Origin of the sequence: Streptococcus australis ATCC 700641, from assembly GCF_000186465.1 — a bacterium.
In the GTDB taxonomy this organism is placed as follows: domain Bacteria; phylum Bacillota; class Bacilli; order Lactobacillales; family Streptococcaceae; genus Streptococcus; species Streptococcus australis.
The window spans coordinates 2,034,351-2,092,021 of record NZ_GL636091.1 but is presented as its reverse complement, the minus strand read 5'-3'; the positions used below and the strand labels follow the sequence as shown (position 1 = coordinate 2,092,021).

The following is a 57,671-nucleotide window of genomic DNA, read 5'->3' as shown; positions in this document are numbered from 1 at the left end:
ATCTCTTGCGAATCGTAAAAAATAAAGAAGGTCAAGTTTTTATCGATCCAACTGGGAAAGCAAATGGTCGTGGTGCTTATATCAAACTCGATAACGAGGAAGCACTTCAAGCCAAGAAGAAGAAAGTCTTCAATCGCAGCTTTAGCATGGAAGTGGATGAAGCTTTCTACGACGAATTGATTGCTTATGTGGATCACAAGGTGAAAAGAAGAGAGTTAGGCCTTGAATAAGCAAAAAGTCAGTAATTTATTGGGATTGGCTCAGCGAGCAGGGAAAATCATCTCTGGAGAAGAGTTGGTCATCAAGTCTGTTCAAGAAGGAAAGGCTCGTTTGGTCGTTCTAGCAGATGATGCAGCTCCCAATCTTACCAAAAAAATCACAGATAAATGCCACTATTATGGCATTCCGGTATTAACCGTGTTTTCAACACTAGAATTAAGTACTGCCATTGGTCGCTCACGAAAGGTAGTGGCCGTGACAGATGCTGGATTTTCAAAGAAAATGAGGTCTCTTATGGAATAGAAGAGGAGGACAGCAATTGTCTAAGAAAAGATTGTATGAGATTGCCAAAGAACTAGGCAAGGAAAGTAAAGAAGTCGTCACACGGGCGAAAGAATTAGGGTTGGAGGTAAAGAGTCACGCTTCTAGTATCGAAGGTGAAGCGGTTGAGCGTTTGGTCAATAGTTTTACATCAAAGGCGCCCCAAACTCCTAAAGTGACGGAAGAAAAACAAGTAAAAGCTGCACCGGTTGCAAAAGAACCTGTTGCAAACCAACCAGAAAAGACAACGGAAACAGTGGCAGCACCTGTTGTGAAGCCAAAGAGTCGTAATTTCAAAGCGGAACGTGAAGCCCGTGCAAAAGAGCAGGCGGAACGTCGTCAACAACAAGGAAATCGACCTAAGAAACAACAAAACGACCGTCGGGATGGGGATCGTTTCCAAAATCGTAATGAGCGAAAAAATCAGGGAAATGACCGCCGGAACCAAGGGAATGATCGTCGCCGTGACCAAGCTGGCAACGGTCAAGGACGTCCAAATCCTGTAAATGGCGCTCCGAAGATTGATTTTAAAGCCCGTGCGGCAGCATTAAAGGCAGAGCAAAATGCGGAATATGCACGTGGTAGCGAAGAACGCTACAAGCAAAACCAGGCAGCCAAGGTAGAGCAAGAACGTCAACAACGTCGTAAGCGTGAAGAGGCAGTTGCGACTGAAGTTGTCGCTCCACAGCCAAAAGTAGAACCAGCGAAGGCAACTCAAGTAGCGGCTCCAAGTCCTGCAGCAGTTGATACACGTCGGAAAAAGCAAGCTAGACCAGACAAAAAACGTGAAGATTTTGATCGCGAAGAAGATGGTCCAAGAAAACAACAAAAGAATCGAAGTAGTCAAAACCAAGTGAGAAATCAAAGAAATAGTAACTGGAACAACAACAAAAAGAATAAAAAAGGAAAGAATAACCGCAATGAAGCTCCAAAACCAGTAACAGAGCGTAAATTCCATGAGTTGCCAAGTGAACTTGAGTACACAGATGGAATGACGGTTGCGGAAATCGCAAAACGGATTAAGCGTGAGCCTGCGGAAATCGTTAAGAAACTCTTCATGATGGGAGTGATGGCGACACAAAACCAATCCTTGGATGGCGATACCATTGAACTTCTGTTAGTGGATTATGGAATTGAAGCCAAGAAAAAGGTTGAAGTGGACAATGCGGATATCGAACGCTTCTTCGTCGAAGATGGCTATTTGAATCCAGATGAATTGGTAGAGCGTCCACCAGTTGTCACCATCATGGGACACGTTGACCACGGGAAGACAACCCTTTTGGATACCCTTCGTAATTCACGTGTAGCAACAGGTGAAGCGGGAGGAATCACCCAGCATATCGGTGCCTACCAAATCGTGGAAAATGGCAAAAAAATTACCTTCTTGGATACACCTGGACACGCGGCCTTCACCTCTATGCGGGCGCGTGGTGCATCTGTTACGGATATTACCATCTTGGTCGTAGCGGCAGATGACGGGGTGATGCCTCAGACTATCGAAGCTATTAACCACTCAAAAGCGGCTAATGTCCCAATCATTGTGGCTATTAACAAGATCGATAAACCGGGTGCCAACCCAGAACGTGTCATCGGTGAATTGGCAGAGCATGGGGTTATGTCAACTGCCTGGGGTGGGGATTCTGAGTTTGTAGAAATCTCTGCCAAGTTCAACCAAAATATCGATGAACTTTTGGAAACGGTCCTTCTTGTAGCTGAAATCCAAGAACTCAAGGCAGATCCAACAGTTCGTGCCATCGGTACTGTTATCGAAGCTCGTTTGGATAAAGGTAAAGGTGCGGTCGCAACCCTTCTGGTTCAACAAGGTACTTTGAATGTCCAAGACCCAATCGTTGTTGGTAATACTTTCGGACGTGTCCGTGCCATGACCAATGACCTTGGCCGTCGTGTGAAAGTAGCTGGACCATCTACTCCAGTTTCTATCACTGGTTTGAACGAAGCGCCAATGGCGGGTGACCACTTTGCGGTTTATGAAGATGAAAAATCTGCGCGTGCAGCCGGTGAAGAACGTGCCAAACGTGCGCTGATGAAACAACGTCAAGCAACCAACCGTGTCAGCCTTGAAAATCTCTTTGATACTTTGAAGGCTGGAGAAGTGAAATCCGTTAATGTCATCATCAAGGCCGATGTACAAGGTTCGGTTGAAGCCCTTGCTGCTTCCCTTCAAAAGATTGAAGTGGAAGGTGTGAAAGTGACCATCGTTCACTCAGCAGTTGGTGCCATCAACGAATCAGACGTTACCCTCGCAGAAGCTTCAAATGCCTTCATCATTGGATTTAACGTCCGCCCTACGCCTCAAGCGCGTCAGCAAGCAGAAGCTGACGAGGTAGAAATCCGTCTTCACTCAATCATCTACAAAGTGATTGAAGAAATGGAAGATGCTATGAAGGGAATGTTGGATCCTGAGTTCGAAGAGAAAGTCATCGGGGAAGCAGTCATTCGTGAAACCTTTAAAGTCTCTAAAGTGGGTACTATCGGTGGATTTATGGTCCTCAGTGGTAAGGTCACTCGTGATTCCAAAGTTCGTGTCATTCGTGACGGTGTCGTGATCTATGACGGTGCTCTTGCAAGCTTGAAACATTATAAAGATGATGTCAAAGAAGTGACCAACGGTCGTGAGGGTGGTCTCATGATTGAAGGCTACAATGATATCAAGACTGATGATACCATCGAAGCTTACATCATGGAAGAAATTAAAAAATAAACTGTTAACTAGGAAGTAAGAGAGGTAATCTCCCATTTCCTAGTTTTTAAAGACAGAGCAGAAAGGAGTTCCTATGGCAAGTCATTTTCGGACAGACCGAGTCGGTATGGAAATCAAGCGGGAAGTCAACGAAATTTTGCAAAAGAAAGTTCGTGATCCGCGTGTCCAAGGCGTCACTATTACGGATGTTCAAATGCTAGGCGATTTGTCGATGGCTAAGGTTTACTATTCGATTATGAGTGACCTGGCTTCAGATAATCAAAAGGCTCAGACAGGGCTGGAAAAAGCAACAGGAACCATCAAGCGCGAATTAGGTCGGAATTTAAAATTGTACAAAATTCCAGATTTAACCTTTGTCAAAGATGAATCCATTGAATATGGAAACAAGATTGACCAAATGTTACGCGATCTTGATAAAAAATAATGAACAAAACGATAGATTCTGTAGAGTCTATCGTTTTTTTATGGCAAAATTCAGAAGAAATTTCAAAAAAAACTTGTGCCGAAGGGGTGGATGTTTTAAAATAGAGTGAGTAAACTTTTATCGAATGATGATGGAGGAAAAGGAATGTCCATTGATTGGCAGAACATTTTATTTAACTTCTTAGGTGGTTTGGGACTATTTTTATATAGTATCAAAACTATGGGTGATGGCTTGCAACAGGCTGCAGGGGATCGCCTTCGTTACTATATCGACAAATATACCAGTAATCCATTTCTAGGGGTGCTCGTAGGGATTGTCGTGACTGCCCTTATCCAGTCTAGTACCGGGGTAACTGTTATTACGGTTGGATTAGTAAGTGCCGGTCTATTAACGCTACGCCAAGCAATTGGGATCATCATGGGGGCCAATATCGGGACGACGGTCACTTCCTTCATCATTGGTTTCAAGTTGGGAACATATGCCTTGCCCATTATGTTTGTCGGTACAGTCTGTCTCTTCTTTACCAAGAATCGGATAGCTAACAATATTGGTCGGATCTTGTTTGGGGTTGGGGGAATCTTTTACGCCTTGAACCTCATCAGCGCAGGGATGAGTCCTTTGAAAGACTTGCCAGAGTTCAGCCAATATATGGTAACCCTTGGGAAGAATCCAATCCTCGGAGTGCTAGCTGGAGCCATTATCACAGTCTTGATCCAGGCTTCTTCTGCAACGATTGGGATTCTGCAAGGTCTCTACTCCGGTGGATTTTTAGATCTTAAGGGAGCATTGCCAATTTTATTTGGGGATAACATTGGGACTACCCTCACCGTTATCATTGCTGCCATGGGAGCCAATGTTTCTGCCAAACGGGTTGCAGCGACCCACGTCTTATTTAATGTCATCGGGACCATTCTGTGTATCATCTTGTTGGGACCATTTACAAGTATGGTTGAGTTCTTCCAAGCTCAGTTGCATCTCTCACCTGAGATGACGATTGCCTTTTCACATGGTGCTTTTAATGTGACCAACACCATCGTTCAATTCCCATTCATCGGAGCATTGGCTTACTTTGTGACGAAATTGATTCCTGGTGAGGATGAAGTGGTCAAATACGAGCCACTTTACTTGGATGAAAATCTGATTACCCAAGCTCCTTCGATTGCCTTGGGAAATGCCAAAAAAGAACTCTTGCACTTAGGAGCTTATGCTGAAAAGATTTTTGATTTATCTTATCGCTATATTTTGAATCAAGAAGAAAAGCTAGCTGAAAAAGGTCATAAAACAGAAGAAGCGATTAATACCATCGATGATCAGTTGACCAAGTACTTGATCCGCTTGTCCAGTGAAGCTTTGAGTCCAAAAGAAAGCGAATCCTTGACCAATATTTTGGATTCTTCTCGAGATTTGGAGCGGATTGGAGACCACGCAGAAGCCTTGATCAACTTGACGGACTACCTCATTCGGAAGAAAGTTGTCTTTTCTGACAATGCTTTGGCTGAATTAGAAGATATCTACCAACAAACGGCGACGTTTGTTAAAGATGCACTTCGAAGTGTAGAAGAGGATAACCAAGAGTTGGCCGCAGAGTTGGAACAGCGCCATCAGGCGATTGAAAAACTTGAAAAGAAATTGCGGAAGACCCATATTTCTCGTCTGAACAAGGGCGAGTGTACACCTCAAGCAGGTGTGAACTTTATTGATATCATCTCTCACTATACCCGTGTCGCAGACCATGCCATGAACTTAGCTGAGAAGGTACAATTGGAGCAGATCTAAAAAAACGAAAAATCCAGTTCTTTAGGACTGGATTTTAGAATGTAGACAAATTTTTTTCATAAAATAGCTAGAAAATTTTTTCAAAAAAATAATTTGTATTTTTAATTAATTAAACAAATTTATTACTTTCCGCTGTGAGAAAAGTGGCTGAAGCGCTAAAGTTTCAGCCACTCGGGAGTTTTGAAACTTTAGGTTCAAAACTAAGTCATGGAACTTCCTGGATTGCTGAAATCATCCACTGGATAATTTCACCTAACGTCCGTACTCACCTAAGGAAAGTTTTAAAGAAGACTTTATATTCAATCTGAAATCCAGCTCAAAAAAACTGGATTTTTTATCGTATTTATAGAAAATATTAATATATTTAAATAAAATAGGTCTATACCATTTACAAATACAGTACAAAGGATTATAATGTGTATGAATATATCGGTAGAAAAAGAAAGGAAATCACCATGACAACTTATATACAAGCAGATCAATTCTTTTATCCCCATGGCATTCGTAAGGGAGGATATCTAGAAATTGTCGATGGCAAATTTGGGAAACATGTAGATCAGCTACCAGAGGGAGCTACTGTTTTGGACTATACAGGCTATAGTATTGCTCCTGGTTTGGTCGATACGCACATCCATGGATTTGGTGGAGTTGACGTTATGGACAACAACATCGAGGGAACCCTTCATACTATGAGTGAGGGGCTCTTGAGCACAGGGGTCACTAGCTTTTTGCCAACAACCTTGACCTCTTCTTATGAGCAATTATTAGCAGTCACTGAAAACATTGGAGCACGATACCAAGAAGCGTCTGGTGCTAAGATTCGTGGTATTTACTTTGAAGGACCTTACTTTACAGAGAAGTACAAAGGGGCACAAAATCCAGCCTATATGAAAGATCCTCGGATGGATGAATTCCGTGCATGGCAAAAAGCAGCCAACGGCTTGCTCAATAAAATTGCCCTTGCTCCTGAGCGAGATGGTGTAGAAGACTTTGTCCGCACAGTAACAGGAGAAGGGGTAACGGTTGCGCTTGGTCACTCCAATGCAACCTTTGACGAAGCTAAAAAAGCAGTGGATGCTGGGGCTAGTGTCTGGGTGCATGCCTATAACGGAATGCGCGGTTTGACGCACCGTGAGTTGGGAATGGTTGGGGCTATGTACCAACTTCCTCATACTTATGCAGAGTTAATCTGTGATGGCCATCACGTTGATCCAAAAGCCTGCGACATCCTTCTCAAACAAAAAGGAGTGGAAAATATTGCCTTGATCACCGACTGTATGACAGCTGGTGGATTGGAAGATGGCGACTACATGTTGGGTGAATTCCCTGTTGTCGTAGAAAATGGAACAGCCCGTTTGAAATCGACAGGGAATCTGGCTGGTTCGATCTTGAAGCTTAAAGATGGATTGAAGAATGTTGTTGAGTGGGGCATTGCCAATCCTCATGAAGCGGTCATGATGGCAAGTCTCAACCCTGCTAAATCTGTCCATATTGATGATGTCTGTGGCCAAATCCGTGAAGGGTATGACGCTGACTTTATTGTATTGGATAAAGATTTAGAGTTGGTAGCAACCTTCTTAGACGGTCAAAAACGATTTGAAGCCTAATGGTGAAAAAGAGGTTCAACTACGAATCGCTTGCTTTCGCCAAACTAAAAATTGAATGTATCCCATAAGCTGAGATGAAAGTCTCAGCTTATTTGAATAGGATTCCTTGATCTAACCATTTGTCTCTTTGCTCCGATACATGGTATAATGAAAGTAATTGAATCGCGAGGTAGTTTTATGAATAAGATAAACGTACGTTTTTTATTGATGGGCTTGTTTTTCTTTATCTACGGTATGTTGCGCCGTAGTCCCGTCATCCTAGTGGCAGGTAGTGCCTTTTTACTCTATGCTTTCTTTAGCAAATCGATGGTGCAGCCGAAGGAAAATATCTTTAAGCCAAAGTTGCGCTTGAATGCGAAGACTTCTAAGTCAGGTGAAAAAACAAAGGAAAGTGACGGGAAATAAGATGAAGAGCTACAAACTGAATGACGGACGCCACATTCCTGTACTTGGTTTTGGTACTTGGAAGGCGAAAGATGGCGAGGAAGCTTATCAAGCAGTAAAAGCAGCCTTAGAAGTGGGCTATCGCCATATTGATACAGCAGCCATCTATCAAAATGAAGAAAGCGTCGGAAAGGCTATCAAAGATAGTGGTATTCCAAGAGAAGAGCTTTTTGTAACGACCAAGTTGTGGAATAATCGTCACACCTATGAGGATGCTGTCAATGGCCTAAAAGAATCTTTGCACAAATTGGGACTAGATTATATCGATTTGTACCTCATCCACTGGCCAAATCCTGTGACTCACAGAGAAAATGAGGCCTGGAAAGAACGGAATCGTGAGGTTTGGAGAGCCATGGAAGATATGCAGGCAGAAGGAAAAATCCGTTCTATTGGCGTAAGTAACTTCCTGCCCCATCACCTGGATGCTTTGTTAGAGAGTGCCAACGTTCTTCCGGCGGTCAATCAGATTCGCTTGGCCCCTGGAGTCTATCAAGAGGAAGTAGTCCGTTATTGCCGTGATAAAGGAATTTTATTGGAAGCTTGGGGGCCATTTGGCCAAGGAGAGTTGTCTCAAAATGAGACAGTCCTTACATTGGCTAAACAGTATGACGTGACACCAGCCCAGCTTCTGTTGGCCTGGAGTCTAGCAGAAGGATTTTTACCTCTGCCCAAGTCAGTGACTCCTGAACGCATTGCAAGTAACCTACAATGCTCTGCGATTGCATTATCCCCAGAAGATTGTGACCTTCTTCGGAAGATCCCAGTAGAGGCAGGAGCACCGAATCCAGATACCAAAGACTTTTAGGATTGTTTGTTTTTAATAGACAGTGAGAATTTGCTCTCACTGTCTTTTTTGTGTAACGAGACGAAAAACGAATGATTTGTTTTAAATATCTAAATATTTGGACATCGAAACCATTAAAAAGCAAACAAAAAACAACTAATTAAAGATATTGTACGGAAATATTACAATTTGATAACAAAGTTAATGTTGAGTGAATTTTCTGAAAAATTAGGAGTATAATAAGAATAATTTAGTATATAGGGGGAATTTTATGAGTAAACAGCGTTTCTCATTGAGAAAATATAAGTTTGGTGTTGCATCGGTGCTATTAGGATCTGTTCTTGTCTTTGGAGCAGGGAATGTAAGTGCTGATGAAGCGAAACAGCCAGAGACTGCAGTCGTTGCATCTGCAGAAGCAAATCAAGCATCGCCAAGTGAGTCTGCGTCTCCTGTAACGAATCAGGCAAGTGAGCAGACTACAGGCTCAGTAGTTGAAAATGGTAAAGTTGTTGACGAGCCAGTCTCCTCAGACAAAGGGGCAACAACTCCATCTGTCGAATCAGATAGCCAAGTCCTTGCGCAGGAAGCAAAAACAGAGGCTCAAGCTACTGAAAAGCAAGCGGAAGTCGTAACTAAAACCGAAGAAAAAACTGTAGAAAAAACTGCAGAAAAAACATCCGAAGGACAGGAAAAAACAGAAGCAAAACCTTCTTCAACAGAGGAGAAGAGTGAGGCTAAACCTGTAACGGAAGTACGTACTGAAAAGAAAGCTGAAGATAAACCATTAAGTATCAGCAGCAATACGATTATTAATGTGCCCCAAACTTGGGAAAAAGGCTACAAGGGTGAAGGGACTGTTGTTGCGGTCATTGACTCTGGTTTAGATGTCTACCATGAAGTATTGCGGATCTCAGATCCTACAAAAGGGAAGTTCAAAAATCAAACAGAATTAGAAGCTGCAAAAAAAGCAGCGGGAATTGACTACGGAAAATGGTACAACGATAAGGTTGTCTTTGCCTATGATTATATGGACGGAGATGACAATATCAAAGAAAAAGACCATGATTCACACGGTATGCACGTAACAGGTATTGCGACTGGGAACCCTGACAAAAAAGCTGGGGATGGCAACTACGTATATGGAGTTGCTCCAGAAGCCCAAGTGATGTTTATGCGGGTTTTCTCTGATCGTAGTGGATCGACCAGCGATGTTGTCTATGTAAAAGCGATTGATGACGCAGTGGCATTGGGAGCCGATGTCATTAACATGAGTTTAGGGTCTGGGACAGGATCTACAGTGAATGCTAGTCCTGCTGTCAGAGAAGCGATCCAACGAGCACGCGCCAAAGGGGTTAGTGTCGTCATCGCTGCGGGTAATAGCAATACCTATGGATACGGTTATAACAACCCAAGTGCTGAAAACCCTGATTATGGTGTCGTGGGTAGTCCTTCAACCGTAGAAGAGTCTATTTCTGTTGCCTCAGTAAATGATTCATTCGTAACGGAAGAAGTCTTTACAGTGCGTGGTTTGGAAGACAATGCCGACTTGGATAAAGGGAAGTTTACCTATACAGCGGCTGAAACAGATGCCAATTTCGAAAATGGGAAAGAATATGACTATGTGGATGCTGGTTTGGGGCGTGAGAGTGATTTAGAAAGTCTCGATTTGACTGGTAAAGTCGCCCTCATCAAACGTGGTGAAATCACCTTCTCAGATAAGGTCGCTAATGTCTATAAAAAAGGAGCGATTGGAGCCCTTATTTACAATAGTGTCGAAGGCGCGAATGTCAAAATGGGCCTCGAAGGCGATGCGAGAAAGATTCCTGCGGTATTTATTTCTAAGCGGTATGGAGAAGCGATCAAAGACAAAGACTACAAGATAGTCTTTGATGGCAGTCTGGATAACCGTCCAAACCCTGACGCTGGGAAGATGTCTGAATTCTCTAGTTGGGGAGTCTCAACGGATGGACAATTAAAACCGGATGTCACAGCACCTGGTGGATCGATCTTCTCTTCACTAAATGATAATAGCTATGGCAGTATCAGCGGAACCAGTATGGCCTCTCCTCATGTGGCTGGGGTATCAGCTTTGGTGAAGGAATACCTTCAAGCTCATCATCCAGAACTTTCACCAGAGGAGCTATCTGCAACGGTTAAGGCCTTGATCATGTCGACTGCAAAACCGCACTTCAACAAAGAAACGGGGGCCTACACTTCGGTACGTCAACAAGGGGCAGGGATTGTAGATACTGCTGCAGCTGTCTCGACAGATTTATATGTAACGAATGAAGATGCTTACCCAAGCGTAACCCTTGGTAATGTAGAAGATCGATTCAGTTTTGATGTGACCGTTCATAATATTTCTGATACTGACAGAGAGTTGAAGATGATTGTGAATACCACTACCGACGATGTAAAAGACGATCACTTTACCTTGAAGCCACGGAAATTAACAGAGACAGTATGGCCAAATGTCACCGTAAAAGCCCATAGCAGTCAGACAGTGACGGTGACTGTCGATGCATCTAAGTTTGCAGAAGAATTGACTAAATTGATGCCGAACGGTTACTTCCTAGAAGGATTTGTTCGCTTTGTGGATCCAGCAGATGATGGCGATGTGGTTAGCATCCCATTTATGGGCTTCCGTGGTTCTTTCCAAGATATCCCTGCGGTTGAAAAACCAATCTACAACTTGGTAAGAGAAGGGAAATCAGGATTCTACTATGATGTCCCAGAAACCAAACACGTGCCATCGAATGCAAACGTCACCTCTTTAGTTTCAAACGTGAATGATGTGCTCTATACGACTGCTAAGAAGGAAACAGCAGAACGAAGCCCAATCGTTCTTGGAACAGTGGAAACACCAGAAGGTTTGAACGTCCTCCATTTGGATGCTGATGGCAATGTCCGTCTGGCTATTTCTCCAGATGGAGATGGGAACAAAGATTACGTGCAATATCGTGCAGTCGTCTTGCGAAACCTAAAAAATATGAAAGCAGCTGTCTACAAGGCAGATGATCAAGCATTTGCTAATCCAATTTGGTCAAGTACAGGATCTTTCTCTGCTCGTAAGAATTATTTTGACGGACGTGGGAAACGATCTTATCTAGTCGACAATACGGCTTGGGAAGGAACGGATGCCAAGGGTGAAAAGGTAGCGGATGGTCACTATGTCTATGAAGTTCGCTATACGCCAGCCGTTCCAGGAGCAGAAGAGCAAGTTGTTCGATTTAATATCCAAATCGATACCCAAAAACCAGTCTTGACTTCAGGTTATACGACCAAGAAGGATGGGGTAGAAACCTTCTATGCTCGTAAAACAAAAGATATTGGCAACGGTGGAATCTTACGAGAGCAAGTCTTCTATGTCAAGGCCTTTGATGAAGAAGGGACCCTCGTTAAAGAGGGGAAAGACGCCCTAGGGAAGACTAGTCGCTTTGAAAACCGTGTCTATTTAACGGCAAATGAAGATGGTGGCTATACTCTTCCAGAAGGAATCAGTAAATACTTACTTTACTATGTGGTAGAAGACTACGCTGGAAACCGCGACTTTGCTTCTCTTGCTGATTTTGCTGGTACTGAAGATAGTGGCCGGATTAAGGTGTCAGTCCTAGATGCCGATACACATAAAGAATTAGATACCGATTTTGTCTACCGTATCAAGGATGATCAAGGACAGTATGTCAACTTAGACAAAGGGAAAGAAATCAATTTCCTTAAGTTTGGTAGCTACGTGGCAGAACTCTTTGCCTATGACAAATCAGATCTGAAACTCGTCAGCGAACGAACTCAGAAATTTGAAATCACTGCAGAGGACAGCTTTAAGACCATCGAATTCTTGGCCAAAGAGATTGTCACTGCACCTTTGAGCCTGGTCTTTGATCAAGCAGTACCAAGAACAACACCAGTTGTCTTGAAAAATCAAGCTGGTGAAACCTTTGTTCTTCCAGTTCAACGCTATGGCAAGAACGCTTTTGGAAAAGATGTCCCAGTTGGAACCTACACGATTTCAGTCAGTCTACCAACAGGTTATGAGTTGTTTGAGGATGCACCGACTGTGACCGTTCTAGCAGACCAAAACAATCTCGCAAAACTTTCTGTAGTCATTAAGACCCAATTGTTGCAATTGTTGGCTCAACAAGCTAATTTGACCAGCACTCCACAGTACTTTAATGCAACGAGTGAAAAACGTTTAGCCTATGATGCAGCTTATCAAGAAGCTCAGAAAGCTCTTGCAGCTAAGTTATCACAAGCAGAAGTTAACCAAATCTTCTCAAATCTTGGATTGGTTACGAGTCAATTAGACGGAAAAGAGTCTGATTTTACAGCGCTAAAATCAGCCATTGCTGCCTATGATGTAGCCTCAAAAACAGGTCGTTATGCCAACGCTAAGGATTCCGCTCGACGTGCCTTTGACCAAAGCTTTAAGGCATTGGCTCTCTTGCTCGTCCGTGAAGGTGTGACACAAGAGCAAATCAACCAAGCACTTGCAAATTATCAAGCAGCTGATCAACAGCTAAATGGTAAAACAACTGATTTTTCAAGTCTTAAGAAATTGATTGCGGCAGAACTCCAGTTCCAAGCTAAGAACGCTAAATTTATCTATGCAGCAGATAAGGTGAAGGTAAACTACCTACAAGCCTTTATCCGCGCTCAAGCTGTACTGGCTAATCCTGGTGCCAGTCAACAGGAAGTCAAGGCGGTATTAGCTGAGGTTAAAGCTGCTAAGAAAAAATTAAATGGGAAAAAACCAAAGGTTGTAAAACGCCCATAACAGTCACCTTTCTTTGAAAGGATTTGCGACAAGTCTGAAACACCTGTTTCGGACTTGTTTTTGGTTTACACTAGAGTAGAAATCTGCTATAATACTAGTCAAGAAAGAAAGGCTTATGGCGTTTTTTTAGCGAGCTTGGGATAGTGAAAGCCAAGCAGAACAAGATAAGCAAGTGGCGCTTTCTCTCAGTAAAAAACTGAGTACAGTAGAATAAAATGAAGTAATAAATTAGGGTGGAACCGCGTTTTTGACGCCCCTAGGTCACTTGACTTAGGAGCAAAGACACGGTTTTTTTGTATCCAAAGTCGCAAGAATTAAAAAAGGAGAAGAAGATGTCTAAAAAACTAACCTTCCACTGCGTTAGTGGCAGAGACCTCCTTACAGTCGGACTGCCTCACGCTCAGCACTAGGGTGCCTGAGCTAGACGCAGTACTAACTCGTCTTGCCTCGTATAATCAACGAGGCAGACTCGTGTCGCAAGAAATTATAGAAAAAAGGAGTAAAACATGTCTAAAAAATTGACTTTCCAGGAAATCATCCTTACTTTGCAACAATACTGGAATGACCAGGGTTGTATGCTGATGCAGGCGTATGATAATGAAAAGGGTGCGGGAACCATGAGTCCTTACACCTTCCTTCGTGCCATTGGTCCTGAACCATGGAATGCGGCTTATGTAGAGCCATCTCGTCGTCCAGCAGATGGTCGTTACGGGGAAAACCCAAATCGTCTTTACCAACACCACCAATTCCAAGTGGTGATGAAACCTTCTCCATCAAATATTCAAGAACTTTACCTTGAGTCATTGGAAAAATTGGGGATCAATCCTTTGGAACACGATATTCGTTTCGTTGAAGATAACTGGGAAAACCCATCAACTGGTTCAGCTGGTCTTGGTTGGGAAGTTTGGCTTGACGGTATGGAAATCACTCAGTTCACCTACTTCCAACAAGTCGGTGGTTTGGCAACTGGTCCTGTTACCGCTGAAGTTACTTATGGGTTGGAGCGTTTAGCTTCTTATATCCAAGAAGTAGATTCTGTTTACGATATTGAGTGGGCTCCAGGGGTAAAATACGGAGAAATCTTCCTTCAACCAGAATACGAACACTCAAAATACAGCTTTGAAGTTTCTGACCAAGATATGCTTCTTGAAAACTTCGAAAAATTTGAAAAAGAAGCAGGACGTGCTTTGGAATTGGGCCTTGTTCACCCTGCCTATGACTACGTTTTGAAATGTTCACACACTTTCAACTTGCTTGATGCTCGTGGAGCAGTATCCGTTACAGAACGCGCTGGCTACATTGCCCGCATCCGTAACTTGGCTCGTGTCGTAGCCAAAACCTTCGTCGCAGAACGTAAAAAACTTGGTTACCCACTTCTTGACGAAGCCACACGCGCAAAACTCCTAGCAGAAGAGGAAGAATAAAGAAAGCTTATTAGATGGGATTGGCTGATAGAGCAATCCTACAGAACCAGTTGCCGCAGTGATAAAGATATCGTTAGAGAAACTAACGATACCAGGCAAAATTGGAGACCTTAGGATCCAATTTTAGCAATGAAACGACGAAGTCGGTTGCTTGCGTGCCAATCACATAAGGCAAACTGGAAAAAAAGATATTTTTCGGAGAAAAAACATGACAAAAAACTTATTAGTAGAATTAGGACTTGAAGAGTTGCCAGCCTACGTTGTCACACCAAGTGAAAAACAACTCGGTGAGAAAATGGCAGCCTTCTTGGATGACAACCGTCTTTCATACGAAAGCATTCAAACCTTCTCAACGCCACGCCGTTTGGCTGTCCGTGTGATTGGTTTGGCGGATCAACAAACAGATTTGACCGAAGATTTTAAAGGACCTTCTAAGAAAATCGCCTTGGATGCAGATGGAAACTTCTCAAAAGCGGCCCAAGGATTTGTCCGCGGGAAAGGCTTGACAGTAGATGACATCGAATTTCGTGAAGTCAAGGGTGAAGAGTACGTTTATGTCACGAAACACGAAGCTGGTAAACCTGCCAAAGAAGTCTTGGCTGGCGTTCCAGAAGTGCTTGCTTCATTGACCTTCCCTGTTAGCATGCACTGGGCTAACAACAGTTTTGAATACATTCGCCCAGTTCACACCTTGATCGTTCTTTTGGGCGACGAAGCGCTGGATCTTGATTTCTTGGATATCCAGTCAGGTCGTGTGAGTCGTGGACACCGTTTCCTTGGACACGAAGTGGAAATTACCAATGCGGATTCGTATGAAGAAGACCTTCGTACCGTTTACGTGATTGCTGATAGCAAAGAACGTGAAAACATGATTCGTGAGCAAATCAAAGCGATCGAAGCAGAACAAGGTGTTCAAGTTCAAATCGAAGAAGGACTTTTGAATGAAGTCTTGAACTTGGTCGAATACCCAACGGCCTTTATGGGAAGCTTCGACACCAAATATTTGGACGTTCCAGAAGAGGTTTTGGTGACATCAATGGAAACACACCAACGTTACTTTGTTGTACGTGACCTTGATGGTAAGCTCAAACCAAACTTCATTTCAGTTCGTAATGGTAACGCTGAGCACTTGGAAAATGTCGTTCGAGGGAATGAAAAAGTCTTGGTGGCGCGTCTCGAAGATGGTGAATTCTTCTGGCGTGAAGACCAAAAACTTAAGATTGAAGACCTCGTTGCTAAATTGGCTAACGTGACCTTCCATGAAAAAATTGGTTCTCTTTCAGAACACATGGCGCGTGCTGGTGTCATTGCAGCGTCACTAGCTGAGCAAGCTGGTTTGACTGCTGAAGAAACGGCAGCCGTAGCTCGTGCAGCTGAAATCTACAAATTTGACCTCTTGACTGGTATGGTCGGAGAGTTCGATGAATTGCAAGGAATCATGGGTGAAAAATATGCCCTCCTTGCTGGTGAGGATGCTGCGGTAGCGACAGCTATCCGTGAACACTACCTTCCTGATTCAGCAGACGGAGCTCTTCCAGAGACTAAGGTTGGTGCTATCCTTGCCCTTGCGGATAAATTGGATACCCTTCTTTCCTTCTTTTCAGTTGGCTTGATTCCATCAGGTTCCAATGACCCATATGCGCTTCGTCGTGCAACACAAGGGATTGTTCGGATCTTGGATGCCTTTGGTTGGCATATCCCTATGGATGAGTTGATTGACAGCCTTTATGGACTTTCATTTGATAGCCTTTCTTATGACAATCAAGCAGAAGTGCTCAACTTCATCAAGGCGCGTGTGGACAAGATGATGGGACGCACAGCAAAAGATATCAAAGATGCTGTTCTTGCTGGTTCAAACTTTGTCGTGGCAGATATGTTGGAAGCAGCTGAAGCTCTTTCAGAAGCTGCGAAGACGGATGGTTACAAGGCAGCTGTTGAATCCCTCTCACGTGCTTTCAACTTGGCAGAAAAAGCAGATGCTTCAGTAGCGGTCGATGCCAGTCTCTTTGAAAATGATCAAGAAAAAGCTCTTGCTAAAGCAATTGAAGAGCTTGAATTGGCTGGTGCAGCTAGTGATAAATTGGCACAACTTTTCGCTCTTAGCCCAGTCATCGATGCCTTCTTTGACAATACCATGGTGATGGCAGAAGATGAGGCTGTTAAAAACAACCGTTTAGCCCTTCTTGCAGGTCTTGTAGCGAAAGCTAATGCTGTCGCAGCCTTCAACCAATTGAACACAAAATAAGTACCTGGTAACAGGTAGAAAGTAGGTTTTATTATGACACCTGAAAAAATCGCTCGAATCAATGAGCTTGCTAAAAAGAAAAAACAGAAGGTTTGACGCCAGAAGAAGAAGTGGAGCAAGCAAAACTTCGTGAAGAATACATTGAAGGATACCGTCGCTCCGTTCGCCACCATATCGAAGGAATTAAAGTGGTGGACGAAGAAGGAAATGATGTAACACCTGAGAAACTACGCCAAGTGCAACGGGAGAAAGGTTTGCACGGCCGTAGTTTGGATGATCCTGAATCATAAATAGATAATAGAAAACTCGATCAGAAGTTGAACTGATCGAGTTTTCTTGTTCTATATGGGCTAGTCTGAATCCTTATCTCTATTTTTGTAGTTTTTCCATTGATTTTTAAATATCCAAATGGAGACGGCAAGAACGAAGGTTGCTGTCCAAAAAATCCAAGGGACAGGGGTGCGTAGGAAAAAGTAAACGGCAATAAGGTCGGCCACTAGCAGGCCAAGGAGGAGGTGTTTCTTATCTTTCATGGAATTATTGTATCACAAAATGCTTCTCTAGGTCTATTGGTTGATAGGATGAGCTTTTGAAGAATAGTAACTTTTTACCCGAAAATGATGAGCAGATAGAGAAGAGAATCTCAAGTGCATCCTGGTCAGATTTGTGGTAAAATAGATAGGATATGAGTAAAGAATTTCATCATGTAACGGTCTTGCTCCATGAAACGATTGATATGCTGGATGTAAAGCCAGATGGAATCTATGTGGATGCCACTCTAGGTGGAGCCGGCCATAGCGAATATTTATTAAGTCAATTAAGTGAAAAAGGACATTTATATGCCTTTGACCAGGATCAGCATGCGATTGATAATGCGGAGAAACGATTAGCTCCTTATGTTGAAAAGGGCATGGTAACCTTCATCAAAGATAATTTCCGGAATCTTCAAGCACGTCTACAAGAATTGGGAGTCAATGAGATCGATGGAATTTGTTATGATTTAGGAGTTTCTAGTCCCCAGTTAGATGAGAGGTCTCGCGGTTTTTCTTATAAAAAAGATGCTCCTTTGGACATGCGGATGAATCAAGAAGCCTCTTTGACGGCTTATGACGTGGTCAACAACTATGATTACCACGATTTAGTTCGAATCTTTTTCAAGTATGGGGAAGATAAGTTTTCCAAGCAAATTGCTAGAAAGATCGAACAAGCGCGTGCGGTAAAACCGATTGAAACGACGACAGAATTGGCTGAAATCATCAAATCGGCAAAACCTGCTAAGGAACTAAAGAAAAAGGGGCATCCAGCCAAACAAATTTTTCAGGCGATTCGAATTGAAGTCAACGATGAATTGGGAGCGGCGGATGAATCAATCCAGCAGGCCATGGATTTATTGGCAGTTGGTGGTCGTATCTCAGTCATTACCTTTCATTCCTTGGAAGATCGTTTGACCAAGCAATTGTTTAAAGAAGCTTCTACAGTAGAAGTACCGAAGGGCTTGCCTTTCATCCCAGAGGACTTAAAACCAAAAATGGAATTAGTCTCTCGAAAACCGATTCTTCCAAGCCAAGAAGAGTTAGAGAAGAACAACCGAGCTCATTCTGCAAAATTGCGGGTTGCTCGAAAAATTCATAAGTAAGAGGAAATAAACATGGCAGATCAACCATTACGATCTCGGGGCAGTCAATTGCAAGATCGTATTCGTCGCTTTACCAGAGTAGAAAAAGCTTTTTATGGCTCGATTGTCCTAACAGGGATTATTCTCGCTGTCAGTATTATTTTTATGCAGACGCGGATTTTACAAGTGCAAAGTGATTTGACAAACCTCAATACGGAACTAAAAACAAAAGAGACTGAACTAGAAGATATCCGACAAGAAGTCAATGAGTTGACTCGATATGAACGCTTGTCTAAGTTAGCTAGTTCTCAGGGGATGACCCTCCAAAAAGAAAATCGAAAAGTGGTGAGTTCAAGTAGCGATGAGTAAATTAAAGAAGAAAATCATTCGTTATTCCCTTAAAAAAAGAAAACTTCCAGACCAAAATCGTCGGCAAGTAGCTAAGAATTTAAGTTTGCTTTCCATTCTTGTTTTCTTCATATTTCTCATTAATTTTGCAGTTATTATAGGCACAGATAGCAAATTCGGAAAAAATTTATCTGAGTTATCTCATCAAGTCCATCAGAAAACAGAGATTGTTCCAGCCAAACGAGGAACAATTTATGACCGAAATGGAGCTGTCATTGCTGAGGATGCGACGACTTATAATGTTTATGCGATTATCGACAAAACCTATAAATCGGCAAAAGGTGAAGTTTTATACGTTGAAGAAAGTCAATACAACCAAGTAGCAGACGTTTTTAATCGTTATTTGGGCATGGAAAAAGACTATGTCGTCCAACAACTGTCTCAAAAGAAGCTCAACCAGGTTTCTTTTGGTGCAGCGGGGAACGATATCAGCTATAGCAATATGGATGCTATCCGGAGTGAACTAGAAGCTGCCAACATTAAAGGTGTTGATTTTACGACGAGTCCAAACCGGAGTTATAAAAATGGGACCTTTGCCTCTCAATTTATCGGTCAAGCTCAATTGATAGAAGATAAAGAAGGCAATAAAACCCTGCAGGGAACAACGGGAATCGAAAAATCCTTGGATCGCATCCTGGGTGGTCAGGATGGCGTTGTGACCTATGAAAAGGATCGCAACGGAAATATTGTGCCGGGATCAGATAAGGTTGCCGTGAAGACCGAAGATGGGAAGGATGTCTACACAACCCTTTCTGCGGAACTTCAAACCTATCTCGAAACGCGTATGGATGTCTTCCAAGAAAAGGTGAAAGGTAAATATGTCAGTGCGACCCTGGTCAGTGCCAAAACAGGGGAAATCCTTGCAACGACGCAACGTCCAACCTATAATGCAGATACCAAAGAAGGCTTGGATATTAAGAATCTGAGAACCTGGAATACCATCCTTTATCAAGATCAATATGAACCGGGTTCAACGATGAAGGTCATGTTATTAGCTTCGGCGATTGATCATGGAACCTTCCCAGCCTATAATGAGGTATACTACAATAACGAACTACAAGTAAAAGATGCAACGATCCGTGACTGGGATGTCAATAAGGGCTTGTCAGAAGGTCGCTATATGAATATTGCCCAAGGTTTCGCCTATTCAAGTAACATTGGGATGACCAAGCTTGAACAGAAGATGGGCAATAATGTCTGGATGAATTACCTCAAACTCTTTAAGTTCGGACTTCCTACACGTTTTGGAATGGGAGACGAAGGTTTTGGAGGCCTACCAGGAGATAACTATGTCACTCAAGCCATGTCTTCTTTCGGTCAAGGGATTTCGGTGACCCAAACGCAGATGTTGCGTGCATTTTCTGCCATTGCAAATGATGGGGAAATGTTGGAGCCTAAATTTATCAGTGCGATTTACGACGGCAAGCATGAAACTGCTCGTAAATCACAAAGAGAGATTGTCGGCAATCCAGTACCCGCTTCGGTTGCCCAACAGACCCGTAATTACATGATTACGGTAGGGACTGATCCTCAATTTGGTACCCTCTATTCATCGGATGGTCCCATTATCCAAGTAGCTGGACAAAATGTTGCTGTTAAATCGGGGACAGCCCAAATTGCGACGGCTAACGGGTATTTGGATGGAGAAAATAACAATATCAACTCCATTGTAGTCATGACGCCTGCCGAGGATCCAGATTTTATCATGTATGTGACGGTTCAACAACCTGAGATCAGCTTTAGTCCGACCAGTTGGCAAGAACTAGTCAATCCAGTCTTGGAAGATGCGGTTGCTTTGAAGGATGAGTTGAATCTAGTAACGGAAACCAAAGCCTTGGATGGGGTCACGAAAGAGGACACCTATAAGATGCCGTCGGCAGAATCCTTGTCGAAAGAATTGAACTTGAAGCAGACCATCAGCCCAGGTGGCTTCGCAGATGAACTGCGTCGCAATCTGATCCAGCCTGTTGTCCTAGGAACTGGAAAGAATATTAAAAAGATGTCTGTATCAGCAGGAACGAAATTAAAAGCAAATGAGCAAGTGTTATTATTAACAGATGACTTGGATTCAGTTCCGGATATGTATGGATGGACCAAGGAAAATGTTGATAAATTTGCGGAATGGACGGGCATTGAGATCACCTATAAAGGGGAAGGTTCTCGTGTGAGCAAACAAAACGTCAAAGTAGAAACTGCTTTAAAGAAGACGAAGAAAATAACAATTACATTAGGAGATTGATATGTTACTTGCTACCCTAGTAGTATCATTTATTCTAACGGTTATTGGCATTCCTGCCTTTATCCGTTTCTATCAACGGGCCCATATTTCGGGCCAACAAATGCACGAAGATGTGAAGCAACACAAAGCCAAAGCAGGCACTCCAACTATGGGGGGAGTGGTCTTCTTGATCACTTCAGTTTTTGTCACCCTTGTCTTTAGCTTCCTAACTGGGAACTTTACGCGTCCTGTTCAATTGATCCTCTTTATTTTGGTCTTGTATGGAATCGTCGGTTTCTTGGATGACTTCTTAAAGGTCTTTCGTAAGATCAATGAAGGGTTAAATCCCAAGCAAAAATTAGCCCTGCAATTGTTGGGAGGGATCATTTTCTATCTCTTCTCTGAACGCCATGGAGCTGGTAGTCTTCTCAATGTCTTTGGTTGGGATATCTATTTGGGACATTTCTATATTGTATTTGCCTTGTTCTGGTTAGTTGGTTTTTCAAATGCAGTCAACTTGACGGACGGGATTGATGGCTTGGCAAGCATTTCGGTAACCATCAGCTTGATCGCTTATTCCATTATCGCTGTTTGGCAAAGACGAATCGATATCCTTTTTGTGACCATCAGTATGATTGGAGCTCTATTAGGTTTCTTCGTCTACAATCACAAGCCGGCCAAGATTTTCATGGGAGATGTTGGAAGCCTAGCCCTAGGTGGGATGCTTGCGACTCTATCCATGGCTCTCCACGTAGAGTGGACCTTGCTCTTGATTGGGATTGTCTACGTCTTTGAGACTAGCTCTGTCATGCTCCAAGTCTCCTATTTCAAATGGACTAAGAAACGGACAGGGGAAGGACGGCGGATCTTCCGCATGACGCCTTTCCATCACCATTTAGAATTAGGTGGTCTGTCTGGTAATGGACCTAAATGGTCTGAGTGGAAGGTCGATGCCTTTCTCTGGAGTGTTGGTGCAGGAATGAGCGCCTTGACCCTCTTGATCTACTATTTGACCAATTCATAAGTCATGAATCATAAAAGGTTGGGATTGCTATCTCAGCCTTTTTGGCTGTGGAGGAATTGCTGTCCAAAAGAAGAGCGGGAAGAAGAGTTTTCTGATATAATAGTAGAGATGACGAAAGGATAAGAGAATGAAATTTACAGATTTTAAGTTTAAGGACTATATTCAAGAGGCCTTAAAAGAGATTAATTTTATCGAAGCAACAGAAGTTCAAGAAAAGCTGATACCGATTGTTTTAGCAGGCCGTGATCTGGTCGGTGAATCTAAAACAGGATCAGGGAAGACCCATACTTTCCTCTTGCCAATTTTTCAAACCTTAAATGAGGATAGTAGCCATGTCGAAGTGGTCATCACAGCACCTAGTCGAGAATTAGCTACGCAGATTTACCAAGCGGCTCGTCAGATTGCTAGTCACTGTGAAAAAGAAGTTCGGATTGCCAACTACGTTGGGGGAACTGATAAGGCTCGTCAAATCGATAAGCTCCAAATAGCCCAACCCCATATTGTCATTGGGACACCTGGACGGATCTATGATTTGGTCGCTTCTGGAGACTTGGCTATTCATAAGGCTCACACCTTTGTGGTTGATGAGGCGGATATGACTCTCGATATGGGCTTTTTGACGACGGTAGACAAGATTGCATCCAGTCTTCCCAAACAACTCCAATTCTTGGTTTTCTCTGCTACGATTCCGCAAAAGTTACAACCCTTCTTGAAGAAATATTTGTCTAACCCTGTCATGGAGCAGATCAAAACCAAAACGGTGATCTCGGACACCATTGATAACTGGTTGGTATCGACAAAAGGGCGCGATAAAAACGAGCAGATTTATCAACTGACGCAGGCTCTTCAACCTTATCTGGCAATGATTTTTGTGAATACCAAGGACAGAGCGGACGATCTGCATGCTTTTCTGGTAGAGAAGGGGCTCAAGGTCGCTAAAATCCATGGGGGGGTTCCTCCACGGGAGCGCAAGCGAATCATGAACCAAGTCAAAAACCTGGATTTTGAATATATCGTGGCAACGGACTTGGCAGCGCGTGGGATTGATATTGAAGGGGTCAGTCATGTCATTAACGATGCCATTCCACAGGACTTATCCTTCTTTGTTCACCGCGTTGGCCGGACTGGTCGGAATGGCCTTCCTGGTACAGCCATCACCCTCTATCAACCGAGTGATGACTCAGACATTCGGGAGCTTGAAAAATTGGGCATCCAGTTTGTTCCTAAGGTCTTGAAGGCTGGAGCTATCGAAGATACCTATGACCGGGATCGTCGGGCTAATCGTGAAAAACGCCAGGAAAAACTCGACATTGAGATGATCGGCTTGGTCAAGAAGAAAAAGAAAAAAATCAAACCAGGCTACAAGAAAAAAATCAAATGGGCCGTGGACGAGAAACGTCGCAAAGCCAAGCGAGCTGAGAATCGTGCTCGCGGTCGAGCAGAAAGAAAGGCGAAACGCCAAACCTTTTAGTGATAAAGAAATTTAAAGATTTTCATAAAAATTAACTATTTGGTCGCTGATTTATTTTGTGATAGACTATCTATAGATAGTCTATTTTTTTGCTCTTAGGGGAGACGTTTGCTTGAGATCACATCAGGCCTGAAGCATGATTTACGAACGATCAGTAGCAAAACTCAGCATTTTAACTGTAAATATGATAGAATGATTCATTATCGAGGGAGGAAGTAACGAAGATGTTTACAACTACTTATCTGGTATCTGGCTGGTACGAAGAGTTTTTAAAATGGATACCAGAAGGAGAAATCTTTAACCTACGCGTCGTTTTTGAAGCTATTCCAGGAATTTTAAAAGAGCTTCCAAATACGATTTTGTTAACCTTGGCAGGAGCCTTTTTTGGTTTATTGCTAGCTCTATTGTTTGCCATTGTCAAGATCAATCGGGTAAAAATCCTCTACCCGATCCAAGCCTTGTTTGTGAGTTTTTTAAGAGGGACACCAATTTTGGTCCAGTTGATGCTGACCTACTATGGAATCCCGCTCCTATTGAAGGCCATTAACCAACAATATGGGACAGCCTTTAATATCAACGATGTGCCAGCCCATTTATTTGTCATTGTAGCCTTTGCCTTCAATGAGGCAGCTTATGCCAGTGAGACCATTCGGGCAGCGATTCTATCTGTTGATGCGGGAGAAATCGAAGCAGCGAAGAGTCTCGGGATGACCAATGCCCAAGTTTATCGTCGAATTATTATTCCAAATGCAGCAGTGGTTGCGACTCCGACCTTGATCAACTCTTTGATTGGTTTGACCAAGGGGACTTCTTTGGCCTTTTATGCAGGAGTTTTGGAAATCTTTGCCCAAGCCAAGATTATGTCGGGGAATGACAGTCGCTACTTTGAGCGCTTTATCTCTGTTTCATTGATCTACTGGGCCATTAATATTTTGATTGAACAATTGGGACGTTGGATCGAACAGGTACTCTCTATCAAAGATCCAAAAATTGTTACCCAAACCTTGCAAGAGGAGGAACGAGCAGCATGATTCGGATTTCACAATTATCAAAATCTTTTTCCGGTCAAGTGGTCCTAGACCATCTCGATTTGGAAGTTCAAAAAGGGGAAGTTGTTGCCTTGATCGGTTCTTCTGGAGCTGGGAAATCAACCTTCTTGAGAAGCTTGAACTATCTGGAAGCTCCGGATAGTGGCAGCATTGAGATCAATGGGGAAAAGGTAGACTTTGAAAACATCAGCAAGGACGAGATCCTGACCCTTCGAAGAAAGCTAGCTATGGTCTTTCAACAGTTTAATCTTTTCAGCCGCAAGACAGGCTTGGACAACGTCAAGGAAGGACTAATCGTCGTCAAAGGCTTATCCGACCAGGAAGCGACCAAGATTGCCAAAGAAGAACTCGCAAAAGTCGGTCTGTCGGACCGCGAAACCCATTACCCTCGTCATTTGTCAGGAGGGCAGAAACAGCGGGTGGCCTTGGCACGTGCCCTAGCCATGAAGCCGGAAGTCCTCTTATTGGATGAGCCAACTTCAGCCCTCGATCCGGAATTGGTCGGAGAGGTAGAAAAAGCTATCGCAGCAGCAGCTCAGGCAGGTCAAACCATGATTCTTGTCAGTCATGATATGAGCTTTGTTTCCCAGGTGGCAGACAAGGTCTTGTTCCTCGACAAGGGGAAAATTATTGAATCTGGGACACCAGAAGAGATAATGAAAGCTCCTAAAGAAGAGCGGACAAAAGAATTCTTTGCTAGTTACAAACGAACATTTGTTTGATATAATATATAAGAGCTCGAGTCTGGAACGCGATGTTTCAGACTCGGATTTTTCTTTGAGTAGGTGCCTCAGGAAAAGATGAATAGTAGTAGTTCATTTTTCCGCGAAGATAGAAGTTTCAACTTGATCCAATAGTGAACGAAACGAATCGGCATCTCGTCCCCTCATTCCAATCTTGGATACTAAGGAGATCTTATGTTAAACCAATTGCTATCTCTCTATATCGAGAGCCTAATCATCACTTCAATTGGGGTGTTGGTTGCTTCAGCTATTTGGATAGGCTTGCGAGCGGCTCGTAAGACGGATAAAACAGCTAAGGAACGCCAGTTACACCTCTATGATATTTTATTGATTGATATTATGACAATTCCAGTCCTTACCTTTGCAGTCATTGGAGTTCTGTTTATTCTTCGAGCAAGATAATTGCAAAATGGTTCAATTGGAGTTAGAATTAAGATAGTTACAACAAAAGGAGAAGCTTATGTATGATACACTGATTATCGGCGCAGGACCTGCGGGAATGACTGCAGCCTTGTATGCAGCCCGCAGCAATCTAAAGGTTGCCTTGTTAGAAGCTGGAATTCCTGGCGGACAGATGAACAATACGTCCGATATCGAGAATTATCCAGGCTATGCCAATATCAGTGGACCTGAATTGGCTGAAAAAATGTTTGAGCCACTAGAAACCCTAGGTGTGGAACACTTGTTCGGTAGAGCCGAAAACATTGTGGATCAAGGAAGCTACAAGGAAATTACGACAGATGATGGCCTCTTGCAAGCCAAGACCGTTATTATTGCGACTGGTTCTAACCATCGCTTGTTGGGAGTTCCAGGTGAAGAAGAATTAAATAGTCGTGGGGTTTCTTATTGCGCTGTCTGTGATGGTGCCTTCTTCCGGGATGAAGACCTCATGGTTGTTGGTGGAGGAGATTCTGCGGTTGAAGAGGCAATCTTCCTGACTCAGTTTGCTAAGTCTGTTACCATTGTTCATCGACGCGATGCCCTACGTGCCCAAAAAGTTCTTCAAGACCGAGCTTTTGCCAATGAAAAGATTCACTTTGCTTGGAATACAGTGGTCGAAGAGATTAAAGGGGATAACCGTGTGACCAGTCTCGTCTTAAAAGATGTTCAAACAGGTGAGGTTCGCGAGCAAGCAGCTGGTGGTGTCTTTATCTATGTGGGCTTGGATCCTGTCAGTGACTTTGCCCAAGACCTCGGTATTCTAGACGATCAAGGTTGGGTGATCACGGATGATCACATGAAGACCTCCGTGCCGGGTGTCTTTGCGGTTGGAGATGTCCGCCAAAAAGATCTTCGTCAGGTTACTACAGCTGTTGGGGATGGCGCTGTCGCCGGTCAAGAAGCTTATAAATATATTACTGAACACGAAGAATAAGAAAGAAGAAAGGGATGTTCGTCTGATGGAAAGAGGCGAAGATCCCTTCTTTTTTACGATAAAAAATGAGGCTTAGCCCGGATTAAACTCATGTGGTCCTGCTTAAAATGTGCTATAATGTGTTTAAAATTATTTTGGACTGTGCCAGTTGACAGAGCGTGACTGGTGCCACGACGTAAGAAAAAAGAAGAGGGATCAAACATGTACCCAGATGATAGCTTAACTCTCCATACGGATTTGTACCAAATCAATATGATGCAGGTTTACTTTGAGCAAGGCATCCACAATAAAAAGGCAGTCTTCGAAGCCTATTTCCGCCAGCAACCTTTTAAAAATGGCTATGCCGTCTTTGCAGGTCTTGAGCGCATTGTTAACTATTTGAAGAATCTACATTTTTCAGAGTCGGATATTGCCTACTTAGAATCCTTGGGCTACGAAGGAGCCTTCCTGGATTACTTGAAAAATTTCAAAATGGAATTGACTGTTCGTTCTGCCAAAGAAGGGGACCTAGTCTTTGCCAATGAGCCGATTGTCCAAGTAGAAGGACCGCTTGCCCAGTGTCAGTTGGTCGAAACGGCCCTCCTCAATATTGTCAATTTCCAAACCTTGATTGCCACAAAAGCCGCTCGAATCAAGGCTGTGATCGAAGACGAACCTTTGATGGAGTTCGGAACTCGTAGAGCACAAGAAATGGATGCGGCTATTTGGGGAACCCGTGCAGCCGTTATTGGAGGCGCTAGCGGGACCAGTAACGTACGTGCAGGAAAACTCTTTGACATCCCTGTCCTTGGGACCCATGCCCATGCCTTGGTGCAGGTCTATGGCGATGATTATAAAGCCTTCAAGGCCTATGCTGAGACCCATCGCAACTGTGTCTTCCTAGTGGATACCTATGATACATTGCGTATCGGAGTTCCGGCTGCGATTCAGGTGGCGCGTGAGATGGGAGATCGTATCAACTTCCTAGGAGTGCGGATTGACTCTGGAGATATTGCCTACATTTCGAAAAAGGTTCGCCAACAGTTGGATGAAGCTGGTTTCACAGAAGCGAAGATCTATGCTTCAAATGATTTGGATGAGAACACCATCCTCAACTTGAAGATGCAAAAGGCTAAGATTGATGTCTGGGGTGTCGGAACCAAGTTGATCACAGCCTATGACCAACCAGCCCTCGGAGCAGTCTATAAGATTGTTGCTATCGAAGACGAAAATGGTCAAATGCGAAATACCATCAAACTGTCTAACAATGCTGAAAAAGTTTCAACCCCAGGGAAGAAGCAAGTTTGGCGTATTACCAGTCGGGAAAAAGGCAAATCGGAAGGGGATTACATCACTTACGATGGAGTAGATGTCAATGAACTGACAGAAATCAAGATGTTCCATCCGACCTATACCTATATCAAGAAGACGGTTCGCGATTTCGATGCCATCCCTCTCTTGGTCGATATTTTCAAAGATGGGAAACTAGTCTACAAATTGCCAACCTTGATGGATATCCAAGCATATGCTCGGAAGGAATTCGACAAGCTCTGGGACGAATACAAACGTGTCCTCAATCCACAACATTATCCAGTGGACTTGGCCAAGGACGTATGGCAAGATAAGATGGACCTCATCGATCAGATGCGTCAGAAAGCCTTGGGAGGTGAAGAAGAATGAGCCTACAAGAAGATATTATTGCCCAATTAGGGGTCAAGCCAGTCATTGATCCTCAAGAAGAGATTCGCCGGTCCATTGATTTTTTGAAGGACTACCTGCAAAAACATCCTTTTCTAAAGACCTTTGTCTTAGGAATTTCGGGAGGACAGGACTCGACCCTAGCGGGTCGCCTGGCTCAATTAGCCATGGAGGAAATGCGGGCAGAGACTGGAGATGCCAGTTATCAGTTTGTTGCTGTCCGCTTGCCCTACGGTGTTCAAGCGGATGAAGCAGATGCCCAAAAGGCCTTGGCCTTCATCCAGCCAGACGTCAGCCTGGTCGTGAACATCAAGGAATCGGTCGATGCCATGGAGCGTGCTGTCGAAGCGACAGGAACAGATGTCTCAGATTTTAACAAGGGCAATATCAAGGCACGGAGTCGGATGGTTGCTCAGTACGCTCTAGCAGGTGCCTATAGCGGAGCCGTCATTGGGACGGACCATGCGGCCGAAAATATCACTGGTTTCTTTACCAAGTTTGGAGATGGCGGAGCCGATATCCTTCCTCTCTACCGCCTTAATAAGCGCCAAGGCAAGCAGTTGCTTCAGGCACTGGGAGCTGATCCTGCCTTGTATGAGAAGGTACCGATTGCAGATTTGGAAGAAGAAAAGCCAGGTATCGCTGACGAAGTAGCTCTTGGGGTGACCTATGCAGAAATTGATGACTACCTAGAAGGGAAATCAGTTAGCCCAGAAGCTCAAGCAACCATTGAAAACTGGTGGCACAAAGGCCAACACAAACGTCATCTACCGATTACGGTATTTGATACCTTCTGGCGTTGATAGAAAAGAAAAGTCGGTTGAGCCGACTTTTTTTAAACAGAATAGGAGGAAAGTAGATGAGAAAATTGGGTACTATTGAACTGGAAACCAAGCGTTTATTATTAAGACGCTTTGTTGTAGAGGATGCAAAGGCAATGTTTGAAAATTGGGCATCTGATGCAGATAATCTTAAATATGTGACTTGGGATCCCCATCCAAATCCTCAAGTGACTCGAGCTTCAATTGAGAGATGGCTCCTTCATTACCAAGAGGAAAACACCTACAAATGGGCGATTTGTAAGAAAGATGATCCCGCACAAGTGATAGGTGATATCAGTGTCGTTTCTCAGGATTCGCAAAAAGAACTGTGTGAAGTCGGCTATATTCTAGGGAAGAACTTCTGGGGTCAAGGTCTGATGACAGAAGCCCTCCAGGCTGTTTTACACTTTTTGTTGGTAGAGGTGGGATTCAAGGAAGTTCAGGCCAAGTATGTCAGTTTGAACCCTGCTTCGGGACGGGTAATGGCAAAAGCTGGAATGCAATATCTTGAAACTCTCCCAGATGCTGTTGCCAGAAAAGGCTATGTCGGAAATCAAATCATCTACACGATCCATTCTTCTGACCTTTAAAACAATTTTTACTTGAAGATTTTAGCCAATGGTCTATAATGGTAAGTAGCTTTACAAAGGAGAATCTTATGTCAGAATTAACAAAAGAGTTTACAGATCAACTCTATGCGAATTACCAAGCAAATGTGAAATTTGTGGCTCTTGAAAATGCCATCACCCACAATGGGATTCATGCAGCTTTAGAGACACGCAAAAGTGCAGTTGAAAATACACCCGTCTTTTCTCTTGATTTAACCAAGGACAAGGTGACGGACCAGAAAGCTTCAGGTCGTTGCTGGATGTTTGCGGCTCTGAATACCTTCCGTCATAAAATGATTGCCAGCTTCCAATTAGAGGATTTTGAGTTGTCTCAAGCTCATACCTTCTTCTGGGACAAGTACGAAAAATCCAACTGGTTCTTGGAACAAATCATTGCGACAGCGGACCAGGATTTGACCAGCCGCAAGGTGGCCTTCCTCCTTCAAACCCCTCAACAAGATGGTGGTCAATGGGATATGGTCGTTTCCCTTTTTGAAAAATATGGGGTCGTACCCAAGTCTGTCTATCCAGAATCTATCTCATCTAGCAATAGCCGGGAGCTCAATACCTACTTAAACAAATTGTTGCGTCAAGATGCGCAGATCCTGCGCGAATTGCTTGCGAGTGGAGCAGATCAAGCAACGGTTCAAAGCAAGAAAGAAGAGCTCCTACAAGAAATCTTTAATTTCTTAGCTATGTCACTGGGCTTGCCTCCTCGTACATTTAGTTTCTCTTATCGTGATAAGGACAATAACTTCCACACAGAGTCTGGCTTGACACCTCAAAGCTTTTACAAAAAATATGTGGATCTTCAGTTGGAGGACTACGTTTCTGTTATCAATGCGCCTACGGCAGACAAGCCTTATGGCCAGTCCTACACAGTTGAGATGCTGGGGAATGTGGTCGGTAGCCGGGAAGTCCGCTACCTCAATGTTCCGATGGAGCGCTTGAAAGAATTGGCCATTGCCCAAATGAAAGCTGGAGAAACTGTTTGGTTTGGATCGGATGTCGGCCAAATCAGCAACCGGAAAGCTGGAATCCTTGCGACAGATGTCTACGATTTTGAAGCGGGAATGGATATCCAGCTGACTCAAGATAAGGCAGGGCGTTTGGATTATGCGGAAAGTCTCATGACCCATGCCATGGTCTTGACTGGTGTGGATCTGGACGAAGCTGGACGCTCTCTCAAATGGAAGGTTGAGAATTCTTGGGGAGAGAAAGTCGGAACAGATGGCTACTTCGTCGCTTCTGACGCCTGGATGGACGAATACACCTACCAAATCGTTGTCCGCAAGGAACTGTTGACAGCGGAAGAATTGGCTGCTTATGAGGCAGAGCCAATCGTCCTGGCTCCATGGGATCCGATGGGGGCTTTGGCTTCTAAATAAGTTGAATTGAAAAGCACGATTGTTGATTAACAATCGTGCTTTTGTTTGGACTTAAATTATCTGACTAGCGATTTTGTTCATTTTCTTTGGCAGAAGGTTCAGTGTGTTCAGAATTCTCTTCTGAGTTAGATGAACTAGAACTTGAACTATCTTCTGTTGCTTCAATATCTTGACTGACGGGACTTGGCTCATAATAGTAATTGTAGTAATTGTAGTTATTCTTACCATTATTGACATAGAGGTAGGAACCGCTACGGTATACGCCACTTGGTTGGGTCCAGTCTGCGCTACCCGATCCGTATTGCTCATACAAATACAGCATCATTTGTTTGTAGACATCTGTTGCGACTTTGATTCCATCATCAAGGACTGGAGTCAAGCGATTGGTATATCCTGTCCATACAGCCATAGAATATTGCGTTGTGTAGCCCACAAACAATTCATCCGGTGTCACAATGCTTGAGTAACTGTAATCTTTTGTCAGTTTTCTCAATTCATTATCGTCATAGTTAGAGGTACCTGTTTTACCAGCATGATAAAGACCAGAAATATTTGCATTGTATCCTGTACCAGCTGTGATAACTGATTTCAACATATCTGTCATCATGTAAGCTGTCGTCTCTTTCATCACTCGTGTTCCAGAGGTTTCGAAGTTCTTCGTTGTACCATCGCTAAAGACAACCCGATTCACATATTGAGGCTTGTAATAGGTTCCTCCATTGGCGAAGGTTGCATAAGCAGCGGCCATTTTTTCACTGCTAGCCCCGTATTTGTTGCTAGAGTCACTAGTGTTACTTGAGATGGCATTTGCATATACCATTTCTGGATAATCGATTCCGATGCTGCTCAAGAATTTCTGAGCCTTCTTCAAACCAACTTTTTCAAGGGCCCGGACCGCAGGAACGTTACGGGTTTGTTGGAGAGCATAGACCATGCTGATATTGCCATAGTATTGTCTATCCCAGTTATTAATCTGCGTATTTGTACCAGGGAAGTTGTAAGGTGTATCAGGAATGGTTACTCCAGTGGAGTTATACTCCTCATATTCAATCGCGGGAGCATAGTCTGAGATAGGTTTCATTGTAGAACCCCAATCTCGGTTTGTTTCGACAGCTTGGTTGGTACCGAAGGATACATTAGATGATTGATGACGGGATCCCAACTGAGCAATGACTTTTCCGTTTGTCACGTCGATGATAGTAGAAGCAACTTGCAACTCATTATCTGGATAATTGACATATTCGTCAGAGTTGTATATATCCCACAGACGTTTTTGAGCTGCGGTATCGACGTTGGTGTAGACATCCATACCAGTTGTCAAGACATTGTAGCCTGTCTCTTCTTCGACTTGTTGGATGACTTCTTTGAGGTAGTTATCCATATAAGCAGGATAGTTGCTTGAGCCGGTTAGACTTTGCAAGCCATCGGTAACAGGTGTATTGACGGCACTTTCGTACTGCTCGTTTGTAATGGACTTCATATCCAACATTTCTTTAAGAACCAGATTACGGCGTTGGAGAGCAGCTTCCGGATTGGTATAAGGATCGTATTGGTTCGGTGCTTGAGGCATTCCGGCCAATAGGGCCACTTGTGGCAGAGAAAGGTCCTTCAAGTCTTTTGCATAGTAGCTACGAGCAGCTGTTTGCATTCCGTAGTTTCCGTTAGACATGTAGACTTTGTTGATGTAGTAGGTCAAAATCTCTTGTTTGGTTGCTTTTTGCTCTAATTGAGTAGCAAGCCAAGCTTCTTGAATTTTCCGAGATAGGGTTTGGTCGGACGATGAAGTAGAGAAGTAAGTGAGTTTGATCAACTGCTGTGTAAGAGTAGATCCCCCTTGGCGACCTCCTCGGAGGTTACTGAAGAAGGCTCCTCCAATACGAATAAAGTCGACCCCTCTGTGGTTGAAAAAGCGGTGGTCTTCAATCGCCACAATCGCATTGACCAAGTCAGTTGGGATTTCATTTGTTTTTACGTTGATTCGTTTCTCAGCACCCAAGTCGGCAATCAGATTGTTTTGATTGTCATAAATTTTACTGGATGTCGTTGCAATGAGGTCTTTCTCAGAAAGAGTCGGTGCTTTTGAGGCATAGTATCCAAATACCAATCCAGCCAGGATAAGTAAAAGGAAAAATAAGGAAATAGCCGCAATCGCTGCATATTTTAACCACTGGATAACTGTTTGTTTGTTCATTTAATTACCGCCTAGTAGATTCTGTTCGATAATATCGAGATAAGGGACGCTTGGAAGTCGATCTGTCTCGATACGATAACCATTTTTCTGTATATAGGTCAATGGCATAGATTTACTGCCGTGATCGATGTTGTAAAAGTCGATTAAGGAAGGAGCGGGCAGTAGATAGGTCTCACTGAGCTTTGCAAAATGCAAGAGCACAAAACAAATTCCCCCCTGTTGGACGACCGCAGCCATGTGATCAATCTGGTGCTGATGAAAGTTTTTCATCGGCATGGCTTGTTTTTGCTGGGTCTCTTTTGCTTCAAAATCAATGTAGTGTCCTTTATAAACACCAGAATAGTCTGTGGTAGATGCCTGGCGAAAATAAGCTTCCACAATCTTTGCCCGACTGCGATGAGGATAGTCCACCTTTACAATCTGGATGGGTGTCGGCTTTTTATGAATAACCGCTAGCCCTCTAGAAAGGTAGTACTGATTGCTCTCATTAATCATTTTTTCAAATGTCATCCCTCGATTGGCAAAATTCACACTTTGCTTCCTCTGGATGGGCGAAGAAGATTTCTTGCTAAGTTTGTGAGGATAGTTGACCATCATTCTCCTTATTGGTACAATTACATCACTCTATTATATCACAAAATGAAGAAGGAAGGGGAAATAATGAATAGTTTACTGATTACAGGTTATAAGGCATTTGAATTGGGAATTCTGACAGCTAAGGACCCCCGACTTCCAATAATTAAAGAAGCGATTCGTAGGGATTTAGTCCGTTTTTTGGAAGAGGGAGTCAAGTGGTTGATTTTTACAGGGAATTTAGGTTTTGAAGCTTGGGTTTTAGAGGTTGCTCAGGAATTAAAAAAAGAATATGAGATACAGTTGGCCACAATTTTTATGTTTGAAAATCAAGGAGAGAACTGGAATGAGGCCAATCAAGAAGTCCTCAGTCGCTTTAAACAGGTTAATTTTGTCAAATATGCCTATCCCTCTTATAGCCAGCCAGGTCAATTCAAAGAATACAATACGTTTTTGTTAGAAAATACAGATGGTGCCTATTTATTTTACGATCCAGAACATGAAACAAATCTCAAATATCTTTACAAAATGATGCTAGAAAAGGATCAGTATCATGTCAAAAGATTAAACTTTGATGACTTAAATGAAGTAGCAGAAAAAATTTACGAAAAATAAGTGGTTTACCTTGATTTTTGCTCCTCATTTTTTATATAATGATTATGATTAACTAGAACGGAGAGAATGATGGCAAGTATTATTTTTACTGCGAAAGATATTTTTGATCAAGATTTCAAAAAAGAAGTTCGTGGATTTAGTAAAGTTGAGGTAAATGAGTTTTTGGATGATGTCATCAAAGACTATGAAACCTATGCTGCCTTAGTGAAGGAATTGAAAGAAGAAAATGCTCGGCTCCGTGAAGAATTAGCTAAGAAGACGAGCCAAGCAACTCCGAGTCCATCAGTTCCTGAGTCTGCTCCAAAGCATGAGTTTCCTCAGGTCACTACTACGACAAACTTCGATATTTTGAAACGCTTAAATCGTCTAGAAAAAGAAGTCTTCGGGAAACAAGTTGTAGATCGTGATTTTTAAGACATTAAATATGAACGTGCAATTTTTGGATAATCGCGTGAGAGCTTTCTCTCATGAGGAAAGTCCATGCTAGCACAGGCTGTGATGCCTGTAGTGTTTGTGCTAGGTGAATCCATAAGCCTAGGGACTTGATCTTCAAGTTACGGCGAGCGAACGGGCTAAGTCTTAGGATAAGTTCTACTAGCTCTGAAAGTGCCACAGTGACGTAGTTTTTAGGGAAACCTAAAAAGTGGAACGCGGTAAACCCCTCAAGCTAGCAACCCAAACTTTGGTCGGGGCATGGAATGCATGGAAACGAACATAGCATTCTGACTGGAAACAGTAGACAGATGATTATCGAAGGAAATGGTACCTAGTCATTTCTGGAACAAAACATGGCTTATAGAAAATTGCATATAGGTGGTGAGGGGGAGAGAAATCTCAACCTCCTTTTTTAAACAATGAGGAACAAATGAAAAAACAATTTGAATTAATTGCGACAGCTGCTGCTGGATTAGAAGCAGTAGTTGGGCGTGAATTGCGTGATCTAGGCTACGATTGCCAAGTGGAAAATGGACGGGTTCGTTTCAAAGGTGATGTTCGTGCAATCATCGAAACCAATCTTTGGTTGCGTGCCGCTGACCGAATCAAGATCGTCGTAGGCTCTTTTCCTGCCCGCACCTTTGAAGAACTCTTTCAAGGAGTTTTTGCCTTGGATTGGGACCGATATCTCCCTTTAGGAGCACGTTTTCCCATTTCCAAAGCAAAATGTGTTAAATCCAAACTTCATAACGAACCGAGTGTACAAGCGATTTCGAAAAAGGCCGTTGTTAAAAAGTTGCAAAAACACTATGCTCGTCCAGAAGGCGTTCCATTGATTGAAAATGGAGCAGAATTTAAAATTGAAGTTTCCATCTTGAAGGACCAAGCGACTATTCTAATCGATACCACTGGTAGCAGCCTTTTCAAACGTGGTTATCGGACGGAAAAAGGGGGCGCACCCATTAAGGAAAATATGGCGGCAGCCATTCTTAAACTTTCCAATTGGTATCCAGATAAGCCCTTGGTTGATCCGACTTGTGGATCAGGGACCTTCTGTATCGAAGCAGCGATGATAGCTCGCCAGATAGCACCGGGCTTGAGACGGACTTTCTCGTTTGAAGAGTGGAATTGGATCGACAATCGTCTGATTCAAGAAGTTCGCACAGAGGCTAGTAAAAAAATCAATCGGGACCTTGTCCTAGACATCATGGGAACCGATATTGATGCGCGGATGGTTGAGATTGCCAAAGAAAATGCTCAAAAAGCGGGTGTTGCGAGCGACATCACCTTTAAGCAAATGCGGGTGCAAGATCTGCGCTCGGAGAAGATTAATGGGGTCATTATCTCCAATCCACCGTATGGTGAACGCTTATCCGATGATGCAGGGGTGACAAAATTGTACGCTGAAATGGGAGAGGTCTTTGAGCCCTTGAAGACTTGGAGCAAATTTATCCTGACCAGCGATGAAAACTTTGAAAAGAAGTTTGGGCGACAAGCGGATAAAAAAAGAAAATTATATAACGGAACCTTAAAGGTTGACTTGTATCAGTTCTTTGGGGAGCGGGTACGTCGACAAGCGACTAGTGAGAAAGGAAACATATGACAAAAGAAGATAAACAGCAGTTGGGCCAAGAGGCAGAGTCAGTTCTTGATTTTAAGGACGCCAAAGAGATGACGATTGGCCAAGCAAACCGCAAAGCTGAAGAAATCGAAGCAGGGGTCAAGGAAACAGATAATGTCCTCGATAAATACATCAAACAGCACCGTGACGAAATCGAAGCTCACAAGTTTGATACCATCGTCATGAAGAAGGAAATGTTGGCTGAGGCAGAGGAAGTAGCCACTGTGGATGCGGCGGACCCGATTCCAAGTGAAGAGCCAGTGAAGGAAGTAGCACCGGCTGAAGTAGGTCAAAAAGAAGGCGCGTCTACTCGCATTCCAGATCCAATTCCTGGGGAACGCCCTGCAAAAATTAAGTTTGGTCCAGAGCCAACAGAACCATATGTGGATGAAGAAATTGAGATTCCTGAAGAACCGAAAAAGAGCCGGGTAAAACCAATTCTGTTTTCAGTTTTAGCTCTGACAGCAGTTGCTACGGCTAGTTGGTTGTCTTATCAATGGATCCGTAACCAGTCTAAAGGGGAAACGACAGTGGTCTCTTCTACTAGCTCATCTAGCAAGAAGTCCTCTAGTTCTTCTGCCTCAACGAGTGCGAATACAGAGGCTTTGCTGAAGGATTTTAACGATCAGTATGCAGCTTTCTTTACAGATGACACGCAGACGAAGTTGAAAAATGATTCTTTTGGTAATTTGGAAAAACTAAAAGCCAGTTTAGATAAATTGAAAGATACCAAGGAATACGATGCAGCCAAAAGTAAATACGATGAATTGGTGAAGCAGGTTTCTGCTATTCAAACAGTAAACTCTCAGTTTACCAGCCCAGTTATTAAGGATGGGGCCATTGATACCAAGGCGCAGGTAAAGAGTGATGCAGTCTTTTCAGATGTGTCGACATCTAATACACAATTGAACCAATTATTGAAGGATGCAGCTTCTCAAGGACGCTCGCAACAAGTTGCGACTCCAGCACCCGTGACAGATGGTGGTGGCAGTGCTACAGGTGGAAATGCAGTTTCTTCAGGAACGGTAACCAGTCCTGCTCCTACCCCAGCCCCAGCTACTGAAGGCAACACGACAGGCGGAGTGAACCCAGGCTATTCTGGCTTTGGTCTTCAAAGTACTGGTGTGCCACTTCAACGAAACTTGAGCCGGGTGCCATACAACCAAGCAGCGCTTGACGATGTAAACAATCCTGCATGGACCTTTAACCCTGGTATTTTGGAGAAAGTTCTGAAGATTGCTCGGGAACGTGGTCATATCGTTGGAGATCAATACATCTTGGAACGCGTGAATATCATCAACGGCAATGGTTATTACAACCTCTTTAAGCCAGATGGAACTTATTTGTTTAGTATCAATGCTAAAACAGGCTACTTTGTCGGAAACGGAAAAGGCCATTCCGATGCATTGGATTATTAAGAATTAAAAAAGACTTCTCTTTGAAAGAGAAGTCTTTTGTTTTTTATACGATATGGCGTGTGAATGGATCGTCAGAAATACCTTGTTCGAGAATCAATTTGCACCACTCTTTGGCAGAAAAGAGGCTGTGATCTTTATAGTTTCCGCAAGATTCAATCGTCGTTCCTGGCACGTCTTCCCAGCTTGTCGCTTCAGCAATTTCCTCTAAAGAAGATTTAATCACTTGTGCAATGGTTTTTGGATCGTGCTGACCCCACATAATCATATGAAATCCAGTACGACACCCAAATGGGGAACAATCGATCATCCCATCAATGCGCTTACGGATCAACATAGCTAATAGGTGCTCAATCGTATGTAAACCAGCAGTCGGGATAGAGTCTTCATTTGGTTGAACCAAGCGGATATCATAGTTTGAGATAACATCTCCTTTTGGTCCAGTTTCCTCTCCGATTAGGCGGACGTAAGGGGCTTTTACAGCAGTGTGGTCTAGTTCAAAACTTTCCACAATAACTTCTTTCGTCATGTATCTTCCTCAATTCCTTTTTTCTTGATTATAGCACAATTGGCGCTGGAAGAAAACACAAGAGAAGAGAGTGGCAAGTAGCCGTTGAAATAGGATTCAGAAGCTTGTTTTTAAGGTGTTTCCCCGTTAGAATCAAGGGAAAGAAGCATTAGAATGATAGCAGAAATAGATTAGTTTTCGCTAGAAAATTTGTTTGTTAATTTTGTAAAAATATGATAAAATAATAAAGAATTTTTTAATTCAACTATTCATTAGATTAGGGGTAAAAACATGGAATTTGGAATTGCAATTGTTTTTGCCGCAATCATTGGTTTAGTCATTGGATATGTAGGGATCTCAGTCAAGATGAAATCATCGAAAGAGGCTGCAGAACTTACTCTTTTAAATGCTGAACAAGAAGCAACGAATTTACGTGGACAGGCAGAGCGCGAAGCTGATTTGATTTTGAAAGAAGCTAAGCACGAGTCTAGTTCACTTAAAAAAGAAGCACTTTTGGAGGCAAAGGAAGAAGCCAGAAAATATCGAGAAGAAGTCGATGCTGAGTTTAAATCAGAGCGTCAAGAATTAAAACAATTAGAAACCCGCTTAGCGGAACGTTCGAATAATCTTGATCGCAAAGATGACAATCTTACGAGCAAAGAGCAAGCTCTTGAACAAAAAGAGCAAAGTCTTTCAGATAGAACTAAACACATTGATGCGCGTGAAGAACAATTACATGAGCTAGAAAAGAAGAAAGAAGAAGAATTAGAAAAAATTGCTTCTCTGACTCAATCGGAAGCACGTGATATTATCTTAACGCAAACAGAAGAACGACTTTCCAAAGAGATTGCGACTCGAATTCGAGAAGCAGAAGTGGAAGTGAAAGAACGTTCAGATAAAGTTGCAAAAGATATCCTGGTTCAAGCCATGCAACGGATGGCCGGGGATTTTGTGGCAGAACAGACCAACTCAACGGTTCATTTACCAGATGATGGAATGAAGGGCCGGATTATTGGTCGCGAAGGTCGAAATATCCGAACCTTCGAAAGCTTGACAGGTGTGGATGTGATTATTGATGACACTCCAGAAGTAGTCACCCTGTCTGGATTTGATCCGATTCGTCGGGAAATCGCACGAATGACCATGGAAAGTCTCTTGAAAGATGGTCGCATCCATCCAGCTCGGATTGAAGAGTTGGTAGAGAAGAACCGTTTGGAAATTGACCAACGGATTCGTGAATATGGTGAAGCAGCAGCCTATGAAATTGGCGCACCAAATCTACATCCTGATTTGATGAAGATTATGGGACGCTTGCAATTCAGAACTTCTTATGGACAGAACGTCTTGCGTCACTCCATTGAGGTTGCTAAGTTATCTGGTATTATTGCTAGTGAGCTTGGTGAAAATGCTACCTTGGCTCGTCGAGCTGGTTTCCTTCATGATATTGGTAAAGCCATCGACCGTGAGGTAGAAGGCAGCCACGTAGAAATTGGTACTGAATTAGCTCGTAAATACAAAGAGCATCCAGTTGTTGTCAATACGATTGCTAGTCACCATGGTGATGTCGAACCAGAAAGTGTCATCGCAGTCATTGTCGCAGCAGCAGATGCCTTGAGTGCAGCGCGTCCAGGTGCCCGGAGCGAGTCTCTTGAAAGCTACATCAAACGCCTGCAAGATCTTGAAGAAATTGCAAATGGCTTTGAGGGAGTTAAGACAAGCTTTGCCTTGCAAGCAGGTCGCGAAATTCGAATTATGGTCAGCCCTGAAGAAGTCAAGGATGATAAGTTGACCATCTTGGCTCATGATATCCGTGAGAAGATTGAGTCCAACTTGGAGTATCCTGGTAACATCAAGGTAACCGTTATTCGTGAATTACGTGCCATTGATTATGCAAAATAGAGCTTGTTAAAAGCCATATCTAAAAAAAGATAGTCAGCGAAGGTGGAACAACCTTGGTTGGCTATTTTTTGTGAGTCGTGTTAAAAATGGGATAGCACAGATGAAAATGGTTCATTGGCAGAGAAGTGATTAGGGCCTTGTCTCTAGGAAAAATCTATTGAAAAATCTTTCTATTTTTGTTACACTAGATAGAAAGACAGCGAAGGAGACAAAATGGCGGATCGAGGATTATTAATCGTTTTCTCAGGGCCCTCAGGTGTTGGGAAAGGAACGGTTAGACGTGAGATTTTTGAAAGCTCAGATAATCAATTTCAATACTCAGTATCGATGACAACGCGTGCACAACGTCCAGGCGAAGTGGACGGAGTAGATTATTTCTTCCGGACACGTGAAGAATTTGAGGAATTGATTCGTCAAGGTCAAATGCTCGAATATGCTGAATATGTTGGCAATTACTATGGGACTCCCTTGACCTATGTGAACGAAACCCTCGACAAAGGGATCGATGTCTTCCTTGAAATTGAAGTTCAAGGGGCTTTGCAGGTCAAGAAAAAGGTACCAGATGCCGTCTTCATTTTCCTGACTCCTCCGGATTTGGATGAGTTGCAAGATCGTTTGGTTGGACGCGGCACAGATAGTGCGGAAGTCATTGCCCAGCGGATCGAAAAAGCAAAAGAAGAAATTGCCTTGATGCGGGAGTATGACTATGCCATTGTCAACGACCAAGTGCCTTTGGCTGCGGAACGTGTCAAACGTGTGATTGAGGCAGAACATTTCCGTGTTGATCGGGTCATTGGACACTACCAAGAAATGCTTCCCAAAGCCACTCAAGTGGTACGATAATTAGAATAGGAATTAGGTAAAAAGATTATGATGTTAAAACCATCTATTGACACATTGTTGGATAAAGTACCGTCAAAATACTCTTTGGTTATTCTTGAAGCCAAACGAGCTCATGAGTTAGAGAGTGGTGCAACTCCTACTCAAGAATTTCAATCAGTAAAATCTACCTTGCGTGCCTTGGAAGAGATTGAATCAGGAAATGTGGTGATTCACCCAGATCCAGAAGCTAAGCGTGAAGCGGTTCGTCGTCGAATCGAAGCAGAACGCTTGCGTAAAGAAGAAGAAGAGCGTAAAATTAAAGAACAAATCGCGAAAGAAAAAGAAGATGGTGAAAAAATTTAAGGTTGGGTTCGCTCAATCTTATTTTTTGCTATTTAGCGCTAGGACAGGAAGGAGGTGGAAGCATGCTAGCACAAGTCATCGTTGATGTTCCCTTGATGCAAACAGACAAGCCCTATAGCTACCAGGTACCAGAAGAGTTTTCTCCTTTCTTGGAAAAAGGAATGCGGGTGCATGTTCCCTTTGGAAAGGGAAATCGGCTCATTCAAGGGATTGTGGTTGGCCTTGAAGAGACCACTCTAGCAGTTAAAGATCAAGAATTGAAAAGTATCGTGGAGGTCTTAGACTACCAACCAGTTCTAGGAGAGGAGCAATTTTGGCTGGCAGATCAGTTGCGAAAGACGGTTTTTGCCTACAAGATCACCCTCTTGAAAGCCATGCTACCGAGTGTTTTAAATTCTTCCTATGACAAAATTCTCCATCCGACAGAACTGTTATCGCCAGAGGATCGAGAAGACATTTTTGGAACAGCGACCAGCTTGGCCTTTTCTTCTTTGGATATTGATGCACAAGCACGAATGATGCGACTGACTCGTAAGGGAGAGTTGGAAGTAGAATACCAAGCAGTGGATCGTAAACATATCAAAACAGAAAAATGGTATCGAGTAAATCAACCCCTACTTAAAAATTTGGAAATCGCTAAGAATGCTAAAAAGCGCTTGGCCTTGCGTGAGTTTGTCCAAGGTCAAGAAGTGGATGCGCCTTTGAGTGATTTATTGGCGGAATTCTCTCGTCCAGTTGTGAACTATTTCATCGATCAGGGAGCCTTGCTGATTTTTGAGAAAGAAGTCAATCGTGCAGCAGCCTACTTTAAAGACAAAGAGTCGACAGAGGCCTTGGTTTTAAATGCTGAACAAGAACGAGCAGTTCAAGCGGTAACCATCAAAATTGGGCAACCTTCCAAACCCTTCTTGCTAGAAGGGGTGACAGGAAGTGGAAAGACGGAAGTTTACCTCCAAATCATCCAAGAGGTGCTGGATAAGGGTAAAACAGCTATTATGTTGGTTCCCGAAATTTCCTTGACACCTCAAGTGACGGATCGCTTCATTTCTCGCTTTGGGGATCGGGTAGCCATCCTTCATTCAGGTCTATCCAACGGTGAAAAATACGATGAGTGGAGACGTGTTGAGCGAGGGGAGGCCCAAGTAGTTGTTGGAGCACGGTCTGCTATCTTTGCTCCTCTGAAGAACCTAGGAGCTATCATTATCGATGAAGAACATGAAGCAACCTATAAACAAGATAGCAATCCCCGCTACCATGCGCGTGAAGTGGCTTTGCTACGAGCTCAGTATCACCAGGCTGTTTTGGTCTTGGGGTCGGCGACTCCTAGTCTAGAAACACGAGCCCGTGCAGGAAAAGGAGTCTATGAATTTCTTCAATTGACCCAACGGGCTAATCCGCTTGCCCGCATTCCAGAGGTAGAAGTGATCGATTTCAGGGACTATATTGGCCAGCAGGAATCTGGAACTTATACGCCCAAGTTGTTGGAGGCTATTGCAGAACGTCTGCAGAGAAAAGAGCAAGTCGTCCTTATGCTCAATCGCCGAGGTTATTCCAGTTTTGTCATGTGTCGGGAATGTGGTCAGGTAGATACCTGTCCTAACTGTGATATCTCCTTGACCCTCCACATGGATACCAAGACGATGGACTGCCATTATTGTAATTACCATAAGGCCATACCAACTGTCTGTCCCAATTGCCAAAGTCGATCCATTCGTTATTACGGGACGGGGACCCAGAAGGCCTACGATGAGTTACAAGAAATTTTCCCAGAGGCTCGTATTCTGCGGATGGACGTTGATACTACTCGGAAAAAAGGGAGTCACGAGGCCTTGTTGGACCAGTTTGGTCAAGGGCAAGCCGATATTTTGCTTGGGACCCAGATGATTGCCAAGGGCTTGGATTTCCCTAATGTAACGCTAGTCGGTGTCCTCAATGCTGATACAGCCCTAAATTTACCTGATTTTCGCTCGTCAGAGCGGACTTTCCAACTGTTAACCCAGGTGGCAGGACGGGCCGGTCGTGCGGATAAAGAGGGCCAGGTTCTGATTCAGACCTATAATCCTCATCATTATGCTATTGAATATGCGAAACGCCAAGATTATGAAGGGTTTTATGCCTATGAAATGAAGGTGCGCCACCAATTAGGCTATCCACCTTATTATTACACCGTAGGTTTAACCCTCTCTCACAAACAAGAAGAGGTCGTGGTTAAAAAAGCTTATCAGGTGATGGACCTGTTGAAAGAAGGTCTGTCCGATCAGGTCCAAATCTTGGGACCAACGCCAAAACCGATTGCTCGCACGCATAATTTGTTCCATTATCAAATCCTGTTGAAGTACCGGTTTGAAGACCATTTGCCACAGGTTTTAAATCAGATTTTGGACTATACTCAAGAGCGGGAAAATCAAGATCTTCGAGTCAGCATTGACAATGAACCGCAAAGTTTTATGTAGAAGGAGAAAAAATGACAAAAATACTATTTATGGGAACGCCTGATTTCTCAGCTACAGTCTTAAAAGGCTTGATTTCTGATGAACGCTATGAAATTCTAGCCGTTGTGACCCAACCAGATCGGGCAGCTGGTCGGAAAAAAGAAATCCGAATGACGCCAGTAAAAGAAGCGGCTTTAGAAGCAGGCTTGCCAATCTATCAGCCGGAGAAACTATCTGGAAGCCAAGAACTAGAAGACTTATTGGCTTTGGGAGCAGACGGGATTGTCACAGCAGCCTTTGGACAATTCTTGCCGAGTCGTTTGTTAGAGGCGATGAAGTTTTCTGTCAACGTGCACGCTTCTCTTCTTCCAAAATACCGTGGTGGAGCGCCTATTCATTATGCCATCATGAATGGGGATAAAGAAGCTGGTGTGACCATCATGGAAATGGTCAGAGAGATGGATGCTGGAGATATGATTTCTTCTCGCGCCATCCCTATTTTAGAGGAAGACAATGTGGGAACCCTATTTGAGAAATTGGCTCTTGTTGGCCGGGATCTTCTTTTAGAAACTCTGCCAGCTTACCTTGGGGGAGAGCTTAAGCCCCAACCGCAGGATCCCCAACAAGTCACCTTCTCTCCAAATATCAAGCCAGAAGAAGAACGCCTGGATTGGACACGGACCAACCGTGAACTCTTTAACCAAGTTCGAGGCATGTATCCTTGGCCAGTTGCCCATACCCTATGGAAGGGTGAACGCTTTAAGATTTACCAAGCAAAACCGTGTGAAGGTCAAGGAGAACCAGGGGAAATTTTAGCTCTCCATAAAAATGAAATCGTTGTTGCGACGGGTGAGGGAGCCTTGGCCTTGACCCTTGTTCAGCCAGCCGGTAAACCCAAGATGGCTGTCGGAGATTTCTTAAATGGTTTGGGGCGACAACTGCAAGTAGGTGATCAATTTGGTAAATAAGATGCAGACTGCACGAGAGGTGGCCCTATCTACTCTAGGAGAGATTTTCCAGGACGGTGCTTTTTCAAATATCTCCCTCAAAAAATCCTTGGGCAAGGCAACCTTGTCAGATGTGGATAAAAGTCTAGTAACCGAAATCGTCTATGGGACGGTTTCACGCAAACTAACCTTGGAATGGTATCTATCGCACTTTGTCGCTGATCGAGACCAGGTAGATCCCTGGATCTATCATCTTTTATTGATGAGCCTCTATCAGTTCGTCTATCTGGAGAAGATTCCTCTCCATGCTGTTGTCCATGAAGCAGTAGAGCTTGCCAAGCAACGGAAAAAGGGGAGCGAAAAATATGTCAATGCTCTCTTACGGAAAATGCTACGAGAGGAGCTTCCATCAATTGACCAGATTAAACGAATCAACAAACGACTTTCAATCCGCTATTCTCTTCCGGTTTGGTTGGTGAAAAAGTTGATGGACGAGTATGGTGAAGAACGGGCCATTGCGATTTTTGAGAGTCTCTATGTTCGCAACAAGGCCAGTGTTCGTGTTGTCGATCTGGATAAAAAAGAAGACATCAAGGAGCAATTGCAGGCTTCGGATTCTTTATTGGCTTCAACTGCCCTCGTAAAGGAGAATGGCTATTTTGCGGGCTCTGATTACTTCAAACAAGGGAAATTAACCATTCAAGATGAGACCAGTCAATTGGTCGCTCCGGCTTTAGAGGTCCAACCATCAGACCAGGTCTTGGATGCCTGTGCAGCACCTGGGGGCAAGACCACCCATCTAGCTTCTTATCTAGTTGATGGGCAGGTTACAGCTTTGGACTTGTACGATCATAAGCTCCAATTAATTCAGGAAAATGCGGAACGTCTGGGAGTTGCAGATAAAATCCAGACAAAAAAACTGGATGCCAGCAAGGTGTTTGAAGCTTTTGGAGCGGATGCTTTTGATAAAATCTTGGTAGACGCCCCTTGCTCTGGGATTGGTTTGATCCGCCGTAAGCCAGATATCAAGTACAATAAAGACAATGCCGACTTTGCGTCTCTACAGGCGATTCAATTGGAAATATTGGATGGAGTTTGTCAAAGTGTGCGGAAAGATGGTATAATAGTCTACAGTACATGCACAATTATAGGAGAAGAGAATTTTGATGTGGTTGACCAGTTTTTAGAAACCCATCCAAATTTTGAACTCGTGCCATTAGATCATGAACGAAAAGATATTCTGAAAGATGGCTGTATTTTAATTACACCAGAATTGTATGGAAGCGACGGTTTCTTTATTAGTCGTTTTCGAAGAATATCGTAATCTCAGGAGGATACGGACAGTATGGAAATTTCTATCTTAACCGATGTGGGTCAAAGACGGACAAATAACCAAGACTATGCAAATCAATATAAAAATAAAGCGGGAAAATCCATGGTTTTTCTAGCTGACGGGATGGGGGGGCATCGTGCTGGTAATATTGCTAGCGAGATGGCTGTTACCGATCTCGGCGCTGCTTGGGTAGCGACTGAAATCAGCACCATTAATGAAGTCAGAGAGTGGTTTGCGGAGTATCTGGAAAAAGAAAACCAGCAGATCCATCGCATTGGTCAAGATGAAGAACATAAAGGAATGGGAACAACTCTCGAAGCTGTTGCCATTATCGATGACCAAGTCTTATTTGCACATGTAGGGGATTCCCGAATTGGACTCGTACGTAATGGGGAATACCATCAATTAACCAGTGACCATTCCTTAGTAAACGCCTTGCTTAAGGCAGGCCAGATTACGGAAGAAGAGGCGGCTCATCATCCCCAACGCAATATCATCACCCAATCCATTGGACAAAAAGATGAATTGCAACCAGACTTTGGTATGGTTACGGTTGAAGCGGGAGATTTCATTGTTATCAATAGTGATGGATTAACCAATATGATCTCTGGCGATGAAATCCGTGATATCGTTGTCAGCGATTTATCGGTTGAAGAAAAGGCAAAAACCTTGATTCGCTTTGCGAATAATGCTGGCGGTTTGGACAATATTACAGTTGTACTGATTCGCTTTGCTGAGGAGGATATGGCATGATTCAAATCGGCAAAATTTTTGCCGGACGATATAAGATAATCCGCCAAATCGGGCGTGGAGGAATGGCAGACGTCTACCTCGCTCGGGATTTAATCTTAGATGGTGAAGAAGTTGCAGTTAAAGTACTGAGGACCAATTACCAAACAGATCCAATTGCAGTTGCTCGCTTCCAACGAGAGGCCAAAGCGATGGCAGATTTGGATCATCCAAATATCGTTCGGATCACGGATATCGGTGAAGAGGATGGCCAGCAATACTTGGCGATGGAATATGTCGCTGGTTTGGACTTGAAACGCTATATCAAAGAAAATGCTCCTCTCTCAAATGAAGAAGCTGTTCGCTTGATGGGGCAAATCCTTCTTGCTATGCGCTTGGCGCACACGCAAGGCATTATTCACCGTGATTTGAAACCTCAAAATGTCCTTTTAACATCGGACGGAAATGCCAAGGTTTCTGACTTTGGGATTGCAGTAGCCTTTGCAGAGACCAGTCTCACCCAGACCAACTCTATGTTGGGTTCGGTTCATTATTTATCACCAGAGCAAGCCAGAGGATCGAAGGCTTCTATTCAAAGTGATATCTATGCAATGGGGATCATTTTCTACGAAATGCTGACGGGTCATATCCCTTATGATGGGGATAGTGCAGTGACCATTGCGCTGCAACATTTCCAAAAACCACTTCCGTCCATCATTGAAGAGAACAAAAATGTTCCGCAGGCTTTGGAAAATGTTGTTATTAAGGCCACAGCAAAGAAACTATCCGATCGCTATAAGTCGGTAGCTGAAATGTATGTCGACTTGTCAAGTTGTCTATCTTATGAACGCCGTAATGAGAAAAAATTAGTCTTTGATGACGCTTCAAAAGCGGATACCAAGACCTTACCAAAGGTGAACGTGGTTCCAAAACCGGCTCCACTTCCAACATCGGAAGCTCGTCCTACAGTTCATGAGGACCGACCAGTGGTTTCAGAGGATCGAACAGCTCCAGTTTCTCCAAAAAATAAGGCACGTCGTCGTTTGCGGACGCGCTACAAGGTCTTGTTTGTAGCCCTAGCTTTGGTACTAGCTGCTTTTGCCTTTCTTCTTTATATGAGTCCAGCCAACAAAACAGTTCCGGATGTATCTGGAAAAACGGTAGCAGAAGCTCGGGCTATCATTGAAGATCAGGATCTTCAAGTAGGAGACGAAAAAGAAGAATACAGTGATTCGGTGCTGGAGGGTTATGTAATCCGTACCAATCCAAATGCAGGAGCTCAGAAAAAGGAAAACAGCAAGGTTGATTTGGTTGTCTCGAAAGGGCCAAGCACCTTTGATATGCCGGACTATACTGGTATGTCTAGAGAATATGTGGAAAACGATCTGAAAACCACCTATAAGCTTTCTAGCAAGCTGATTTCGATTGAAGAAGTCGAGACCAATGAAGTGGAACCAGGAATCGTTATGGAGCAATCTCCTGTCGCTGGTCAAAAATATGATTTGTCTTCTAAAACAAAGATTGTTCTGAAAGTATCGAAGGAAAGTAATTCCATCGAATTACCAAGTTATGTCGGTTCTTATTATGAATTTGCTGTCTCTAATCTCGTCCAGATCTATGGGGTGAAGGAAGCAAATATTGAACGGAAGACCACATCGCATCTTCCGGCTGGTGTAGAAGTCCTACCAGGTCAAATTGTGAGTCAGACTCCAGAAGCTCAATCGAGCATCGATATTAAAAAGACTCGCATTGTCTTGACTGTATACGAACCGAAGACGGAACCATCAAGTAGTACGAAAGCTTCAAGCAGTTCATCAGAAAGTTCAAGCTCTACAACAGTGGAATTCCATTCCAATACGGACCCTTCGGCGACTACTGAACCAGAATCTTAACATGATGACCTTATAAACCCAGACCCAAACGGTCTGGGTTTTTTAGTAAAGAGAGAGTTGGAACGAATCCTTCTAGAGGCGGAAGCGAATCCCATAGAATTTTGATAAAATAGAATGGAGAGGTTCAATTATGTGGAAGATTCAATTGTTTGTGTTTGTTGAAGCTTTGTTACTCACCATGGCTGCAATCACTATTTTGGCGGGAAATATATCTCGTATCATCCTAATCGTGGTTCTGTGCTTGCTTCTATTGTATTATTACATTGGAAAACAGCGGAGCAATTTTCTTTTAGTGGCATCCAGCATCCTGCTGTTTTTTATTGTCATGTTAAATCCTTATGTCATCGCTGCACTTTTGTTTGCCGTAGTCTATGCCTTGCTGGTGGCTTATCCCTATTTTTACCGTGAAAACGAAGAAGTTAAGATAGATTATGAGGAAGATGTAGAAATCCGACAAGAGAAAACGCCTTGGATTGGGGATTTACATCATTTTTCAAAGGTAAACTGCCATTTTCGTGATTTGACGATTACACGTTTATTCGGGAAGGATACGATCCACTTAGACGAAGTGATTGTAGTGAATCATGACAATGTCATCATCATGAGAAAGATGTTTGGTAATACGAAGATTATTTTGCCGGTGGATGTGGAGCTGAGCTTGCAGGTGAATACCTTATATGGAGAATTGCGACTCTTCTCTCAAAAACCTAGGAAATTGAGAAATGAGACAGTAAGCATGGAGACTCCAAATTATCGAAGTTCCCATCGAACAGTGAAGCTTGTTATTGCGGGGATTGTAGGAGATGTGGAGGTCGTCAGAGGATGAAACGAACAGACTATCTTTTAATCTTCCTTTATACGGTCTTAATTCTAGCTGTAATTATCCATTCGATTTTTGGTCTCTTTGACTTTCAGTGGTCTTATCTATTGGAAGATTTATCAAAGCTTCGTGCATTTCTTTTTATTGGATTTGGCTTGACGCTTGCTCTTACTATTTTGATGATCTTATTGATTAAATTGATTCAATTTACAATCATGAACACCGTCCAAAAAAATCTGAGAAATTTGCTCGAAGGCAAGAAGCTAAAATTTGGAGAAAACAAAGAAATTAATGAAGAGTTTCAACGCTTAGATCGCAAGCTCAAACGCCTGACAGAAAATTTGCAACGTACAGAAAATCGAGTCATGCAAAATGAAGAAGAGATTGTGGAAAGAGAACGCAGGCGAATTGCTCGAGATCTCCATGATACGGTGAGCCAAGAATTATTTGCAGCGAATATGATTTTGTCCGGTGTAGCCAGTCAGGATCAGGTTCTTCAACTACCTAAAATCGGGCAACAGTTGAAGGGGGTTACAGAAATTCTAAACACTGCTCAAAACGATTTGCGGATTCTCTTATTACACCTGCGGCCGACAGAATTAGAAGGTCGAAACTTGGTAGAAGGTCTCCAGGTGATTTTTAGAGAACTGCAAGAAAAGAGTAACTTAGAAGTTCATTTTGAACACGATGTTCAAAAATTACCTAAAGCAATTGAAGAGCATATTTTCCGGATTGTGCAAGAAGTGGTTAGCAATACCCTGAAACATGCGCATGCAAAGCGCTTGGATGTTTATCTTTTGCAAACTGAACAATCCCTCCATCTCAAGTTATCAGATGACGGGGTAGGCTTTGATCCGGAATCGCTGGGTGAACTAAGTTACGGTATGAAGAATATTCAAGATCGAGTGGATGACATGGCAGGAAGAATTAAAATTTTGACCAGTCCCAAAAAGGGAGTGGCCATTGATATCAAAGTGCCATTAGTAGAAGGAGAAAATGATGAAATTATTACTAGTAGATGATCATGAGATGGTCCGATTAGGATTGAAAAGTTATTTAAGTATGCAAGATGGGGTTGATCAAGTCCTAGAGGCTAGTGATGGTCAAGAGGGTGTAGAGCTAGCCTTACAAGAACGACCAGACGTCATTATTATGGATATTGTCATGCCACATATGACCGGGATTGAAGCGACACTCGCCATCTTAAAGGACTGGCCAGATGCAAAAATATTAATCCTAACCTCCTATCTGGACAATGAAAAAATCTACCCTGTCTTGGATGCAGGAGCCAAAGGTTATATGCTCAAAACTTCCAGTGCAGAAGAAATTCTCCGTGCAATCCACAAGGTGGAGCAGGGAGAGTTGGCGATTGAAACAGAAGTCAGCCAAAAAGTAGAATATCGAAAAAATCACGTGGAACTCCATGATGACCTGACAGCGCGTGAACGAGATATCTTGGCTTTACTCACCAAGGGGTACGAAAATCAACGGATAGCTGATGAATTATTCATTTCATTAAAAACAGTCAAGACCCACGTCTCGAATATATTGTCAAAATTAGAAGTGAGCGATCGTACCCAAGCAGTAGTTTATGCCTTCCAACATCACTTGGTCTCTCAGGAAGATTTTTAGTCAAAAAGATGCTATAATAGACAGCATACTGAATGGAGACCAACATGGATGCAAAAACGCGCTACAAAGCGAAAAAGATTAAAATAGTATTTTTTGATATTGACGATACCTTACGAAATGTTGAAACAGGTTATGTTCCAGCTTCAGTCACCAGAGTGTTTTCACAATTACGAGAAAAAGGAATTTACACAGCCATTGCCAGTGGTCGAGGGATTTTTGGAGTGCCAGAAGAAATCAAGGCTCTCCAACCTGATTTCTACGTCACTCTGAATGGTTCCTACGTGATTGATCGTAAAGAGAATGTCATTTATGAAGAAAGGGTACCAAATCCACTTGTTCAGGACTTTATTGCATGGGCCAAGCAGGTAGGGATTCATTATGGTTTGGTTGGAAGTCATCAAGCAGCTCTTTCAGATCGGACAGAAGAGATGAGCCAGGCCATTGATCCCATCTATCCCAACCTGCCAGTGGATCCTGATTTTGCTACTAAGCATCCCATTTATCAGATGTGGACTTTCGAGACTAGTAAAAAAATCGATGCTCTCCCAAAAGCCTTGGGGCAGGAATTACGTTTAGTTCGCTGGCATCCAATTTCATCTGATGTTGTATTGGATCAACAATCCAAAGCTCACGGTGTCTCAAAAGTAGTCGAAAAATTGGGATTCAAACCAGAAAATGTCTTAACATTTGGGGATGGATTGAATGACTTAGAACTATTTGATTATGCTGGTTTAGCGATTGCCATGGGGAATGCCCAGGATGCATTAAAAGCCAAAGCAGATTATGTCACAAAAAAATTAGAAGAAGATGGCATCTTACATGCCTTAGAGGAGTTAAAAATGGTTGAAAAAGAATTGCACTTACCACAAACAAAAATGGATCAAGAAACAGGACCAATTGCGACGATTCATACCAACTATGGAGATCTGAAGATTCGACTTTTCCCTGATCAAGCACCGAAAACAGTAGCAAACTTTATTGCGCTAGCGAAAGATGGCTACTACAATGGAGTGATTTTCCACCGCATCATTAAAGATTTCATGATTCAAGGTGGGGACCCAACTGGAACAGGTATGGGTGGAGAATCCATCTATGGTGAGTCTTTTGAAGATGAATTCTCAGAAGAGTTGTACAATATCCGTGGTGCGCTATCCATGGCCAATGCTGGTCCAAATACCAACGGCAGTCAATTCTTCATTGTTCAAAACCAACACCTTCCTTATTCTAAAAAGGAAATTGCCCGTGGCGGTTGGCCTGAAGCCATTGCAGAGATTTATGCAGAAGAAGGAGGAACTCCTCATTTGGACCGTCGTCACACAGTATTCGGGCAACTGATGGATGAAGTTTCTTATCAAGTATTGGATACAATTGCGGCAGTTGAGACAGGTGCCATGGACAAACCTAAAGAAGATGTGGTCATGGAATCGATTGACATTGAGGGAGAGGCATGAGAATCGGGGATAAACTCAAGGGTGTTGTGACAGGCTTGCAACCTTATGGAGCCTTTGTTGAATTAGAGACAGGGGTAACCGGTTTGATCCATATTTCTGAAATCCGCAGTGGATATATCGACAACATTCATGATATCTTAAAAATTGGGGATCAAGTTTGTACCCAGGTTATCGATATAGATGAATATTCTGGGAAGGCTAGCTTGTCCCTTCGAACCTTAGAAGCTGGGAACAGAAAACATTTCCGCCATCATCGTTTTTCAAATGATCGCCATAAGATCGGTTTTACTCCTTTAGCCAAACAATTATCGATTTGGATTAAAGAAAGTAAAGAATTTTTGAGTGACACTAGTCAAGGAAAATAAGAATTTGTTTCTGCAGATAGAAAGAAAAGAGGCTACATTGTAGCCTCTTTCTTATTCTTGTTCAAAATCGTAAAGAGTAGTAGAAAGGTAACGTTCCCCATTATCAGGAGCCAAGGCCAAGACTTTTTTACCAGCTCCAAGCTCTTTTGCGACTTTAATCGCTGCATAGATAGCGGCGGCAGATGAAATTCCAACTAAGAATCCTTCTTGTCCACCAATGTAGCGACCTAATTCTAAAGCTTGTTCCGAAGTGACACGGATTACGCCATCATAAGAATTTGTATCCAGAGTTTCTGGAATGAAACCTGCTGAAAGTCCTTGGATTTTGTGTGGACCAGGTTTTTCGCCAGAAAGAATCGCTGATTCATCTGCTTCAACTGCATAGACTTGGACAGCAGGGTTGACTTTTTTCAAGGCATGAGAAACACCTGAAATAGTTCCACCAGTACCAACACCACTGACGTAAGCATCCAATCCATTTGGCCCAAAAGCTTCTAAAATTTCTTGTCCTGTTGTTGCTTCATGGACTTCTGGGTTGGCGCTATTGTTAAATTGGAGGGGAAGGAAACCGTTTCGTTCTGCAGCGATTTCTTCTGCTTTAGCGATAGCTCCTTTCATTCCTTCACTACCTGGAGTTAAAACAAGTTCTGCTCCATAAGCTTGAATGATTTTTCGACGTTCAACACTCATGGTTTCAGGCATGACGATGACGACTTTATACCCTTTGGCAGCCCCGACCCATGACAAACCAATTCCTGTATTTCCACTGGTTGCTTCAACAATAGTAGAACCGGGTTGAAGAAGTCCATCTCGTTCTGCTTTTTCAATCATGCTAAGAGCAATCCGGTCTTTGACAGATGAACCAGGGTTGAAGGCTTCTAATTTAACATAGACATCAGCAGCCCCTTCAGGTACTAAGTGGTTCAATTTTACAATAGGTGTTTTTCCGATTAATTCTGTAATATTTTGATAGATTGGCATACGATATACACTCCTTTGTTAGTGTATTCAGTATACCGTCAGTAAGAAGGTTTGTAAAATATAAAAAAGCTATCGAGGTGATAGCCTTTTTTTATAGCTGAATGGGGATTTCCACTTCCTTTAATCCCTGATCACTAATCTCAATTTTTCCATGGTAAAAATCAATCAGGTCCGCAATCACATCTTCTTTATGCTCCTTATCTACGTAGACAAGACTAAAGACAGCATCGGTGAAGTCTGTCTGAAATTCTGCTAATTGGTGAGCGGATAGAAAGTTCGCAAACTCTTGGTATTGGGGATAAGTCAAGCTAATTCCTAGACCAACCTGCTCCTTGATTTCGACGAGTCCGATTTCTTTCACAGCCTGAGCGACGCTACCGGCATAAGCGCGAATAAGACCGCCTGCACCTAGCTTGATCCCACCAAAATAACGAGTGACAACGCAACAGACATTGGTCAGTTTGTGATTCTCTAAAACACCTAGCATGGGCACGCCGGCAGTCCCACTCGGTTCGCCATCGTCACTGGTTCGTTTAATTTCAAACTGCTCTCCAATGACAAAAGCAGAGCAATTATGAGTTGCTTTGTAATGTTCCTTCTTGATATCGGCTATAAAGTCGCGAGCTTCCTCTTCAGTATAAACTCGTTTAACATGGCAAAGAAAGCGGGATTTTTTAATTTCTTCTTGGACGAGACCGTCCTCTTTAAAAGTCTTGTATTCCATACATTTATTTTACAAAAAAACTCTTAAAACTGCGAGCTTTTACGAATATATAAGTATGAAAGTAGAAGATTGTTATGGACGTCTATTTACAAAGGAGCAGGTAGATCAAGAAGTCATAGAACAAGCCCAGTTGCTCCCGAGTATGATTGAGGAAAAAGGAAAGTTATTCTGCAATCGTTGTGGAAGCCAGATTGACCTAGAACATTGGAAACTGCAGATTGGCAGTTATTATTGCCGAGCCTGTATCCAATTAGGGAGGATTAGAGGCGATGAATCCTTATACTATTTCCCACAAGTAGCCTTTCCTAAAGAGGAAGTCTTGAACTGGCAGGGAACCTTAACGCCCTTTCAAAGTCGAGTCTCAGAAGCTCTGGTCCAATCGTTAGGACAAGAGGATCCTGTTATGGTGCATGCGGTAACAGGAGCTGGAAAAACAGAGATGATGTATCATGTGGTCGCAGAAGTGATCCGAGGAGGAGAAAGTGTTTGTATTGCTACGCCTAGAATAGATGTCTGTATCGAACTCTACCATCGTATGACAAGGGATTTTACCTGCCCTATTTCTCTCCTGCATGGAGATTCAGAACCCTATTTTCGGACTCCCCTTGTCATAGCAACCACTCACCAACTACTAAAATTCTATCGGGCCTTTAATCTCCTCATTATTGACGAAGTGGATGCCTTTCCATTTGTTGATAATGCTGTGCTCTATCAAGCCGTTTCAAATGCCGTAACTAAGAATGGGAAGCTCATCTATTTGACAGCTACCTCTACAAAAGAGTTAGATAAAAAAGTCAAAAAACAGGAGATTAAACGCGTTAGCCTACCCAGACGCTTTCACGGAAATCCTCTAGTGATTCCTAGAAAAGTATGGCTAAAAGATCTACGAAAGAAAGTAGAAAAGAAACAAGTGCCTGGGAAGTTACTCAAGCTAATAAAAGACCAACGTAAAAACTCCTTTCCCCTGATCCTATTTGTATCAGAAATCGAATTAGGAGAAAAAATCCTCAGTTTATTGAGAAGGGCCTTCAAGGATGAAATCATCGAACTGGTGACCTCTAAAACAGAAAATAGGTTGGAACTGGTAGAAAAATTTCGCAACCAAGAAATCACTATCCTTGTGTCAACGACCATTCTTGAACGGGGCGTCACCTTCCCTAAAGTCGATGTGTTTGTGATTGAGGCCAACCATCGATTGTTTACCAAGAGCGCTCTAGTTCAAATCGCTGGTCGTGTGGGAAGAAGTATGGAAAGACCCACAGGCGAATTGCTTTTCCTAGCAGAAGGAACCAGCAAAGAAATGACACAAGCTATTAAAGAAATAAAAGAAATGAATCGGGAGGCAGGGTTTTGAGTAATTGTTTGCTATGTGATGAAGAGCTGACTAACCAGCAATCCTTAAGAGGTCTCATCCTAATGAAAAAAGAGAATCTCACTATGTGTGACAACTGTAAAAACAAGTTTGAACCAGTTAGTGAAGCTAGTTGCAAGACTTGTTGTAAAAAAAGTTCAGAGACTTCTTGTGAAGATTGCCAAGAGTGGGAACGAAAAGGGAAAAGCGTAAACCATAAAGCACTTTACTATTATAATGAAGAAATGAAGGAATATTTTCAAAAATACAAATTCCAGGGAGACCAACTGTTAGCATGTCTCTTTGCTGAGGAAATAAAGGTAGAGCTTAAAAAGTATAAAGGATATACCATTGTACCAATTCCTTTAAGTGACGAGAGAAATGAGAAGAGAGGGTTTAATCAGGTAACAGCCATCCTAGAGTCAGCAGGAATTCCTCATCAACACCTATTGATAAAAAAGAATACAAAAGCCCAATCACAGAAAAATAAAAAGGAAAGATTAAAAACAGAACAAGCTTTTAGACGAAAAGAGTTTGAAAACAAAAGCTGGCCAGAGAAAATAATGATAGTGGATGATATCTACACAACAGGAGCAACAATAGAAAGAGCTAAAGAAATGTTGAATGTAAATGGGGTGAAAGAAATAAGATCTTTTACATTAGCAAGATAGAATATTCAAAAATATATTTGCAAAAATAAAATGAAAGCGTTATAATGTAGATATAAAAAGAAAAAACGTTTAGAAAGAAGGTACTTATATGATTAAATATAGTATCCGTGGTGAAAACCTAGAAGTAACAGAAGCCATTCACGACTATGTCGTTTCTAAACTCGAAAAAATTGAAAAATATTTTCAAGCAGAGCAAGAATTGGATGCACGTGTAAACCTAAAAGTTTATCGTGAAAAAACTGCAAAAGTTGAAGTCACGATTCCACTTGGTTCTATTACACTTCGTGCAGAAGATGTTTCTCAAGATATGTATGGATCTATCGACTTGGTGGTTGATAAGATTGAACGTCAAATTCGAAAGAATAAAACAAAAATTGAAAAGAAAAATCGTAGCAAATCTGCAACCAGCAAAATCTTTACAGACGCTCTGGTTGAGGAAAGTGTTGCTCTTGAAAAAGTTGTCCGCACAAAAACGATTGACATTGAACCAATGGAACTAGATGAAGCTATTCTACAAATGGAACTATTGGGACATGATTTCTTCATCTACAAAGATGTGGAAGATAATACAACAAATGTTATTTATCGTCGTGAAGATGGAGATGTAGGACTTCTTGAAGTCAAAGAAAAATAAGCTAATACAATAAGAAAGCTCCTGTAGAATATACAGGAGCTTTCCAATATTATAGAAGATAAAGTTTCTAAAATCAAAAAAACATAAAAAAATTTAAAAAAATAGAAAAAAGCTGTTGACAAGTTATTGC

General features: G+C 42.8%; 49 protein-coding genes, 1 other RNA gene and 1 pseudogene (1 of these 51 only partly in view). 46 read left to right on the top strand and 5 right to left on the bottom strand.

Translation table 11 applies throughout. The features are described 5' to 3' along the window. The 25 genes and pseudogenes from rnpM to pepC all read left to right on the top strand — a co-directional run. Window positions 1–230, top strand: partial view of an RNase P modulator RnpM gene (gene rnpM, locus HMPREF9421_RS09845; RefSeq protein WP_006596879.1) — the 3' portion only. The gene continues 67 nt to the left of window position 1, outside the view; 230 of the gene's 297 nt are visible here — the last part of the coding sequence; its start codon lies beyond the left edge, outside the window; the stop codon is at window positions 228–230. Further along, window positions 223–522, top strand: coding sequence for a YlxQ-related RNA-binding protein (locus tag HMPREF9421_RS09840; RefSeq protein WP_006596878.1), 300 nt, complete (start codon window positions 223–225; stop codon window positions 520–522). The genes rnpM and HMPREF9421_RS09840 overlap by 8 nt, the downstream gene beginning before the upstream one ends. A 16-nt stretch (window positions 523–538) precedes the next feature. Further along, window positions 539–3,262 carry a translation initiation factor IF-2 gene (infB, locus tag HMPREF9421_RS09835; protein WP_006596877.1) on the top strand — a complete coding sequence of 908 codons (2,724 nt, stop codon included), beginning with the start codon at window positions 539–541 and terminating at the stop codon, window positions 3,260–3,262. A 73-nt stretch (window positions 3,263–3,335) separates the two neighbouring features. After that, the gene (gene rbfA, locus HMPREF9421_RS09830; RefSeq protein ID WP_006596876.1) at window positions 3,336–3,686 is read left to right on the top strand and encodes a 30S ribosome-binding factor RbfA; all 351 of its coding nucleotides are present in this window, start codon (window positions 3,336–3,338) and stop codon (window positions 3,684–3,686) included. A 144-nt stretch (window positions 3,687–3,830) separates the two neighbouring features. Beyond that, on the top strand, window positions 3,831–5,462 hold the full coding sequence (locus HMPREF9421_RS09825; protein WP_006597416.1) for a Na/Pi cotransporter family protein: 1,632 nt from the start codon (window positions 3,831–3,833) through the stop codon (window positions 5,460–5,462). Window positions 5,463–5,917: 455 nt separating this feature from the next. Beyond that, entirely contained in the window at window positions 5,918–7,069 is a 1,152-nt protein-coding gene (gene nagA, locus HMPREF9421_RS09820) for an N-acetylglucosamine-6-phosphate deacetylase (RefSeq protein ID WP_006597080.1), read from the top strand. 177 nt (window positions 7,070–7,246) lie between these two features. Continuing rightward, window positions 7,247–7,474, top strand: a complete 228-nt coding sequence (locus HMPREF9421_RS09815; protein ID WP_006597076.1) for a hypothetical protein — start codon at window positions 7,247–7,249, stop codon at window positions 7,472–7,474. Window position 7,475: 1 nt separating this feature from the next. Then, window positions 7,476–8,318 carry an aldo/keto reductase gene (locus HMPREF9421_RS09810; RefSeq protein ID WP_006596872.1) on the top strand — a complete coding sequence of 281 codons (843 nt, stop codon included), beginning with the start codon at window positions 7,476–7,478 and terminating at the stop codon, window positions 8,316–8,318. A 250-nt stretch (window positions 8,319–8,568) separates the two neighbouring features. Further along, entirely contained in the window at window positions 8,569–13,071 is a 4,503-nt protein-coding gene (locus tag HMPREF9421_RS09805) for a S8 family serine peptidase (RefSeq protein ID WP_006596871.1), read from the top strand. Between the two features lie 506 nt (window positions 13,072–13,577). Further along, window positions 13,578–14,495 carry a glycine--tRNA ligase subunit alpha gene (glyQ, locus tag HMPREF9421_RS09800; RefSeq protein WP_000038760.1) on the top strand — a complete coding sequence of 306 codons (918 nt, stop codon included), beginning with the start codon at window positions 13,578–13,580 and terminating at the stop codon, window positions 14,493–14,495. A gap of 208 nt (window positions 14,496–14,703) precedes the next feature. Continuing rightward, window positions 14,704–16,740 carry a glycine--tRNA ligase subunit beta gene (gene glyS, locus HMPREF9421_RS09795; RefSeq protein WP_006596870.1) on the top strand — a complete coding sequence of 679 codons (2,037 nt, stop codon included), beginning with the start codon at window positions 14,704–14,706 and terminating at the stop codon, window positions 16,738–16,740. A 33-nt stretch (window positions 16,741–16,773) separates the two neighbouring features. Then, window positions 16,774–17,030: pseudogene (locus tag HMPREF9421_RS09790) on the top strand (DUF896 family protein). A gap of 395 nt (window positions 17,031–17,425) precedes the next feature. Then, window positions 17,426–18,376, top strand: a complete 951-nt coding sequence (gene rsmH / locus HMPREF9421_RS09780) for a 16S rRNA (cytosine(1402)-N(4))-methyltransferase RsmH (protein ID WP_006596867.1) — start codon at window positions 17,426–17,428, stop codon at window positions 18,374–18,376. A gap of 12 nt (window positions 18,377–18,388) precedes the next feature. Then, entirely contained in the window at window positions 18,389–18,724 is a 336-nt protein-coding gene (gene ftsL, locus HMPREF9421_RS09775; RefSeq protein WP_006596866.1) for a cell division protein FtsL, read from the top strand. Beyond that, window positions 18,717–21,002, top strand: a complete 2,286-nt coding sequence (gene pbp2x, locus HMPREF9421_RS09770; protein WP_006596865.1) for a penicillin-binding protein PBP2X — start codon at window positions 18,717–18,719, stop codon at window positions 21,000–21,002. The genes ftsL and pbp2x overlap by 8 nt, the downstream gene beginning before the upstream one ends. A 1-nt stretch (window position 21,003) precedes the next feature. Then, window positions 21,004–22,005, top strand: coding sequence for a phospho-N-acetylmuramoyl-pentapeptide-transferase (gene mraY / locus HMPREF9421_RS09765; protein ID WP_006596864.1), 1,002 nt, complete (start codon window positions 21,004–21,006; stop codon window positions 22,003–22,005). Window positions 22,006–22,132: 127 nt separating this feature from the next. Then, complete coding sequence (locus HMPREF9421_RS09760) at window positions 22,133–23,476, top strand: DEAD/DEAH box helicase (protein WP_006596863.1); 1,344 nt, start codon at window positions 22,133–22,135, stop codon at window positions 23,474–23,476. Window positions 23,477–23,700: 224 nt separating this feature from the next. Then, on the top strand, window positions 23,701–24,507 hold the full coding sequence (locus HMPREF9421_RS09755) for an amino acid ABC transporter permease (RefSeq protein WP_006596862.1): 807 nt from the start codon (window positions 23,701–23,703) through the stop codon (window positions 24,505–24,507). Continuing rightward, window positions 24,504–25,247: an amino acid ABC transporter ATP-binding protein gene (locus tag HMPREF9421_RS09750; protein WP_006596861.1), complete on the top strand. Its 744-nt coding sequence runs from the start codon at window positions 24,504–24,506 to the stop codon at window positions 25,245–25,247. The genes HMPREF9421_RS09755 and HMPREF9421_RS09750 overlap by 4 nt, the downstream gene beginning before the upstream one ends. Before the next feature lie 195 nt (window positions 25,248–25,442). Next, window positions 25,443–25,670, top strand: a complete 228-nt coding sequence (locus HMPREF9421_RS09745; RefSeq protein WP_006596860.1) for a DUF4059 family protein — start codon at window positions 25,443–25,445, stop codon at window positions 25,668–25,670. 58 nt (window positions 25,671–25,728) lie between these two features. Continuing rightward, window positions 25,729–26,643: a thioredoxin-disulfide reductase gene (gene trxB / locus HMPREF9421_RS09740; RefSeq protein WP_006596859.1), complete on the top strand. Its 915-nt coding sequence runs from the start codon at window positions 25,729–25,731 to the stop codon at window positions 26,641–26,643. A 201-nt stretch (window positions 26,644–26,844) separates the two neighbouring features. After that, a complete protein-coding gene (locus HMPREF9421_RS09735) occupies window positions 26,845–28,302 on the top strand; it encodes a nicotinate phosphoribosyltransferase (protein ID WP_006596858.1) in 1,458 nt (485 codons plus the stop codon). Continuing rightward, window positions 28,299–29,123 carry an ammonia-dependent NAD(+) synthetase gene (nadE, locus tag HMPREF9421_RS09730; RefSeq protein ID WP_006596857.1) on the top strand — a complete coding sequence of 275 codons (825 nt, stop codon included), beginning with the start codon at window positions 28,299–28,301 and terminating at the stop codon, window positions 29,121–29,123. The genes HMPREF9421_RS09735 and nadE overlap by 4 nt, the downstream gene beginning before the upstream one ends. Before the next feature lie 56 nt (window positions 29,124–29,179). Then, window positions 29,180–29,731 (top strand): GNAT family N-acetyltransferase, encoded by a 552-nt coding sequence (locus tag HMPREF9421_RS09725; RefSeq protein ID WP_006596856.1) that lies wholly within the window; start codon window positions 29,180–29,182, stop codon window positions 29,729–29,731. Between the two features lie 68 nt (window positions 29,732–29,799). After that, entirely contained in the window at window positions 29,800–31,137 is a 1,338-nt protein-coding gene (gene pepC, locus HMPREF9421_RS09720; protein ID WP_006597077.1) for an aminopeptidase C, read from the top strand. A 64-nt stretch (window positions 31,138–31,201) separates the two neighbouring features. On the opposite strand, the gene pbp1a is transcribed toward pepC, so the two are convergent. Together pbp1a and recU are read right to left on the bottom strand one after the other, a co-directional pair. Beyond that, window positions 31,202–33,328, bottom strand: a complete 2,127-nt coding sequence (gene pbp1a, locus HMPREF9421_RS09715; protein WP_006596854.1) for a penicillin-binding protein PBP1A — start codon at window positions 33,326–33,328, stop codon at window positions 31,202–31,204. Then, on the bottom strand, window positions 33,329–33,922 hold the full coding sequence (gene recU, locus HMPREF9421_RS09710; RefSeq protein ID WP_006597083.1) for a Holliday junction resolvase RecU: 594 nt from the start codon (window positions 33,920–33,922) through the stop codon (window positions 33,329–33,331). A 66-nt stretch (window positions 33,923–33,988) separates the two neighbouring features. Between recU and HMPREF9421_RS09705 the strand changes: the two genes are divergently transcribed. The 5 genes from HMPREF9421_RS09705 (at window position 33,989) to HMPREF9421_RS09690 (ending at window position 37,990) form a co-directional block, all read left to right on the top strand. Beyond that, window positions 33,989–34,516: an SLOG family protein gene (locus tag HMPREF9421_RS09705; protein ID WP_006597078.1), complete on the top strand. Its 528-nt coding sequence runs from the start codon at window positions 33,989–33,991 to the stop codon at window positions 34,514–34,516. A 69-nt stretch (window positions 34,517–34,585) separates the two neighbouring features. Then, the gene (gpsB, locus tag HMPREF9421_RS09700; protein WP_006597079.1) at window positions 34,586–34,930 is read left to right on the top strand and encodes a cell division regulator GpsB; all 345 of its coding nucleotides are present in this window, start codon (window positions 34,586–34,588) and stop codon (window positions 34,928–34,930) included. A gap of 21 nt (window positions 34,931–34,951) precedes the next feature. After that, window positions 34,952–35,317: RNase P RNA component class B (rnpB, locus tag HMPREF9421_RS10475), an RNA gene on the top strand. 64 nt (window positions 35,318–35,381) lie between these two features. Continuing rightward, window positions 35,382–36,554, top strand: coding sequence for a THUMP domain-containing class I SAM-dependent RNA methyltransferase (locus HMPREF9421_RS09695; RefSeq protein ID WP_006596850.1), 1,173 nt, complete (start codon window positions 35,382–35,384; stop codon window positions 36,552–36,554). Next, window positions 36,551–37,990, top strand: coding sequence for a cell division site-positioning protein MapZ family protein (locus HMPREF9421_RS09690; RefSeq protein ID WP_006596849.1), 1,440 nt, complete (start codon window positions 36,551–36,553; stop codon window positions 37,988–37,990). The genes HMPREF9421_RS09695 and HMPREF9421_RS09690 overlap by 4 nt, the downstream gene beginning before the upstream one ends. Before the next feature lie 43 nt (window positions 37,991–38,033). Here HMPREF9421_RS09690 and HMPREF9421_RS09685 read toward each other — a convergent pair whose 3' ends face one another. Further along, entirely contained in the window at window positions 38,034–38,516 is a 483-nt protein-coding gene (locus HMPREF9421_RS09685; protein ID WP_006596848.1) for an S-ribosylhomocysteine lyase, read from the bottom strand. A gap of 270 nt (window positions 38,517–38,786) precedes the next feature. Between HMPREF9421_RS09685 and HMPREF9421_RS09680 the strand changes: the two genes are divergently transcribed. The 13 genes from HMPREF9421_RS09680 to HMPREF9421_RS09620 all read left to right on the top strand — a co-directional run bounded on the left by HMPREF9421_RS09680 (window position 38,787) and on the right by HMPREF9421_RS09620 (window position 53,180). Beyond that, window positions 38,787–40,394 carry a ribonuclease Y gene (locus HMPREF9421_RS09680; RefSeq protein WP_006596847.1) on the top strand — a complete coding sequence of 536 codons (1,608 nt, stop codon included), beginning with the start codon at window positions 38,787–38,789 and terminating at the stop codon, window positions 40,392–40,394. Between the two features lie 213 nt (window positions 40,395–40,607). Then, the gene (gmk, locus tag HMPREF9421_RS09675; RefSeq protein WP_006596846.1) at window positions 40,608–41,237 is read left to right on the top strand and encodes a guanylate kinase; all 630 of its coding nucleotides are present in this window, start codon (window positions 40,608–40,610) and stop codon (window positions 41,235–41,237) included. A gap of 27 nt (window positions 41,238–41,264) precedes the next feature. Then, window positions 41,265–41,579: a DNA-directed RNA polymerase subunit omega gene (gene rpoZ / locus HMPREF9421_RS09670; RefSeq protein ID WP_006596845.1), complete on the top strand. Its 315-nt coding sequence runs from the start codon at window positions 41,265–41,267 to the stop codon at window positions 41,577–41,579. Window positions 41,580–41,641: 62 nt separating this feature from the next. Beyond that, window positions 41,642–44,032, top strand: a complete 2,391-nt coding sequence (locus HMPREF9421_RS09665; RefSeq protein ID WP_006596844.1) for a primosomal protein N' — start codon at window positions 41,642–41,644, stop codon at window positions 44,030–44,032. An 11-nt stretch (window positions 44,033–44,043) separates the two neighbouring features. Then, on the top strand, window positions 44,044–44,979 hold the full coding sequence (gene fmt / locus HMPREF9421_RS09660; protein ID WP_006596843.1) for a methionyl-tRNA formyltransferase: 936 nt from the start codon (window positions 44,044–44,046) through the stop codon (window positions 44,977–44,979). Continuing rightward, window positions 44,969–46,282, top strand: a complete 1,314-nt coding sequence (gene rsmB, locus HMPREF9421_RS09655; RefSeq protein WP_040803119.1) for a 16S rRNA (cytosine(967)-C(5))-methyltransferase RsmB — start codon at window positions 44,969–44,971, stop codon at window positions 46,280–46,282. Before fmt ends, rsmB begins: the two co-directional genes overlap by 11 nt. Before the next feature lie 21 nt (window positions 46,283–46,303). Continuing rightward, complete coding sequence (locus HMPREF9421_RS09650) at window positions 46,304–47,044, top strand: Stp1/IreP family PP2C-type Ser/Thr phosphatase (RefSeq protein WP_006596841.1); 741 nt, start codon at window positions 46,304–46,306, stop codon at window positions 47,042–47,044. Then, on the top strand, window positions 47,041–48,912 hold the full coding sequence (gene pknB / locus HMPREF9421_RS09645; RefSeq protein WP_006596840.1) for a Stk1 family PASTA domain-containing Ser/Thr kinase: 1,872 nt from the start codon (window positions 47,041–47,043) through the stop codon (window positions 48,910–48,912). The genes HMPREF9421_RS09650 and pknB overlap by 4 nt, the downstream gene beginning before the upstream one ends. Before the next feature lie 130 nt (window positions 48,913–49,042). Continuing rightward, window positions 49,043–49,738, top strand: coding sequence for a cell wall-active antibiotics response protein LiaF (gene liaF / locus HMPREF9421_RS09640; RefSeq protein WP_006596839.1), 696 nt, complete (start codon window positions 49,043–49,045; stop codon window positions 49,736–49,738). Further along, window positions 49,735–50,754 (top strand): envelope stress sensor histidine kinase LiaS, encoded by a 1,020-nt coding sequence (locus tag HMPREF9421_RS09635; RefSeq protein ID WP_006596838.1) that lies wholly within the window; start codon window positions 49,735–49,737, stop codon window positions 50,752–50,754. The genes liaF and HMPREF9421_RS09635 overlap by 4 nt, the downstream gene beginning before the upstream one ends. Beyond that, complete coding sequence (locus HMPREF9421_RS09630) at window positions 50,732–51,364, top strand: response regulator transcription factor (protein WP_040803116.1); 633 nt, start codon at window positions 50,732–50,734, stop codon at window positions 51,362–51,364. Before HMPREF9421_RS09635 ends, HMPREF9421_RS09630 begins: the two co-directional genes overlap by 23 nt. Before the next feature lie 44 nt (window positions 51,365–51,408). Further along, window positions 51,409–52,815, top strand: a complete 1,407-nt coding sequence (locus HMPREF9421_RS09625; RefSeq protein ID WP_006596952.1) for a Cof-type HAD-IIB family hydrolase — start codon at window positions 51,409–51,411, stop codon at window positions 52,813–52,815. After that, window positions 52,812–53,180, top strand: a complete 369-nt coding sequence (locus tag HMPREF9421_RS09620) for a S1 RNA-binding domain-containing protein (protein ID WP_006596835.1) — start codon at window positions 52,812–52,814, stop codon at window positions 53,178–53,180. Before HMPREF9421_RS09625 ends, HMPREF9421_RS09620 begins: the two co-directional genes overlap by 4 nt. A gap of 51 nt (window positions 53,181–53,231) precedes the next feature. Here the strand turns inward: HMPREF9421_RS09620 and cysK are convergent, their stop codons facing one another. Continuing rightward, a complete protein-coding gene (gene cysK, locus HMPREF9421_RS09615) occupies window positions 53,232–54,161 on the bottom strand; it encodes a cysteine synthase A (RefSeq protein ID WP_006596834.1) in 930 nt (309 codons plus the stop codon). Window positions 54,162–54,252: 91 nt separating this feature from the next. After that, window positions 54,253–54,885 carry a YigZ family protein gene (locus HMPREF9421_RS09610; protein WP_006596833.1) on the bottom strand — a complete coding sequence of 211 codons (633 nt, stop codon included), beginning with the start codon at window positions 54,883–54,885 and terminating at the stop codon, window positions 54,253–54,255. 55 nt (window positions 54,886–54,940) lie between these two features. Here HMPREF9421_RS09610 and HMPREF9421_RS09605 point away from each other — a divergent pair, with 55 nt between their 5' ends. The 3 genes from HMPREF9421_RS09605 to hpf all read left to right on the top strand — a co-directional run bounded on the left by HMPREF9421_RS09605 (window position 54,941) and on the right by hpf (window position 57,541). Further along, a complete protein-coding gene (locus HMPREF9421_RS09605; RefSeq protein WP_006596832.1) occupies window positions 54,941–56,239 on the top strand; it encodes an ATP-dependent helicase ComFA in 1,299 nt (432 codons plus the stop codon). Window positions 56,240–56,301: 62 nt separating this feature from the next. Continuing rightward, window positions 56,302–56,907 carry a ComF family protein gene (locus HMPREF9421_RS09600; protein ID WP_006596831.1) on the top strand — a complete coding sequence of 202 codons (606 nt, stop codon included), beginning with the start codon at window positions 56,302–56,304 and terminating at the stop codon, window positions 56,905–56,907. An 88-nt stretch (window positions 56,908–56,995) separates the two neighbouring features. Next, window positions 56,996–57,541, top strand: coding sequence for a ribosome hibernation-promoting factor, HPF/YfiA family (gene hpf, locus HMPREF9421_RS09595; protein ID WP_006596830.1), 546 nt, complete (start codon window positions 56,996–56,998; stop codon window positions 57,539–57,541). The last annotated feature ends 130 nt before the right edge of the window (window positions 57,542–57,671 follow it).

What these genes read in the sequence shown, in the direction of transcription:
- rbfA (WP_006596876.1), top strand. Translation starts at nt 3,336, where the DNA reads ATGGCAAGTCATTTTCGGACAGACCGAGTCGGTATGGAAATCAAGCGG.
- HMPREF9421_RS09825 (WP_006597416.1), top strand. Translation starts at nt 3,831, where the DNA reads ATGTCCATTGATTGGCAGAACATTTTATTTAACTTCTTAGGTGGTTTG.
- nagA (WP_006597080.1), top strand. Translation starts at nt 5,918, where the DNA reads ATGACAACTTATATACAAGCAGATCAATTCTTTTATCCCCATGGCATT.
- HMPREF9421_RS09815 (WP_006597076.1), top strand. Translation starts at nt 7,247, where the DNA reads ATGAATAAGATAAACGTACGTTTTTTATTGATGGGCTTGTTTTTCTTT.
- HMPREF9421_RS09810 (WP_006596872.1), top strand. Translation starts at nt 7,476, where the DNA reads ATGAAGAGCTACAAACTGAATGACGGACGCCACATTCCTGTACTTGGT.
- HMPREF9421_RS09805 (WP_006596871.1), top strand. Translation starts at nt 8,569, where the DNA reads ATGAGTAAACAGCGTTTCTCATTGAGAAAATATAAGTTTGGTGTTGCA.
- glyQ (WP_000038760.1), top strand. Translation starts at nt 13,578, where the DNA reads ATGTCTAAAAAATTGACTTTCCAGGAAATCATCCTTACTTTGCAACAA.
- glyS (WP_006596870.1), top strand. Translation starts at nt 14,704, where the DNA reads ATGACAAAAAACTTATTAGTAGAATTAGGACTTGAAGAGTTGCCAGCC.
- rsmH (WP_006596867.1), top strand. Translation starts at nt 17,426, where the DNA reads ATGAGTAAAGAATTTCATCATGTAACGGTCTTGCTCCATGAAACGATT.
- ftsL (WP_006596866.1), top strand. Translation starts at nt 18,389, where the DNA reads ATGGCAGATCAACCATTACGATCTCGGGGCAGTCAATTGCAAGATCGT.
- pbp2x (WP_006596865.1), top strand. Translation starts at nt 18,717, where the DNA reads ATGAGTAAATTAAAGAAGAAAATCATTCGTTATTCCCTTAAAAAAAGA.
- mraY (WP_006596864.1), top strand. Translation starts at nt 21,004, where the DNA reads ATGTTACTTGCTACCCTAGTAGTATCATTTATTCTAACGGTTATTGGC.
- HMPREF9421_RS09760 (WP_006596863.1), top strand. Translation starts at nt 22,133, where the DNA reads ATGAAATTTACAGATTTTAAGTTTAAGGACTATATTCAAGAGGCCTTA.
- HMPREF9421_RS09755 (WP_006596862.1), top strand. Translation starts at nt 23,701, where the DNA reads ATGTTTACAACTACTTATCTGGTATCTGGCTGGTACGAAGAGTTTTTA.
- HMPREF9421_RS09750 (WP_006596861.1), top strand. Translation starts at nt 24,504, where the DNA reads ATGATTCGGATTTCACAATTATCAAAATCTTTTTCCGGTCAAGTGGTC.
- HMPREF9421_RS09745 (WP_006596860.1), top strand. Translation starts at nt 25,443, where the DNA reads ATGTTAAACCAATTGCTATCTCTCTATATCGAGAGCCTAATCATCACT.
- trxB (WP_006596859.1), top strand. Translation starts at nt 25,729, where the DNA reads ATGTATGATACACTGATTATCGGCGCAGGACCTGCGGGAATGACTGCA.
- HMPREF9421_RS09735 (WP_006596858.1), top strand. Translation starts at nt 26,845, where the DNA reads ATGTACCCAGATGATAGCTTAACTCTCCATACGGATTTGTACCAAATC.
- nadE (WP_006596857.1), top strand. Translation starts at nt 28,299, where the DNA reads ATGAGCCTACAAGAAGATATTATTGCCCAATTAGGGGTCAAGCCAGTC.
- HMPREF9421_RS09725 (WP_006596856.1), top strand. Translation starts at nt 29,180, where the DNA reads ATGAGAAAATTGGGTACTATTGAACTGGAAACCAAGCGTTTATTATTA.
- pepC (WP_006597077.1), top strand. Translation starts at nt 29,800, where the DNA reads ATGTCAGAATTAACAAAAGAGTTTACAGATCAACTCTATGCGAATTAC.
- pbp1a (WP_006596854.1), bottom strand. Translation starts at nt 33,328, where the DNA reads ATGAACAAACAAACAGTTATCCAGTGGTTAAAATATGCAGCGATTGCG.
- recU (WP_006597083.1), bottom strand. Translation starts at nt 33,922, where the DNA reads ATGGTCAACTATCCTCACAAACTTAGCAAGAAATCTTCTTCGCCCATC.
- HMPREF9421_RS09705 (WP_006597078.1), top strand. Translation starts at nt 33,989, where the DNA reads ATGAATAGTTTACTGATTACAGGTTATAAGGCATTTGAATTGGGAATT.
- gpsB (WP_006597079.1), top strand. Translation starts at nt 34,586, where the DNA reads ATGGCAAGTATTATTTTTACTGCGAAAGATATTTTTGATCAAGATTTC.
- HMPREF9421_RS09695 (WP_006596850.1), top strand. Translation starts at nt 35,382, where the DNA reads ATGAAAAAACAATTTGAATTAATTGCGACAGCTGCTGCTGGATTAGAA.
- HMPREF9421_RS09690 (WP_006596849.1), top strand. Translation starts at nt 36,551, where the DNA reads ATGACAAAAGAAGATAAACAGCAGTTGGGCCAAGAGGCAGAGTCAGTT.
- HMPREF9421_RS09685 (WP_006596848.1), bottom strand. Translation starts at nt 38,516, where the DNA reads ATGACGAAAGAAGTTATTGTGGAAAGTTTTGAACTAGACCACACTGCT.
- HMPREF9421_RS09680 (WP_006596847.1), top strand. Translation starts at nt 38,787, where the DNA reads ATGGAATTTGGAATTGCAATTGTTTTTGCCGCAATCATTGGTTTAGTC.
- gmk (WP_006596846.1), top strand. Translation starts at nt 40,608, where the DNA reads ATGGCGGATCGAGGATTATTAATCGTTTTCTCAGGGCCCTCAGGTGTT.
- rpoZ (WP_006596845.1), top strand. Translation starts at nt 41,265, where the DNA reads ATGATGTTAAAACCATCTATTGACACATTGTTGGATAAAGTACCGTCA.
- HMPREF9421_RS09665 (WP_006596844.1), top strand. Translation starts at nt 41,642, where the DNA reads ATGCTAGCACAAGTCATCGTTGATGTTCCCTTGATGCAAACAGACAAG.
- fmt (WP_006596843.1), top strand. Translation starts at nt 44,044, where the DNA reads ATGACAAAAATACTATTTATGGGAACGCCTGATTTCTCAGCTACAGTC.
- HMPREF9421_RS09650 (WP_006596841.1), top strand. Translation starts at nt 46,304, where the DNA reads ATGGAAATTTCTATCTTAACCGATGTGGGTCAAAGACGGACAAATAAC.
- pknB (WP_006596840.1), top strand. Translation starts at nt 47,041, where the DNA reads ATGATTCAAATCGGCAAAATTTTTGCCGGACGATATAAGATAATCCGC.
- liaF (WP_006596839.1), top strand. Translation starts at nt 49,043, where the DNA reads ATGTGGAAGATTCAATTGTTTGTGTTTGTTGAAGCTTTGTTACTCACC.
- HMPREF9421_RS09635 (WP_006596838.1), top strand. Translation starts at nt 49,735, where the DNA reads ATGAAACGAACAGACTATCTTTTAATCTTCCTTTATACGGTCTTAATT.
- HMPREF9421_RS09630 (WP_040803116.1), top strand. Translation starts at nt 50,732, where the DNA reads ATGAAATTATTACTAGTAGATGATCATGAGATGGTCCGATTAGGATTG.
- HMPREF9421_RS09625 (WP_006596952.1), top strand. Translation starts at nt 51,409, where the DNA reads ATGGATGCAAAAACGCGCTACAAAGCGAAAAAGATTAAAATAGTATTT.
- HMPREF9421_RS09620 (WP_006596835.1), top strand. Translation starts at nt 52,812, where the DNA reads ATGAGAATCGGGGATAAACTCAAGGGTGTTGTGACAGGCTTGCAACCT.
- cysK (WP_006596834.1), bottom strand. Translation starts at nt 54,161, where the DNA reads ATGCCAATCTATCAAAATATTACAGAATTAATCGGAAAAACACCTATT.
- HMPREF9421_RS09610 (WP_006596833.1), bottom strand. Translation starts at nt 54,885, where the DNA reads ATGGAATACAAGACTTTTAAAGAGGACGGTCTCGTCCAAGAAGAAATT.
- HMPREF9421_RS09605 (WP_006596832.1), top strand. Translation starts at nt 54,941, where the DNA reads ATGAAAGTAGAAGATTGTTATGGACGTCTATTTACAAAGGAGCAGGTA.
- HMPREF9421_RS09600 (WP_006596831.1), top strand. Translation starts at nt 56,302, where the DNA reads ATGAAAAAAGAGAATCTCACTATGTGTGACAACTGTAAAAACAAGTTT.
- hpf (WP_006596830.1), top strand. Translation starts at nt 56,996, where the DNA reads ATGATTAAATATAGTATCCGTGGTGAAAACCTAGAAGTAACAGAAGCC.